The 51,607-nt window shown below is 49.0% G+C and carries 46 protein-coding genes and 1 pseudogene; 20 read left to right on the top strand and 27 right to left on the bottom strand.

The window, feature by feature from the left end:
• Positions 1-1,009: ABC transporter ATP-binding protein (locus IQ256_RS12100; RefSeq protein WP_228024813.1), on the top strand; the 1,009-nt coding region annotated here is incomplete at its 5' end.
• Positions 1,009-2,055, top strand: coding sequence for an ABC transporter ATP-binding protein (locus IQ256_RS12095; protein WP_228024812.1), 1,047 nt, complete (start codon positions 1,009-1,011; stop codon positions 2,053-2,055). The genes IQ256_RS12100 and IQ256_RS12095, both read left to right, overlap by 1 nt.
• 26 nt (positions 2,056-2,081) lie before the next feature.
• Here the strand turns inward: IQ256_RS12095 and IQ256_RS12090 are convergent, their stop codons facing one another.
• Positions 2,082-3,056, bottom strand: coding sequence for a glycosyltransferase family 2 protein (locus IQ256_RS12090; protein ID WP_193855798.1), 975 nt, complete (start codon positions 3,054-3,056; stop codon positions 2,082-2,084).
• Between the two features lie 254 nt (positions 3,057-3,310).
• Between IQ256_RS12090 and IQ256_RS12085 the strand changes: the two genes are divergently transcribed.
• Entirely contained in the window at positions 3,311-4,795 is a 1,485-nt protein-coding gene (locus IQ256_RS12085; protein WP_193855797.1) for a lipopolysaccharide biosynthesis protein, read from the top strand.
• Positions 4,796-5,010: 215 nt separating this feature from the next.
• Here the strand turns inward: IQ256_RS12085 and IQ256_RS12080 are convergent, their stop codons facing one another.
• The 5 genes from IQ256_RS12080 to IQ256_RS12060 all read right to left on the bottom strand — a co-directional run bounded on the left by IQ256_RS12080 (position 5,011) and on the right by IQ256_RS12060 (position 9,335).
• Entirely contained in the window at positions 5,011-5,961 is a 951-nt protein-coding gene (locus tag IQ256_RS12080; RefSeq protein WP_193855796.1) for a polysaccharide pyruvyl transferase family protein, read from the bottom strand.
• A gap of 220 nt (positions 5,962-6,181) precedes the next feature.
• Positions 6,182-7,099, bottom strand: coding sequence for a mechanosensitive ion channel family protein (locus IQ256_RS12075; RefSeq protein ID WP_193855795.1), 918 nt, complete (start codon positions 7,097-7,099; stop codon positions 6,182-6,184).
• Positions 7,100-7,408: 309 nt separating this feature from the next.
• Positions 7,409-7,711, bottom strand: a complete 303-nt coding sequence (locus IQ256_RS12070) for a hypothetical protein (protein ID WP_193855794.1) — start codon at positions 7,709-7,711, stop codon at positions 7,409-7,411.
• Between the two features lie 3 nt (positions 7,712-7,714).
• Positions 7,715-8,503 (bottom strand): DUF2267 domain-containing protein, encoded by a 789-nt coding sequence (locus tag IQ256_RS12065; RefSeq protein ID WP_193855793.1) that lies wholly within the window; start codon positions 8,501-8,503, stop codon positions 7,715-7,717.
• Positions 8,504-8,936: 433 nt separating this feature from the next.
• Positions 8,937-9,335: a DUF2294 domain-containing protein gene (locus IQ256_RS12060; RefSeq protein ID WP_193855792.1), complete on the bottom strand. Its 399-nt coding sequence runs from the start codon at positions 9,333-9,335 to the stop codon at positions 8,937-8,939.
• Positions 9,336-9,857: 522 nt separating this feature from the next.
• Between IQ256_RS12060 and IQ256_RS12055 the strand changes: the two genes are divergently transcribed.
• The 5 genes from IQ256_RS12055 to IQ256_RS12035 all read left to right on the top strand — a co-directional run bounded on the left by IQ256_RS12055 (position 9,858) and on the right by IQ256_RS12035 (position 14,597).
• Entirely contained in the window at positions 9,858-10,226 is a 369-nt protein-coding gene (locus IQ256_RS12055) for a hypothetical protein (protein WP_193855791.1), read from the top strand.
• 200 nt (positions 10,227-10,426) lie between these two features.
• Complete coding sequence (locus IQ256_RS12050; protein WP_193855790.1) at positions 10,427-10,789, top strand: hypothetical protein; 363 nt, start codon at positions 10,427-10,429, stop codon at positions 10,787-10,789.
• Positions 10,790-11,115: 326 nt separating this feature from the next.
• A complete protein-coding gene (locus tag IQ256_RS12045; protein ID WP_370623425.1) occupies positions 11,116-12,105 on the top strand; it encodes a mechanosensitive ion channel family protein in 990 nt (329 codons plus the stop codon).
• Between the two features lie 134 nt (positions 12,106-12,239).
• On the top strand, positions 12,240-13,646 hold the full coding sequence (locus IQ256_RS12040; RefSeq protein ID WP_193855789.1) for a hypothetical protein: 1,407 nt from the start codon (positions 12,240-12,242) through the stop codon (positions 13,644-13,646).
• A 45-nt stretch (positions 13,647-13,691) separates the two neighbouring features.
• Positions 13,692-14,597 carry a mechanosensitive ion channel family protein gene (locus IQ256_RS12035; protein WP_193855788.1) on the top strand — a complete coding sequence of 302 codons (906 nt, stop codon included), beginning with the start codon at positions 13,692-13,694 and terminating at the stop codon, positions 14,595-14,597.
• 187 nt (positions 14,598-14,784) lie between these two features.
• On the opposite strand, the gene IQ256_RS12030 is transcribed toward IQ256_RS12035, so the two are convergent.
• Positions 14,785-15,654: a DUF2382 domain-containing protein gene (locus tag IQ256_RS12030; RefSeq protein ID WP_193855787.1), complete on the bottom strand. Its 870-nt coding sequence runs from the start codon at positions 15,652-15,654 to the stop codon at positions 14,785-14,787.
• 317 nt (positions 15,655-15,971) lie between these two features.
• On the bottom strand, positions 15,972-16,601 hold the full coding sequence (locus IQ256_RS12025) for a hypothetical protein (RefSeq protein WP_193855786.1): 630 nt from the start codon (positions 16,599-16,601) through the stop codon (positions 15,972-15,974).
• A 364-nt stretch (positions 16,602-16,965) separates the two neighbouring features.
• Between IQ256_RS12025 and IQ256_RS12020 the strand changes: the two genes are divergently transcribed.
• Positions 16,966-17,538, top strand: coding sequence for a YsnF/AvaK domain-containing protein (locus IQ256_RS12020; protein ID WP_193855785.1), 573 nt, complete (start codon positions 16,966-16,968; stop codon positions 17,536-17,538).
• A 247-nt stretch (positions 17,539-17,785) separates the two neighbouring features.
• Here the strand turns inward: IQ256_RS12020 and IQ256_RS12015 are convergent, their stop codons facing one another.
• The 6 genes and pseudogenes from IQ256_RS12015 to pip all read right to left on the bottom strand — a co-directional run bounded on the left by IQ256_RS12015 (position 17,786) and on the right by pip (position 22,150).
• Positions 17,786-18,961 carry a chromate transporter gene (locus IQ256_RS12015; protein WP_193855784.1) on the bottom strand — a complete coding sequence of 392 codons (1,176 nt, stop codon included), beginning with the start codon at positions 18,959-18,961 and terminating at the stop codon, positions 17,786-17,788.
• A gap of 115 nt (positions 18,962-19,076) precedes the next feature.
• Entirely contained in the window at positions 19,077-19,880 is an 804-nt protein-coding gene (locus tag IQ256_RS12010) for a sensor histidine kinase (protein ID WP_304952601.1), read from the bottom strand.
• Positions 19,881-20,042: 162 nt separating this feature from the next.
• A pseudogene (locus IQ256_RS30220) lies at positions 20,043-20,237 on the bottom strand (response regulator); the annotation flags it as partial.
• 18 nt (positions 20,238-20,255) lie between these two features.
• Complete coding sequence (locus IQ256_RS30045; protein ID WP_255516201.1) at positions 20,256-20,384, bottom strand: hypothetical protein; 129 nt, start codon at positions 20,382-20,384, stop codon at positions 20,256-20,258.
• Positions 20,374-20,787, bottom strand: coding sequence for a hypothetical protein (locus tag IQ256_RS12005; protein WP_193855783.1), 414 nt, complete (start codon positions 20,785-20,787; stop codon positions 20,374-20,376). The genes IQ256_RS30045 and IQ256_RS12005 overlap by 11 nt, the downstream gene beginning before the upstream one ends.
• 418 nt (positions 20,788-21,205) lie before the next feature.
• A complete protein-coding gene (gene pip, locus IQ256_RS12000; RefSeq protein ID WP_193855782.1) occupies positions 21,206-22,150 on the bottom strand; it encodes a prolyl aminopeptidase in 945 nt (314 codons plus the stop codon).
• Positions 22,151-22,845: 695 nt separating this feature from the next.
• Between pip and glgX the strand changes: the two genes are divergently transcribed.
• Positions 22,846-25,038 carry a glycogen debranching protein GlgX gene (gene glgX, locus IQ256_RS11995; protein ID WP_193855781.1) on the top strand — a complete coding sequence of 731 codons (2,193 nt, stop codon included), beginning with the start codon at positions 22,846-22,848 and terminating at the stop codon, positions 25,036-25,038.
• Between the two features lie 66 nt (positions 25,039-25,104).
• Positions 25,105-25,485, top strand: a complete 381-nt coding sequence (locus tag IQ256_RS11990) for an MGMT family protein (protein ID WP_193855780.1) — start codon at positions 25,105-25,107, stop codon at positions 25,483-25,485.
• A 96-nt stretch (positions 25,486-25,581) separates the two neighbouring features.
• Here the strand turns inward: IQ256_RS11990 and IQ256_RS11985 are convergent, their stop codons facing one another.
• The 5 genes from IQ256_RS11985 to carA all read right to left on the bottom strand — a co-directional run bounded on the left by IQ256_RS11985 (position 25,582) and on the right by carA (position 29,774).
• A complete protein-coding gene (locus IQ256_RS11985; protein ID WP_193855779.1) occupies positions 25,582-25,854 on the bottom strand; it encodes a DUF1816 domain-containing protein in 273 nt (90 codons plus the stop codon).
• 355 nt (positions 25,855-26,209) lie between these two features.
• A complete protein-coding gene (rlmB, locus tag IQ256_RS11980; RefSeq protein WP_370623424.1) occupies positions 26,210-27,460 on the bottom strand; it encodes a 23S rRNA (guanosine(2251)-2'-O)-methyltransferase RlmB in 1,251 nt (416 codons plus the stop codon).
• A 101-nt stretch (positions 27,461-27,561) separates the two neighbouring features.
• Positions 27,562-28,008 carry a Mini-ribonuclease 3 gene (locus tag IQ256_RS11975; protein WP_193855778.1) on the bottom strand — a complete coding sequence of 149 codons (447 nt, stop codon included), beginning with the start codon at positions 28,006-28,008 and terminating at the stop codon, positions 27,562-27,564.
• Positions 28,009-28,118: 110 nt separating this feature from the next.
• Complete coding sequence (locus IQ256_RS11970) at positions 28,119-28,460, bottom strand: STAS domain-containing protein (RefSeq protein WP_370623422.1); 342 nt, start codon at positions 28,458-28,460, stop codon at positions 28,119-28,121.
• A 111-nt stretch (positions 28,461-28,571) separates the two neighbouring features.
• Entirely contained in the window at positions 28,572-29,774 is a 1,203-nt protein-coding gene (gene carA, locus IQ256_RS11965) for a glutamine-hydrolyzing carbamoyl-phosphate synthase small subunit (protein WP_193855800.1), read from the bottom strand.
• Between the two features lie 202 nt (positions 29,775-29,976).
• Between carA and IQ256_RS11960 the strand changes: the two genes are divergently transcribed.
• The gene (locus IQ256_RS11960; RefSeq protein WP_193855777.1) at positions 29,977-30,789 is read left to right on the top strand and encodes a retropepsin-like aspartic protease; all 813 of its coding nucleotides are present in this window, start codon (positions 29,977-29,979) and stop codon (positions 30,787-30,789) included.
• A gap of 69 nt (positions 30,790-30,858) precedes the next feature.
• Here the strand turns inward: IQ256_RS11960 and argJ are convergent, their stop codons facing one another.
• Positions 30,859-32,202, bottom strand: a complete 1,344-nt coding sequence (gene argJ / locus IQ256_RS11955) for a bifunctional ornithine acetyltransferase/N-acetylglutamate synthase (RefSeq protein ID WP_193855776.1) — start codon at positions 32,200-32,202, stop codon at positions 30,859-30,861.
• Positions 32,203-32,355: 153 nt separating this feature from the next.
• On the opposite strand from argJ, the gene lnt reads away from it, so the two are divergent.
• A complete protein-coding gene (gene lnt / locus IQ256_RS11950; RefSeq protein ID WP_228024809.1) occupies positions 32,356-34,038 on the top strand; it encodes an apolipoprotein N-acyltransferase in 1,683 nt (560 codons plus the stop codon).
• Between the two features lie 29 nt (positions 34,039-34,067).
• Here lnt and IQ256_RS11945 read toward each other — a convergent pair whose 3' ends face one another.
• Positions 34,068-36,152, bottom strand: coding sequence for an EAL domain-containing protein (locus tag IQ256_RS11945; RefSeq protein ID WP_193855775.1), 2,085 nt, complete (start codon positions 36,150-36,152; stop codon positions 34,068-34,070).
• Positions 36,153-36,442: 290 nt separating this feature from the next.
• A complete protein-coding gene (locus tag IQ256_RS11940; RefSeq protein WP_193855774.1) occupies positions 36,443-37,507 on the bottom strand; it encodes a YheT family hydrolase in 1,065 nt (354 codons plus the stop codon).
• 88 nt (positions 37,508-37,595) lie between these two features.
• On the opposite strand from IQ256_RS11940, the gene galE reads away from it, so the two are divergent.
• On the top strand, positions 37,596-38,621 hold the full coding sequence (galE, locus tag IQ256_RS11935) for a UDP-glucose 4-epimerase GalE (RefSeq protein WP_193855773.1): 1,026 nt from the start codon (positions 37,596-37,598) through the stop codon (positions 38,619-38,621).
• Positions 38,622-38,805: 184 nt separating this feature from the next.
• Here galE and IQ256_RS11930 read toward each other — a convergent pair whose 3' ends face one another.
• A complete protein-coding gene (locus IQ256_RS11930; RefSeq protein ID WP_193855772.1) occupies positions 38,806-39,831 on the bottom strand; it encodes an NAD(P)/FAD-dependent oxidoreductase in 1,026 nt (341 codons plus the stop codon).
• A 150-nt stretch (positions 39,832-39,981) separates the two neighbouring features.
• Positions 39,982-40,554, bottom strand: coding sequence for a peroxiredoxin (locus IQ256_RS11925; RefSeq protein WP_193855771.1), 573 nt, complete (start codon positions 40,552-40,554; stop codon positions 39,982-39,984).
• Between the two features lie 291 nt (positions 40,555-40,845).
• Here IQ256_RS11925 and IQ256_RS11920 point away from each other — a divergent pair, with 291 nt between their 5' ends.
• From IQ256_RS11920 to IQ256_RS11910, 3 genes are all read left to right on the top strand, one after another.
• Positions 40,846-41,262 (top strand): Fur family transcriptional regulator, encoded by a 417-nt coding sequence (locus IQ256_RS11920; protein WP_193855770.1) that lies wholly within the window; start codon positions 40,846-40,848, stop codon positions 41,260-41,262.
• A gap of 66 nt (positions 41,263-41,328) precedes the next feature.
• The gene (locus IQ256_RS11915; protein WP_193855769.1) at positions 41,329-42,180 is read left to right on the top strand and encodes an AraC family transcriptional regulator; all 852 of its coding nucleotides are present in this window, start codon (positions 41,329-41,331) and stop codon (positions 42,178-42,180) included.
• Positions 42,181-42,282: 102 nt separating this feature from the next.
• Complete coding sequence (locus IQ256_RS11910) at positions 42,283-43,467, top strand: benzoate/H(+) symporter BenE family transporter (protein WP_193855768.1); 1,185 nt, start codon at positions 42,283-42,285, stop codon at positions 43,465-43,467.
• Here IQ256_RS11910 and IQ256_RS11905 read toward each other — a convergent pair.
• On the bottom strand, positions 43,457-44,926 hold the full coding sequence (locus IQ256_RS11905) for a YdiU family protein (protein ID WP_193855767.1): 1,470 nt from the start codon (positions 44,924-44,926) through the stop codon (positions 43,457-43,459). The two genes, IQ256_RS11910 and IQ256_RS11905, sit on opposite strands and share 11 nt — an antisense overlap.
• Positions 44,927-45,017: 91 nt before the next feature.
• The gene (locus IQ256_RS11900) at positions 45,018-47,342 is read right to left on the bottom strand and encodes a bifunctional (p)ppGpp synthetase/guanosine-3',5'-bis(diphosphate) 3'-pyrophosphohydrolase (RefSeq protein ID WP_193855766.1); all 2,325 of its coding nucleotides are present in this window, start codon (positions 47,340-47,342) and stop codon (positions 45,018-45,020) included.
• 483 nt (positions 47,343-47,825) lie between these two features.
• Here IQ256_RS11900 and patD point away from each other — a divergent pair, with 483 nt between their 5' ends.
• Complete coding sequence (patD, locus tag IQ256_RS11895; RefSeq protein WP_193855765.1) at positions 47,826-48,185, top strand: heterocyst frequency control protein PatD; 360 nt, start codon at positions 47,826-47,828, stop codon at positions 48,183-48,185.
• 57 nt (positions 48,186-48,242) lie between these two features.
• The gene (locus IQ256_RS11890) at positions 48,243-49,910 is read left to right on the top strand and encodes an ABC transporter ATP-binding protein (protein WP_193855764.1); all 1,668 of its coding nucleotides are present in this window, start codon (positions 48,243-48,245) and stop codon (positions 49,908-49,910) included.
• A 30-nt stretch (positions 49,911-49,940) separates the two neighbouring features.
• Here IQ256_RS11890 and IQ256_RS11885 read toward each other — a convergent pair whose 3' ends face one another.
• Positions 49,941-50,687, bottom strand: a complete 747-nt coding sequence (locus tag IQ256_RS11885; RefSeq protein WP_193855763.1) for an NYN domain-containing protein — start codon at positions 50,685-50,687, stop codon at positions 49,941-49,943.
• A 232-nt stretch (positions 50,688-50,919) separates the two neighbouring features.
• On the opposite strand from IQ256_RS11885, the gene IQ256_RS11880 reads away from it, so the two are divergent.
• Positions 50,920-51,607: alpha-amylase family glycosyl hydrolase (locus IQ256_RS11880; RefSeq protein ID WP_255516200.1), on the top strand; the 688-nt coding region annotated here is incomplete at its 3' end.

The raw sequence follows: 51,607 nt of genomic DNA, 5'->3' as shown, positions 1-51,607 counted from the left end.
GAATAATCCAGTTGCTAACAAAAACTCTCTTATCTCAGTTCGCAACCTATCGCTCGAATTTCGCACCCGTACTGGCACCGTCAGCGCTTTAGAAAATATTAGCCTGCAAGTCCAACCTAGCGAAACCGTCGGTATCGTCGGAGAATCCGGCTCTGGCAAGTCCGTCCTCGCCCTCGCCATTATGGGCATTCTCGACCCGGCGGCCCACATCACCAGCGGCGAAATCTTGTGGCAACAACAATCTACCGCCTACGATCTGCTGAAAACGTCTGAGAGCAAGCTGAGGCAGCTACGGGGTAAATCGCTGTCGATGATTTTCCAAAGTCCGCGCACTGCTCTAAACCCAATTCGCCAAGTTGGTAAGCAAATTGTGGATGTATTGCGCTGCCACACCGCGCTGCCCAAAGCACAACTTAAACCTAGAGCATTAGAACTGCTGGCCAGCGTCAGAATTCCTGACCCGCAACAACGTTACAGCGCCTACCCTTATGAACTCTCTGGCGGCCTGTGTCAGCGAGTCATGATTGCCCTGGCGATCGCATGTTCCCCTCAGCTACTGATTGCCGATGAACCCACCACAGGTCTAGATGTCACTACCCAAGCCACGATGATGACACTGCTCAAAGAACTGACCACCGCCAAACAAATGGCCACGGTGGTGATTACTCACGATCTAGCACTGGCCTCAGAGTATTGCGATCGCATTCTGGTGATGCACGCTGGTCATCTGATTGAGAGCGCTCCAACTTCTACACTTTTCCGCTCGCCCGCGCATCCCTACACCGCAAAGCTAATTACCGCTACGCCTGAACCGCACAAAGGGTTTGACGATTTGGTGCCTATTTTGGGAAACTTGCCAGACCTGCGTCAGGAAGCTCTGCCACCTTGTCGATTTGTCAGTCGATGCGATCACGTTACCGAGCAGTGTTACAGCGCGCCTTTGGTAAAGCAACAGATTGATGAAGAACACCAAGTCGCCTGCTGGCACCCGTTAGCAAGAGATGCGTGATGAATCTAATGCCGAACAAAATGCCGAATAAAACTCTGAATAAACCGTCTAATGAAACGCCGCTGCTGCAAGTCTCGGATTTGACTAAACATTTTCCAGTAGGGTCTGGCCCTGCTAGCTGGCTGTCACGTCAGCACAGTTCTCGTCAGCTCCATGCGGTAGATGGGATCACACTCAGCATTCAGCCAGGGGAAAGCGTTGGCCTAGTCGGTGAATCCGGCTGTGGCAAATCTACCCTGATTCGTTTAATCGCTCGCCTGATCGAACCTACATCCGGCAAAGTTATATTCAACAATGCTTCGATTGGCCAAATTCCAGTTGGTATGTTCTCTCGCAGTCCATACCGAGCAGATCTGCAAATGGTCTTTCAAGACCACAGCGACAGTCTAAATCCACGGTTTACGGCCTTCGATACGATCACAGAACCGATAAAGCGATTGAGCCCTAGTCATACAAAGCCCCAGCTCAAGCAGCGTGCCGCTGAACTTGCTCAGCTAGTGGGTCTTCCTTCAGAACTGCTCAGCCGCTTTCCGCATCAGCTATCCGGTGGGCAAAAGGCCCGTGTAGGAATTGCTCGGGCAATAGCACTCAATCCCAAGCTCCTCATCCTAGACGAACCCACTTCCGCTCTTGATGTTTCTGTTCAAGCGATCATTCTGCATCTGCTCAAAGATCTCAAACAGCAGCTGAATATGAGCTATCTGTTTATCTCTCATGATTTGAACGTTGTCAGATTGTTGTGCGATCGCATCCTGGTCATGTATCTCGGTAAACTGGTCGAAACCGGACCGACCGATACTATCTTCAACCATCCTCAGCATCCCTACACCCAGGCGCTGGTTTCAGCGATTCCTAGCTTTGCGGCGATGCCACAGCGGATTTCTTTGACTGGAGAGCCCCGCAGCCCGATAAATCCTTCTCCTCACATCTGTCGTCTTTATGGCCGCTGTCCGAAAGGAGACGATCGCTGCCAACAAGTCCAGCCAGAACTTCGATCGATTAACGATAGCCATCAGGTTGCTTGCCACTACCCTGACACGCTATGACAGTATGTCAAACATCCCTATCAGTACTATGCCACCCACCGTCGGATGAATTTAGTACTTTGGTAGCGAACTCTTTCTCCCATCGTCAGATCATCAGAAACTGGATAGGGCTGCAGTCGCGGCCTGGTTCGCTCGCCTGACGCTATCTTCTGGTGAGTGTGAACAAACTCTCTGTAGTGTCTGAGCGCAGGTGCGTCTCTGTCTAGCTTATGTTTCTCATACATCCGCTGAACGCTAGATTCGCACCAGCGATCGCACCAGCGCAATCGAAAAAATGGCAAGTCTGACTCGTCTAGTACAGTAGGACGCAAGTAGGTAATCACAGAAGCGGGTTCGGTATAGATAGTACCGCCCGCCTCTAAAATGCCAAGGCTAAAATCTGTTTCTTCTGCCATACTTATCAGCGCTTCGTCCAGCAGTCCTACCTTGTCGAAGACATCTCGGCGAGATAGCACACAGTGAAACTCAACTAGTCCTGTCGGCTGTGCTTGCAAAGGTGCTTTGAGCTTGTTTAACGGCGAATGCATGTGCGGACGGCGCTCTACCATCCACTTTCGACCACCGGGCAATTCTTTGAAGATAATCGTGCCACCGATTTGATGAATTGCGTCAAATCCTTCACCTTCTAAGGTCAAGGGCGCTACCGACCAAGCGTTAGTTTCCTCGGCTCTACTAACGATCGCCTTTAGCCACCCTGGCCGCACTAGCACATCATTATCAACAAAGACAATGTACTCGGTATCAACCGCTGCGATCGCCAAGTTTCTAGCTTGATTAGGCGATAGGTACTGCGCCGTATGTATGAGCTTAAAGTTATGTGCTTGAGACTGATCTTTCAGATACTCTCGTAGTGGATCAGGCGAGTTTCCATCTATATAGACGAGCTTAAAGGGATAGTGAGTATTAGCATAGATGCTCTCTAGCGATCGCTGTGCCGCGCTAAACCGCTCGCGAGGAATAACCGCAATTGTGACATTAGGCCGAGCCGAGAGATGCACCATGAGCTTCTATGTTTGATGAGTCGTTGTTAACTGCCGTCTATTAAGCTGATTGATTGTGCCTAGCCGGTCAACCGTACAGTGAAGAAACATTTCACGAGTAAAGCTACTATAGGTCTCAGTAAAAATAGGCAGAACTGTCTTGGTCAAACCAGTAAGAGGTTTTACTGTTAGAGAATATTTCGAGTAAAGTGGCGAACGCGATAGAACGGAGCCTCCTAAAAAATGAGTATCGAACAAAAAGAGTATCGAACAAAATGAGCATCGAACAAAAAGCTATTAAAGGTGTTTTCTGGTCTAGCATTCAAAATTGGGGCAGTCAGACCGGGTCGCTAATTACTTTTTTAGTATTGGCCCGATTGCTGTCACCGGAGGACTTTGGCCTAGTGGCTTTGGCCAACACGTTTGTTGTCTTTTTTAATCTTTTTGTCGATCAGGGATTTTCTACGGCGCTAGTTCAGCGACACGAATTAGATGAGGCGCACGTGAATACGGCCTTTTGGGTTCAGCTACTTTTGGGAATATTCCTAACCTTATTAGGCATCAGCAGTGCCGGGTGGGTAGCAGATCGCTTTCAACAGCCGCTATTAGCACCAATACTGAGATGGTTTTCTAGCATATTTTTGCTGCGCGCTCTCAGTATGGTGCAGCGGGCACTGCTAAAGCGAAAGCTGGCATTTAAAGAAATTGCAATTCGGGCGTTGTCAGGAATTATATTAGGCGGGCTAGTCGGCATTTCGATGGCGGTAGGAGGGCATGGCGTCTGGAGTTTGGTAGGGCAACAGCTAACGTATGAAGGAGTTGGCGTGGTTGCCTTTTGGGGCTTTAGCGAATGGCGACCAAAGGGTCAGGTTTCTCTAAGACATTTAAAAGAACTCTCTGACTTTGGCATTTCAATATTTGGCTCCAACATTCTGACTTTCTTTAACAACAACTCTGATACTCTGCTGATTGGTTATTTTTTAGGAGAGGTCGTTTTGGGCTATTACGCGATCGCCTACCGCGTATTGCAGGTACTGACCCAGCTCCTAATTGGAACCGGAACCCAAGTCACGCTACCTATTCTTGCTCGCTTTCAAACCGAGCCCAGGCGGTTAGCCAGCGCCTTTTACAAAATCATTGGCTATGTCAGCTTAGTTGCCATTCCTACATTTATGGCGGTGGTGTTTCTAGCGAGCGAGCTAGTCATCGTCATCTTTGGCAGGCATTGGGCTCCCGCAATTCCAATGATGCAGGTGCTGGCCTTTGGCGGCGTCTTTTATCTCATTCTTTTTTTCAATATTTCTGTATTCGTGGCGATGGGCAAACCTCACCTTCGATTTCGCCTAGAAATTCTCAACGCTGTTCTCAACATCCTCTGCTGCGTCATCGCCGTGCGGTGGGGCGGCTTGGCGGTAGCCTATGCGTTTGCCATCAGCGACTTCTTAGTAATTCCAGCTAGCTTGTGGACGCTAAAGCGGGTGATGAAAGTATCTCTAAAAGACTACTTAAAGCAGTTCGCAGCACCTTCTATCTGTACGGCATTTATGATTTTGCTAATCGGACTGCTTCGCCTCTGGCTACAAGACACGCTACCGCTTCAGCTTGTCCTAATAATTTGTACTCTTTCAGGAGCAGCTTTCTACATTTTTTGTCTGCGACGGTTCGCTCCGGTACTCTTTCAAGAGATCTGTGACTTAGCCAAAACAGGATTTTCGCAACGTTCAGAGCCATCGAAAGTAGAAGAATGTGCAAAAAATTAGGCCCTACTATAGCGTTCGCTACGTTTCTCCACAAATCTCTAATGTAGCCTGTACCAGATGCATTCGGTACAGGTGCGTCACTTGACCCGTTGTAATGTAAGGCTTTCAGCCTGAAAATTGTACCTCAGTCAAGTGACCAAAGCTATAGTGAAGCCCTTGTCATAAAAGAGTAAAGTGGTCGGCTAGCGGTGCGGAAGCATCTGAAGCTATCTATGCTACATAACAGCTAGCCGTGAATGCTGATGGCAGAGCTTAGAAAAGCGGATCTGGAGCTGATCGAGCTTGCGTTCAAAGACGATTGGGTGGCTGAGGGTAGGGGCTTGTTTGGCGATATTGGCTAGGCGCTCGGCGATCGCACACTCATCAGCAAATAGTCCGTATTGATGCGTCGAAAAAGGCCCCTCTAACGCGGCACCTATCCAGTGTTTAATGGCTAGGCCGCCGGTGCGTAGGTTGCCGTTCCACGGTTTGTAGCTTTTTAGCGATGGCAGTCGGTAGGGATGATAAAACAAATTCATCGAGTCGCACCAGTCTTGCCATTTGAAACGGTAGATCCGAGAGCTAGTGGCAATCGGAATCCAGGGAACGCGCAGGGCATCGGCGGCGATCGCACCGTGAATGGCTTCAGCCATCAATCGCTCACTAGAATTAATCGCAGTCAATACCTTTTCAACGGGCCAGCGAGGATCGATATAGCGAATGTTCGCTAGTTGACAAATCCGCTTCCAGCTATCATCAGCCTCGTCTGCATGATAGATATGCGGCATAAAGCTGCAGCCCTGCCTTTTATTGGAAAAGCTATCAGCAGCTTCGAAGAGCTGAGCAATCAAAAGACCACCATCTGCGATCGCCATACTCTCCGGTAGATCGAGCTGTCTGGCCGAAAGCGGCCCCCGAACGCAGTAGATATCCCAATTTTCAGGGATGCGCCTGAGTGGCTGAGCAGAGCTTGCACCTGTGCTAAAGATGATTACTTTCTTAGCGTTAGCCACAGTAGCCGCAAGCTGGTCATCTAACAGCGTGCCAGTACCCACGAACACAGTAGATCCGTCCTGGTCAAAGAGTTCAGGAGCGAGCCTAGGCCACATCCAGCGATTGAGACTGTGACCAAAGCTAGGTTCTAGATTGCCTGTTTGATCAGTTTGTTGATCATGAAAGAGTTTCATAAAATTGCCCGTTTCCCAACGCTTCGTGCATAAGATGATCAATCAAAGCAAAAATGAGATCAGGAGCAACAAAGACGTTTTAGCTATTTTTGATCATTTTCTAAACCCTATAAGAACTCGGTTAAGAACAAATACTATAGAAGGTTAAGGAAACATAAAAGTAGTTTGCCAGTATAGGCAGCGCTAGATATCTCTGTATGAGGTCTGATATGCTGCCTCTCTATGTACGAGTAGATGATTGAGTAGGTGCCTGCGATCGCCCGTTCATATCTTCTATACGAGCATTGTCGCTGTATTTCTCTTGGTCAAAGTGATAGACCGTGCGGATTGGGTATGGGATATTGATATCTGCTTCGTCACAGGCTTGCTTGAGCGCTAGCATTACCTGTGTTTGCAATCGACGCACAGATGCCTGATCTGACCGGGTCCAGTATCGCACCACCATATCAATAGCACTGTCGCCAAAGCCGACAATATCTACCTCAATTGCTGGATTAGAAGCCACTTCTTCGACACTTCTTGCAGCCTCTGTCAACGTTCTAACGGCGTGAGGTAAAGGCGTATTGTAATCTACGCCAATTGCTAGATCGGTTCGTCTGTGCGATCTACCTGTCATTACCTGTACCGGACTAGTAAAGACAATAGAATTAGGGACAACGACTAGTTCACCCTGATAGGTTCTAATTTGAGTAGAGCGCAGTGCAATTTCTATGACGGTGCCTTCATAGCTATCGACAATAATCTGATCTCCTATTGAGAAAGGCTCTTGAATTAGCAGCAAAACACCAGATAGAAAGTTTTTGAAAATATCTTGAAAGGCAAAACCAATGGCAACAGAACCTAGTCCCAACAGGGCGACAAGATCGGCAAATCCTAAATCTGGAAAAGCGATGATGCAGGCAAACAGAATGCCGCCTGCTAGCGTTGCCGCATAGCTGGTTTGAACAAGCAAAGACTGCAAAGATAGACTTTTGAGTGTCCTAGACGCAACTTTGTGCATACCTCGGCGAACTAGATTCGCCGCTGTCCGAGTAAATAGCAATATAATGACTGCCAGGACAACTTGAGGAAAGATGAGAACAGCTTGAGCTGCTATGTCAACTAGATTACTTCGGACCTCTTCAACTAACGTATCCATCTTTATCCTTAATACCTACGTCTAGACGCTCGCTCTTGTAGACGGCTAGCAAAATGACTAGACCCATACAACACCAAAAAGCTCACCATAGCAAAAAGCTCACCATAGATAGGCCACTCTAGAGCGGACTTTCTATGATGAGCTGCTGCAGACTAGGCTACCCTCAATGCTAACGATTGTGCAAGCCTAAACTAGCTATAAATTTCAGTTCTCACCCGATGAAATTTGGGTGCGCGAATCAAGAGAACAGCTTTGGCTAATGACTTATTAGCTAATGACTTATTAGTTAATAACTTAGCGCGCTCGTCATCACCACTTGCGATCGCCTTCTTCATCCACGCGGGCCTGACGAATCACATCAGAGATTTCCTCTGCGTCCTTGACATGGTGTAGAGCCTCTTTTTCACCATCTTCACCTTCTACGGTGAAATAGGTAGGCACCTCGATCGGATTACCAGTCGCATCCTCATAAGCTACAGCAGTCTTATCCCCTTTCTCTTCTACGGACGTACCTGGAGGAGCTTCTTTATCGCCTGGGTTGATATTTTCTGTTCCAGGCTGATTCGGCTCTCTCGGGTCGTGGCCGCTTGGGTTATTATCGGTAGTTGCCATGATTTATGCTTCCTCCCATAGTGTACGAACTTCACCAGGCATGAACTTTGAAATTTCAGCGACCCGCTCATCAGAGAGCTCTTCCTTAGTGGCGCTAAAGACTGCTTTAACAACAGTGTGCGGACCCGTAGTTTTTGGCAGTCCACCCTCTTTTTCAATTCTAAAGAAAAAGGTGTCGTCGCTAAACTTTAGTTTTGGTCGAATCTGACTGAGAAATCGAACTAGCGGATTCGAGTCTTTCCAAAGATCGGCGACTTCTTCCTGGGCCGCTTTCTTATCAGTATCGACTGCGGATGTGTGTAGCTCACTAGCGACGTTACTAGCGGCCTCTGTAGTCATCAGATCTCGCATTGTCCGAAAGACGATTTCAGTCAGGTCTCTAGCGTCATATATATCAGCAATGTGACCTTTGAGCATGACTTTCTTCAAAAAGTCCATGTCTTTAGTTGCAATCGGCGTACTTGGGCCGGTCTTCAACTCCTCAGGCGGGTTCTCGCTCATCTTTTTGAACAAGTCTTGACCGCTAGGCGTTAGCTCAACCGCCTGGAGCTCGACGTTATCTGGCAGCGGATTAGGCCCAGAGTCAGCGTAGGCATCCCCAGAAAAGTCTGCTTTGATATACCCCTTTTGATTAAGGTAGTCGAGGTGCGCTAGGATCTCAGTTTTATCAGTGTTGCGACCGACAAAGTCTGCTGCCGTCAAATTTAAAGGAAGCGGCTCAGACGAGTCTGGGCGATCGCTCATTTTTTTAAGCAGGATATACGCAAGATCCTCTTTTAACTCTATTGCCATAAAAATGCTCCAGTAGCTCTATTAAACAAAAATTACCTTTAGCTAACCTACTCAGGCGCTCGCCAACACTACCACTCGCAGAATAGAGCACTCGCAGAATAGAGTTGAGAGAGGTGACCCTCAGAGATTTGAAGCTACCTTGCGAAAGCAAACTAACCCATCCGAGTCAGGTATTGAGCGAACCCATCGACACCACTCTCCTGGCTAGACCTGTGTAGCTATACAAATAGTAGGATGGAGGGCACCAGAGACTAGTCAATCAATAGATGGATAAAGTCTTAGCCAAAACCTGCCTTCTGACGTATCTTCTATTTACGTCTGTACCCACTGCTGCTATCAACACTGTCCGATGTGAGTTCTGAAATAAGTTCTGTAGATCAAATACTTTTACGAAGAAGTCGCCTAAGCGGTAGTCTTCTATTTTTTAGCGTGTCTATTTCTTTAGCTTAGGGATAGCCTCCGGATTGCGAACTGTAGGCGCACTAGATAGTACCGCGATCATGCCGACTCTACCAGTCTCAATGGCTGCATCGCAAAGCAAATCTAAAACATCAACCCCTAATACCTCCTCGACTAGTACCTTGATTTGAGGTTGGATTGCTTCATTCAGGTCAGTGCGAACTTTCTCTGCTAGCTCTAGCTGTCCTTCTTCCATGAGTAGCTTCTCTGGCTGCGTGACTGAATCTTCTAAAACAACGACAAGTTTTCGACTAAACAGTTGACATGACACCTTGCTAGGCTGGTGGCCTAGGTGCTTTCTATAGAGCGCTTGTATCTTTTGCGAAAGTTCTCGTTCAATTTGTCCAACAGTCCGCTGCTCAGTTGTTCCCATTTTGCTTCTATTCTAGTTGGATGAACTATCACTCACGAGCTGAGCTAGGTCGCGATAGGTCATAGGAAATTATCTGCTCGATTCTTCATTAAAATATACAGTGCCTTTCAAGAAAAGACGGTGTATCTCCCTGATATGTCTTACCGATACACGCCACTGCTTGACGCGCGCCATTTTACAACCTGTACCTTCACTGTATTTTACCTAGAATCGCAGTTATGTAGACACCACAGGCGATAGAAATAGGCTATCTCGTCTGTATCTACAAAAGGGAAACGCCTAGTCCACCTGTATAATAACGGCAGTCTCCGCTAGCTGTTTCTTTCTATAGATGCGTTTGAATCTTCCATAAGATGGATGGGGACAGAATCGATAAAGCGATTCTATTAAGGAGTAAGGAAATAACTAACAAACTGTTTTAGCAATAGTAAGGAGACGCTAGGGATGACCGTTCTTAACCAACGTTTTAACCAATATTTGAGTGTGATAAAACGGCAGCTTTTTTGTACAGCTTGTCTACTGATGGTAACTGTTGCAATCTTTGGCAGTTCCGTGTCGGCAGCGCATGCGGTTGGTTCTGAAGCCGCAGCGGATATCGTCAACCAGCGGGCTGCTTCTGAGCTCGATCGCGTCGCTGGAGCGGGAACCGCCAATCAGGTTGAAGGTGCTGTCGACGGTGCGGTTGGTACAGTAAAGCGCGGCATCGGGACGACTAAAGACTCCCTAGATATGGATAGTTCTGCTGATAAATTGGACGGTGCAACCGATCAGCTCAAAGGCAAGGTCAAGCGCGATGTTGGCCGAGCTAAAGGAGCTACTGCTGACGCGGCTGATGATGCTGAAGATGCAGCTAGTGGCGTAGTAGAGTCTATCAAAGATTTCTTTAACTAGGATTTGTTAACTGCGGTTTTTGCACTACAGTTTTTGCTCGGAGTGGCTATGCCGTAGACTAGTCCATAGCCCAGACTTGAGTTGAGTTAGAGATGGATTGTCTGATGGGTTATCTGTACAGCTAGCCATCCGTCAAACTGCCTGCTGAGCAAATGCGTCGCTCAACTCGTTTACTTATTATGTTCCCAGGAGGAATTTCCATGAAAAAGATGCTTAACAGTCTTTCAGCTTTGGCTGCTAGCTTTCGTCCGTTGGCGATCGCATCTATCTGCGCGCTCTTTCTATTGACTAGTGTGGCTCCTGCACTTGCTATCGGTGGCAGCAGTTCTAGTCCTTCCAAAGGTCTAGAGCAGCTAGACACCGTTCAAAAAGAGTCTGAGAAGGCGATTTCTGGCGATTTGTCTAGCAATAACGATGGCAAAAGCGTTATGAAAAAGTCTGCTCAGGGGCTCAATGGCGTACAGGGCAGAGCTAATAAGAAGGATATGTACAGCCCCGACGATGCAAATGCGACTTCTGTTGAAGAGAAAGTAGAAAATGCTTTAGAAGAGGTCACTCCTTAGCTCTTTGCTTTGAGCTCTTTGAGGTCGGCAGTTTATAGCCGCACAGCGCTGTCATTCTATAGTCGTATAGCCAAGAGCTTTAGAGCATAGCTGACGTCTATTATCTAAGCGCCGCTAAAAGCAAGAAACTAAAAAGCTAGCTGGGACGTTCCATATGTCCCAGCTAGCTTTTCTAATGCTTTATCGCTTTACCTCGTACCAGTGAAATAAAACTAACCCTCTCTAAAGATAGAGTGGGCCTTTCTAAAGATAGAGAGACCGGTAATACCAGACCCTGTACACTCTTCTCCTACAGTTTTAGTTAGCAGGATTTTTCTGAGAAAAACGTGGGGAATAATATTTCACTTTCAGCAGCGACAGAAAAGCTATCAAGCATGATTCAAGGCGTGATCGCGCTGCTGCCTAACATTGCCATTGGTGTGGTCATCTTCATCCTCTTTTGGATTATAGGCAGAGTCGTTCGCTCCTTTGTCCGCCGCCAAACTAGACACCGAGACACTCGCAATGTTGGTCTGGTATTTGGGCGCTTGATCCAAGGCGGTCTGGTCATTCTAGGCTTTTTGATTGCAGCGACCGTTATCTTTCCCAACTTCAATCCTGCCGATGCTCTAGCGGCACTAGGGATCGGGGGTGTTGCCATCGGTTTTGCCTTCAAAGATATATTGCAAAATTTCTTAGCTGGCATTTTGATCTTGCTGACAGAACCTTTTGAACTAAACGATCAGATTATTTTTAATGACTACGAAGGCACCGTAGAGCATATTCAGACCAGAGCGACTACCATTCGCACCTATGATGGCCGCCGAGTGGTCATTCCCAACGCAGAACTTTTTACCAACGCGGTCATTGTCAATACCGCCTATGACCGCAGGCGTTTAGAATACGACATCGGGATCGGCTATGGCGACGATATCGCCCAGGCCAAAAAAATTATCCTTGGCACCCTCAAGAGCCGCGATGAAGTACTCAAAGATCCGGCCCCAGAAGCGCTAGTTGTGGCGCTAGCAGACAGCACAATTAACATTAGAGCTCGCTGGTGGATTGAACCGCCTCGGCAGGCTGATATGGTAGCCTCTAAAGACTGGGTACTAGAAAACGTCTGCAACGAATTGGTTGCTGCTGGAATCGATTTGCCCTTTCCAACCCAACAAATTCTCTTCCACGACCAAACCGAAGAAACCGATGGTAACAGAGCCAAACAAAGAGAGGGATGGCCCGTTCAGCCAGAAGGCCCATCGCCTAGAGCACTCAGCCTTTCTCGCTCTGTACTAACGATGGTTAAAAGGCAGCGTGAGCAGACCGAAAACGGCCAATAGCTGATATTATGGCTACCCAGCACGATTGCATCAAAGCCCTAAGCGTCCGAGCTGTATTGTTTGAGTTTGCATAGGGATAATTATAGGGATTCGTCGCTAGAGAAAGAAAGAAGCAGCGACGCGACTAAATCACTATGGTTTCAAAAGCATCAGACTTTAGAGATTGGCTGCTCGATAAACGTTTCTTTCGAGTAGGCTGGTTTGCCAAAGATAGTCATATTGCACCAGACCCAGAAGAAGCGCTCGCTAAGCTACCCGATCAAGTTGCCAATGAGCTAAGGGACGCTGCGAATGCCCAGCCAGCTCACCCTGCTGAAATACAGGCGGTGCTAGATCCGTTGAATGATGCGATCGCTCAATGGATAAAAAAGCCGAACAGCGCCAACAACTCTAGGGTGGTTCTAGCTCAGCCTGTGCTACCAGTGTCTTTAATCTTAGGTGAAAGTCTTTCTCACCTAAGTGAGAATCAGCAAGTCACTATCAAACTGCTAGACTGGATAGAGCGTCCGCCTCACAGCGCCAGCATCAGGGAAAGAATAGAGAAAGAGATAGGTTCGGTTGAATCAGAGCAGGACGAGGAGGGCTTCTCAGCTAAGCAGATTACAGTAGTGCCTAACCTGTGCTGGTGCTTCTTACGAAGTGCTCAGGGTCTAGATGGTATTGACTATCTACAAGATACCATCATGAACGATCCTAGCCAGTTCGTAGTATTAGGCTGTGGGCAGATTGGGTGGGAGTATTTAAAGTCGACACTTAAGTTTCATGCCTATTGCGATCAGGTCGTGCACCTACCCGGTCTGACCGGAGAGCAGCTCCAGGAATGGCTAACCCCTATTATCGACCAGTTTGACATTCACTTTAGCGATGCTGCCCTACATAAGCGCTTAGGTGATCCAAACCAACTAGAAGATATCAACCTTTCCATTGATAAGCCGATTGAAACGCTTTCCGAGATTGCACAAGAGGCAACTGCAACTGCCAAATCTTCTGTACGCTTTGTCAAAGAGGCAATTGACGGCGATGACGATACGGAAGATACGAGCCCTAAGCGTGAGTATTTTAATCGGCTAGCTGATATTTCTGACGGCATTAGCATTGTCGCGCTACAGCTATTTATTAGATCCCTACGCTACACCAAGGTCTCTGACTACCAGACAAATGACAATAGGAATAGCAACTCAGATGAAAAACAATCGGCTAAAAATCGTACAAAAGAACAAGTCGCATCAGATGAATCCACTCAAACCAATTCTGAGCCTGACAGAATAGTCGCTCAGTTGCCAAAGCTTCCGCCTCTACCAGAGCTGAGTCAAAGCGATCTGTATCTGCTGTATTCACTTATGCTTCACGGCGATCTTACAATTGATGCATTGGCAGAGAGCTTAGGTGACTCTCCGCAGGTAGTTAATAATCAGGTGCAATTTCTTCGTAATCAAGCCGTCATTGAACAAAAAAATGGCGTGCTCAAAACTAACCCCATTCACTATCCAAGGTTAAAAAAAGAGTTAGCTAAGAACAATTTCATCATCCAAACGTCATAAGGCAAGAGAAATGCTAGTGGGTAAGTTAGAGGCAATAAGTTACGCATGATTGAACTGTTCGACAGCGGCTCTGCCGGGAGGCTAATAGCGCAAGATTCTAGCCAAAACTCTGTCCAAGACTCAGCTAAAGAAGCAGCCAGTGAGACCGCCGATCAAACGAGAGAACTGATCGGCAATATCACCGGGACTAAAATTCTCCAAGCGCTAGTTATCATCGTTATCTGCTATTTAACGATTAAAGGCGTAGATGCGTTAGTTATCTGGCTATCGGAGAAAGTTGCTAGACACAACCGCCTACGGATAAAACAGTTCCAGCCATTCGTACGAACGGCTGTGATGACGATAACTGTTGTCCTCCTGATGAATCTGTTTCTAAACCTTTCTAGAGAAAACGTACTAGCGGTGACTGGAACGGTTGCAGTTGCCCTTGGCTTCGCCTTTAAAGACTATGCCAGCTCCATTATTGCAGGGATCGTTGGCCTGTTTGAAGCGCCGTATCGGGTAGGCGATAGGGTTGCGATCGCAGATGAATACGGCGAGGTTATCAGCTATGGGCTGCGAGGCATCCGTCTGCAAACGCCCTCTGACAATATTGTGACGATTCCGCACGGCTATATTTGGACTAATGCAGTCTCTAATGCCAACATGGGTGAGCTAGAGGCGCAGGTCGTCACAGAGTTCTACTTAGCCCATGAAGTCAATCCTGAGAAAGTGGAAAACATCTTATATCGGATTGCCTATACCAGCAAGTACACACATCTGAAGCTGCCAATCATAGTAGTAATGTCTGAGCATAGCTGGGGCAGTTTGTACAAGCTGCGCTCTTATCCCTTAGATGCTAGAGATGAATTTGCCTACAAAACCGATCTAACCGTAAGAGCTAAGAAAGAATTCGCTAGGCACAATCTACCTTATCCGAAACGGTTCGATCTCTTAGAAGAAAGTCAGTAGCGAGCAAACCCTTAGAGGTTACAACAGCCTAACTCTATATGATAGAAAATAGGACTCTAAGCCTTTAAAGCTGTAAAAGCGAAAGGGTCAGCTGCTTTGAAACAGCTAACCCCTTCGATTTAAATGTGTAGCCACTTACCTAACACATAAGGTAGATTATCTCCACCAAGGTCAGGCCGAAGCGAACCTATCGATTGATCACTGTCGAGTCACCAGTATCTACATCTAGCTCTTCTCGGCGAATAGTAGCTTCTTCACTGACCACTTCCTGTTCGCGCTCTTTCCTAATCGTGACTTCTTCACTGACAACAGCTTCTTTTCGGATATCCGCTTGCTCTTCAAACACTTCTACGCGGGCGACTTCACCTTCGGTAAAATCATGTGCAGTAGTGGCAGCAACAGACGTAGTTGGCGTGGTCCGTTCAACGACAATCCTTTCTTTCTCGACCGGAACAGAAACTCTTGCCGTTTCCGACTCGACCCGCTTGCCTACAACAACATCGCCAGTCTTCACGACGTTCTTGTCAGCAACTAGGCGCTCTTCATAAAGGCGAATAGGATGGTTCGTATCTGCCTGGTCTACTGCGTACAGATCGGGATCTCTATCATAGGTGTAGCTATCGCGGGTGTAAGTACCAGCAGTGCTTGCTACTCCAGCAGCAGAGCCAACAGGAGCGCTCTGGCCAGCCGCATTCGATCGGTAGACACCACGCACATTCTCTTCGTAGTCGTAGTCTACCGTTGTATTTTCGTTGTATTCAGGCATGTTTTCCACCTGCTCTTTGCTGAGTCCCGCTACGTACACTCGCTTTTGATTATTATCAAACTGAGCCCGACCGATTGGTAGCAACACTTTCTTTCCAAAGATCCAAAAGCCTATATCCACGACCAAATAGCGGAACTGACCAGTAGTATTGTCAAATAGTCCGTCTTCTACAGAACCCACTTTGTCATCGCCATCTGCATAGACACTATAGTCATCCAAGTGACTGAGGTTGTTGTCGCTGAAAGTGTTTTTATAGTCTGGATAAGTTTTCTTCAGGCTCACTAGTGCCATGCGTTTCTTCCTCTTAAATCAATTCTGTACGCATATATGGTAAAGAGATGATAGTTCTTTTTCATTACATCTAAGAGAGAGTTTTATATCTTCTTTCTATTCATATAGTCATACTTCACCATCCGCTGAAGAGATAGCCTTCATTGCGAACGTAGCCAGGCTACCGCAGGTAGACAGCACTACAATATCTGCAAGTCGCACTAATAGGGGATTTTAGAAGCTTTCTACGCCAACAATTATGAAAAAGAGGTGACGTACTACATACGTCACCCCAAAGAAACAGATGCTGATTACTTTAGAGAGCTACCTGGCTAGCACTATCGAACAATAGTTCTAGGTCGCTTTGCACCGACAGTAGAACCAATGAGCGCAGCAACTAAGCCTAGTAAAGAGCCGATTATGAAAGAAACGCTAGCAGTAGCTGCTGAGGCTGCATATTGAGCGGCTTCTTGGGGCGTAGGTGCTGCTTGGGTTAGCTGATCAGGGTTAGGAAGAGAAACACCACCAGGCTCAGCAACCTGAGTAAGGGCACCACCAGCACTAGAAGCTATCACACCAAAGGCCCCAGAAACGCCGCTAGCAAGCAGCCAGCCACTAACGACTAAAGTCGTTGCCCACATAATAGTGGCATTGAGCATTGCTGTCTTCTTATTCATAGGACCACAAGAAGCTGCCATTGCCCACGCGCCTAAGAAAAGAGAAATTAATAAGCTGATAACCGCCCAGATACCGATGCCGGTACCAATCGCGCGCGGCGCAGCTTCCCCAGCGGCATATCCTCCTACTGCCGCGCCCAAAGCGCTTAACATTAGCTGTGAAACAATCGCTACCACAATGCCCGCGATGATTGGCCCCCAGCGAACAGTGTCATGATATTCCACTACCGGACCGGCTGGAGCAGGCGCAACTTGGATGTTCGGATCGGGTCTGTCTGTCGTATATGTCATAAATAGAAAACTCCTAAACGCTATGTCACCTACGTCTCAAGCGTGTTAAACGATAGGTAACTGGAGCCCAATCTTACAAGGACGTTGACGGCAGCAACCCTCTCAAAAGAGTGAATATGCACAGACGGAAGGTATATATTGTTCTGTAACTGTGGATACTATTTCGAGCGCAACATAGCAAAAGAAGGCAAGAATATAAAGTTTGTTATAGAGATCGCTTAAAAGTTCTTATCAAACCAAACTTCTCTCTCCCTTGAGGGACGAAGATCTGACTATTCATAGCTCACTATATAGAATTAGAACAGACTAGAACCAGAACAAGAATTACCTGTTAAGTACACCCCTTTATCACCTAGTAGCCACTATGACTGACCCCTTAGACAATGGCGATCGCACTCCCGTCATGAGATCAGTAGAAGAGTCAATTCCGGTTGAAGCGACTATTGAGTCAGCAAAAGAATTCTCTTCCACCAACAAGCCAGTTACAGAAGTAGAAGTTCAAGAGAGCGCTGCCTCAAGCAGTACTGATCTTATCTATGGCCGCGCTGCTGATCCCTCTATTGAGCTGTACGAAGAGCGTTTAGTCACTCAAACTCGCAGAGTAAAAACTGGCGAAGTCAAAATATCTAAGCGCGTTGTTACAGATAGTACAAGTGCAGATATCCCCGTCACAAAAGAGAAAATTATTATAGAGATTGAATCGATATACGGTGGCGAAACTAGAATAGATATAGGAGAAGCAGAGTCTGCTGAAGACGGCTCCATTCGCATGGGTATCTATGAAGAGCAAGCACTATCTTGTCGTAGAATAGTGCCCTATCAGAATGTATCTGTTAGAAAAGAAGTCGTATCAGATACAGTAACAGCGCAAGAGATACTACGAAGAGAAGAGATAGATATCACAACAGCAGGGAATCCGATAGTAGAAGAAAGATAGTCACCACATATGACACCTCAATATTGAGGTCGCTACTTCTGCGTACAGCTTTCATGCAGATATAGGAGTCTCGTACTGAATTCTGATCGCTTACCCGTCGAATCTGAGGAAGAGTGTAGCGATGCTGGTGTCCCTGTAGTTCATTGCGTTGAGGCGAGGGGTATCGATTTCAGAGTTGGCGTTGGTGAAATCTAGATCGAGAAGTTCTTTGAGATGATTAAGGCTGAAAGAACCTAGTAAGTTATCGCTAAACTAGTCCGCTTAAGTACAGACAAAATCCAATTCCACCACCTGCTAACACCAGCCAAGCCGAGTTTATTTTGAAGCGGAATACTAGAATTGCGCTCAAAATGGCTAGCACAGCCGTCATCCAATCGACGATTGCGGCTTGGGCTAAAGTATAGGTGACGCCAGCCATCAGCCCCAGAGAACCCGCGTTAACACCGTCTAGAAAACCGCTAGCCCAGGGCGACTGGCGGATCTTAGGAACCCAGGGATTAACCAGACCTACCAGTAGAAAAGCCGGTAGAAATATGCCGATCGTACCCGCGATCGCACCCGCGTTACCTGCCAGCAAATAGCCCACGAACGTAGCGGTCGTAAAGACTGGACCGGGCGTAATCTGGCCAATTGCGATCGCATCTAAAAGCTGTTGCGAAGTCAGCCACTGCTGCTGCTCTACCAAGTCTCGTTGCAAGAAAGCCAGCAGTACATAGCCGCTGCCGTACAGCACACAGCCAATTTTGAGAAAGAACAAAAAGACGCCTGCCCAACCCACTGAAACAGCCGTTGCGGCAGTCCCACCAACCTGTGCTAATGAACCAGAAAATGGGAGAAGAATCGCGCCAATGCCCACGTTTCTGTTCTGCCAGTTTTTCACTAGCATGACAACTAGCCCAGAAAGCAAGAGTAAAAGAATTTCATTGATACCAGTAAAGTAGAGCGCGATCGCACCCAGACCTACCACAGTGGTTGGTAGATCCTTCGCTGCTTTTTTTCCCAGCTTCCAGAGCGCCTGCAGCACAACCGCAATAATTACTGGCTTGATGCCATATAGTAGCCAGCCTACTTGTGGCACTGCTTGATAGCGCGCATACAGCGCCGCCAGTATCCACACTAGTGCGAACGCTGGCAGGATGAAGCTGCCCCCCGCGACAAATAGCCCCCGCCAGCTCGCTCGCTCATAGCCAATATGAATCGCCAGCTCAGTCGAATTAGGGCCGGGCAGTAAGTTGGTAACGCCAATTAGATCGAGTAGCTGTTCGCGGCTCATCCACTGCCGCCTTTTCACCACCTCATCATCCATCATGGCGACGTGGGCAGCCGGACCGCCAAAGGCCACCACCCCCAGTCGAAAAAATACGGTCGCTAGCTCACGCAGGCGGTTTTGCTGCTGACCCGGCGGCAGCGACGAATAGGTCATAGTCTCTGATCGCTGTTCCACTTTTGAAACTCATATCTTCACAGCTTGTTAGTATATTGCAGCTAGCTTAAGATCACGTTAACAACGTCTTCGCCGCTTAGATGACGAGTCGAATTTATTTGATTGGCAACTGAATACAAAACTCAGTTCCCTGTCCCACTTTCGACTGCACTTCTAGCGCTCCACCGTGAGTATCGACTACGATTTGGTGGGCGATCGCCAGCCCTAATCCAGTGCCTTTTCCCACATTCTTGGTCGTAAATTGCCGATCAAAAATCTTGGTGTATACGTCCTCGGGCATCCCTTTCCCATTATCGCTAATGCGGATTTCTGCTTGCCCAGACTCAGCTAAGCGAGTGACAATCCTAATTTGCTGTGGATTTTCCTTGAGTTTGGCAAAAGAGCTATCTTCGGCAAGTTCGTCGAACATGTCAATTGCGTTTGCCAGGAGATTCATAAATACCTGGTTCAACTGGCCTGGAAAACAATCAATTTCTGGCAGGTTGCCATAGTCTTGAATCACTTCAATCTCGGGCCGGGTATCGGTGCCTTTTAAACGATATTTCAAAAGTAGTAGCGTGCTGTCAATTCCTTCATGCAGATTGGCTTTGAACTTGACTTCCTGATCGGCACGAGAAAATGTACGTAGGCTAATGCTGATGTTACGAATGCGATCGCAGCCAACCTTGGTTGAAGCTAGCATTTTTGATAGGTCTTCTATCACGAAGTCAATGTCTACATCTTCGAGCAGTTCTACAATCTCTTCACCCGGTTCTGGAAAAGTCTTTCGATAACAAGTCAAGCACTCAACAATTTCATCGAGTGAACGACCGATCTCTCTGATATTGCCACTGACAAAACCAAGAGGATTGTTGATTTCGTGGGCCACGCCAGCGACCAAGTTGCCTAATGCCGACATTTTCTCCTGTTGAACTAGCTGAAGCTGCGACGATTCAAGCTGGCTTAACGCTTTCTGTAGCTGAGACATCGCTGTCTCTAGCTCACTAGTTCGTGATTCGACCTGTTGTTCTAACGACTGGGTCATCTGCTGTAGTTTTAGGTGGGTACTCACCCGTGCTAGCAGTTCAGCTTCTTGAAAAGGCTTACTGATGTCATCGACAGCCCCTAAGGAAAATCCTTTGGCAATACTTTCAATGCTGGACAAAGCTGTGATAAAAATGACCGGAATATCAGCCGTTCTAGCGTTGTTCTTGATCCGCTGACAGGTCTCAAACCCGTCAACTCCGGGCATCTGAACATCTAGCAAAATCAAGTTGGCATCATAGGTATCTAGCTATTTGAGTGCCCGTTCACCACTGGTTACAGCCGAAATGCCATGACCTAGAGAAGACAAGGTCTCTGTCAAAACTTCTAAGTTGGCTGGAACATCATCTACGACCAGGATCTTTGTGCTATCTCGCATGAGTAAGGTCTCGGTTTAGGTAGTGCTGTAAACGGACTTCAATGTCTTCTGAGCGAAACTGCTTTGCCAGCTCACTCAGTGGGGCAGCAAACGCAACATATCGCTCATCTTCCTGAGAAATTTGGTCTAGTTTTTCTCGTAACAGTTTGATATCCGCGCTCTGGGCCAGTTCCAACAGATTTTCTAAAAATGGGCGAGGTGGAAGCAGCTCTTCGGCGAGGACGGCTGTCTCTGTTTGAGGAATAGTCTCTTCAGCGGCCTCATAGATCCACGTTAGCTCTAGCAACTTTGATAAGGTATTGAACAATTCTTGGCTATCCACAGGCTTAGCTAGGAAATAGTCTCCACCGCTGTCCAAAGCAAACTGTTGATCGGCTTGAGAAACTGAAGCTGATGAGATCACTACCTGATGATGTTTTAGCGCCTCGTGGTTGCGAATAGGTTACTTTGCCATTTTTTAGAAGGTGCAGTGCCTGATGGAGCAGTAGCGATTGACATGCTGCTAACGGTGCCCAAATAGAATTGTACGAAAGACACCACAATTTTTCCCTCTAAACCGTTGTCTCCAACAACTGTTGGGATCACTTAAAAGGTAGGAAACTATACGAAAGATCTAGAAGTGGTGCGATCAAGGGTTCTATTGAGCGCTAGATAGAAAGTGAACCTATTTAGCGTACGTAGCTCGAAAGCAACACATTACGCTGCCTGAGCGGAGTCGAAGGCACAACCCAACCGGACTTCGACTCCGCTCAGCCCTCGGTTTCCGGCTTCGCTAAACAGGTACTAGAAAGTCTTTCTATCTAGCATCTTTCTATTTGACGTTAGACAGCAAAGCGATCGCAAGCTTCTACTAAGGCACTGGTAATACCAGCTTCAGTTGCAGAATGTCCGGCATCATTCACAATAATTAGCTTGGATTCTGGCCAAGCCTGGTGAAGTTCCCAGGCAGAAATCATCGGACAAACTACATCGTAGCGACCTTGAACAATCACGGTCGGAATGTGTCGAATAGTGCCAACGTTATCGAGTAGCTGATTGGGATTGTCAAAAAAGCCGCCGTTAATAAAGTAGTGGCATTCAATTCTGGCAAAGGCGTCGGCAAAGCTACCTTCGCCAAAACGTTCGACTAGGTTAGTATCAGGAATGAGTTTGCTAGTGCTCGCTTCCCAAATGGACCAGGCTTTCGCGGCTGTTTGTCGGATGGTGGCATCATCACTCGTTAGCCGTTTATAGTAAGCAGCTACCAGATCGTCGCGCTCTGCTTCGGGAATAGGCGCTAGGTATCCCGCCCAAGCATCTGGAAAAATATTGCTAGCACCAGACTGATAGAACCATTGAATCTCTTTGGGCCGAAGCATAAAGATGCCGCGCAAAATTAGGCCGTTGCATCTGTTTGGATGGGTCTGAGCGTAGGCGAGTGCCAGGGTGCTGCCCCAGCTACCGCCAAAGACAGTCCAGTCGGAAATAGAAAGATGCGATCGCAACCTTTCAATATCTGCAACCAGATCCCAGGTTGTATTCTCGGCGAGCTCTGCATGCGGCGTACTCTGTCCACAGCCGCGCTGATCGAACAAAACAATTCGCCATTTGGTCGGATCAAAAAACTGTCGATATATTGAAACGATACCGCCGCCGGGTCCGCCATGCAAAAAAACAACAGGCTTCCCGTTAGGGTTGCCTGCTTCTTCGTAGTACAGCGTATGAAGAGACGAAACCGACAGCGTGCCTCGAAAATAGGGCTCGACTGGTGGATATAGCTGACGCATAACAGGTCCAAAAGAAGATCGCTTTTAGTCTATCTTGACAGTAGATGAGACTAATCTATGAACAAGTCTGTTGCTGCGCGCAGCTCAATCCGACTCAATTCTCAGGTCTTCGTCAAACTTTTTCCTAAGCTTTTTGAGGCAGTTGCTCTTGAGCAAAATTGAAGATGACTCTCCATTTTCCGGTTTCAGGATCACGTAGAGAAATGAATGGATTGGGCTTAAGCTCCCGACGTTCTTGCTGGCGCATACCTTATATTGTGGACCGACTCTACAAAGATATCTGGTATAAAAACAAACCAGTGTGATGGCTTTAGGGCTTCTGATATGACGCTCATCACAGTTTTGTAAAAATTACTAATAATTAACTTTAGTAGGAGCAGCTTCTTGCCGCAGATCTACGGTTGACAGCCCGTCTATAGCATTCGCCACTTTGCTTTTAACCCCTTTTTGACGGTACGCCTATCGGCAAACCTATCACTAGTAAACCTACTTACTAACAGCCCTATTATCAAAAGAGAGGGCGGGGCGCTCAGCTAGCACGGATACATTCGACGCTCTCTACTCAAGCGCCTCTCCCGCTAAACAGCGATCTTTGGTACGGTCTTTGGTACGGTTCAAAGACAGACAGGCGCTTCTAGTAAATACCTTAATATCGCCCCTGTCGATAGGCATACAACCTTTGAGGATTAGCAGCTATGACAGTAGAAATTTGGCCAGGAAAACCCCATCCCCTGGGTGCAACTTGGATAGAGGAAGGTACAAATTTTGCGCTGTTTTCCGAGAATGCTACTGGCGTCATTCTATGTTTGTTTGATGAAGCTGGGCAAGAGATACAAGTTCCGCTACCAAAGGTAACAAATTATGTTTGGCACGGTTTTATTCCAGGTATCGGCCCTGGTCAGCAGTACGGCTTTAGAGTCGAGGGCCCCTATCAGCCGCAGCTTGGCCATCGATTTAATGTCAACAAGCTGCTGATCGATCCCTATACCAAAGCGTTGACAGGTGACATTTGCTTTGGCCCAGAGCTATTTAGCTTTCCAATGGACGATTTTACCAATCGCGATCGCGATCTAGACTTTTCCTTCTCTGACAGCGCCTCTATGATGCCTAAGTCAGTAGTGATAGATGAAAACTTTGACTGGCAAGGCGATCGCCATCCTGATATTCCTTGGGATCAAACCATCATCTACGAAGTCCACGTTCGCGGCTTTACCCAACAGCACCCTAAAATCCCAGCAGAGCTCAGGGGCACCTATGCAGGAATGGCTCATCCAGAGGCGATCGCCCATCTGAAAAGTCTCGGCATCACCGCCGTTGAACTACTGCCTGTTCACCATTACAACGTCTACCCTGGTCATCTAGTCACCACCGGACTTCATAACTACTGGGGCTACGACTCGTTAGGATATTTTGCCCCTCATGCAGGCTATAGCGCCCAGCCGGGTCAGCAGGTGCAAGAGTTTAAGGCGATGGTGAAAGCGCTGCACGAGGCCAACATTGAAGTCATTTTAGACGTGGTGTACAACCATACCGGAGAGGGCAACCATCTGGGCCCTACGTTCACTTTGCGCGGCATTGACAATGCTGCCTACTACCGTCTGGTAGAAACAGATCCCCGGCACTACATGGACTTCACGGGCTGCGGTAATTCTTTGAATGTGCGCCATCCTCAGGTGCTGAAGCTGATTATGGACAGCCTGCGCTACTGGGTTCAAGAGATGCACGTAGATGGCTTTCGTTTCGATCTGGCCTCTGCCTTAGCACGTGAGCTGTACGAAGTCGATCGACTCTCTTCTTTCTTTGACATTATTCATCAAGATCCCGTGCTCTCTACGACTAAACTGATTGCTGAACCTTGGGATCTAGGTGAAGGTGGCTATCAGGTGGGGAATTTTCCATTGCTGTGGTCAGAGTGGAATGGAAAGTACCGCGACACGATTCGCGATCTCTGGCGAGGTGAGCGCTGTAGTTTGGCTGATTTTGCCTTTAGATTTACCGGCAGCTCGGATCTCTATCAAGACGATGGCCGAATGCCTCATGCCAGTATCAATTTCATCACGGCCCATGATGGCTTTACGCTCAACGATCTAGTCAGCTACAACGAAAAGCATAATGAAGCCAACGGAGAGGGCAACCGGGATGGCGAAAGCTACAATCGCTCTTGGAACTGCGGAGCAGAAGGGAAAACTGACGATCCCGAGATACTGGCGCTGCGGGCTCAGCAGCGGCGCAACTACCTAGCGACAATGATGCTTTCGCAGGGGGTGCCAATGATGCTAGGTGGCGATGAAATAGCACGAACAACGCAGGGAAACAACAACACGTACTGTCAAGATAGTGAGCTCTCTTGGTTCAACTGGCAGCTAGATCAGGGGGCGCGATCGCTCCTAAGATTTACCCGCAAGCTGATAGCCTTTCGGCAGGCGCATCCCGTCTTTTCTCGCCACCACTGGTTCTTTGGCAGAGAGATCCACGGCTCGGGCGTAGTCGATATTGGCTGGTTTAACCCCGACGGAACCACTATTGACGATCGTGACTGGCACGACAGTTCGACTAGAGCGATCAATATCTTTTTAAACGGCGCTGAGATTCCTAATCTAGACAGCAGAGGGCAGCGTATTCTAGACGATAGCTTTCTGCTCTTTTTCAATCCGTCTGAACAGCGTCTCGACTTCACAGTGCCAGCTTCTGTCAATGCCCAAAAATGGCAAGTTTTGTTGGATACGAGCGATCCAGAAGGGTTTGTTGAGGAAGGCAAGATCTACAAGCGGGATCAAGTGGCAGTGGTAAAGGCGCGATCGCTCGTTGTCTTAGCTTGTCCTCACTGTTTCACAAAGGGTCTCTGCGACTCTGCTGACAGTGAAATAGGCCATTGCGACATAGGCTGATAGACATATCGACAGTATCCGGTCAATCTGCGAATCAACAGGACCCGAATCAATACGCCTAAGCCCATGACAAAGCAGTCAAAGAAAACGTCGTGCTATCCCAAGATCTACGAAATCGTCAAGCTCATTCCCTACGGCAAAGTCGCTACCTATGGCCAGATCGCTGATCTTGCTGGACTAATCGGTCAGCCCAGAGTCGTCGGTTACGCCCTCTATCGAGTAGTTGATAGCATGGAAATACCTTGGCATCGGGTAATTAATACCAAGGGAGAAGTGTCTAGATCTGCGCTAAGAGATGGCAACGACGATCTTCAGCAAAGCTTGCTCGAAGGTGAGGGAATTGTCTTCAACAAGCGCAAGTTAGATCTGAGCGTATACCGGTGGCAGCCAAGCTTCACGACAATCAATTGGCTAATGGAACCGCCGAATGAGCCACCGGCTGTATAGGCGTTCGGCCTGCTGGCTCAACAGAAGGTAACTGCCATGTGCTAATGGCTTGCACGCTAACGCCTGAGTGCTAACTGCCTCGGCACTAGCTATTGACTAGCTGCCGACCGGAACCATCGTCGACCGGCTGGCCGTATTCTCTAACTCGACGGTGAGCTCCGTAGGCTCTGGAATGTTGTGCAAACTTGTTTGAATCTGCAAGGCACCTTCCTTTTGAAGATCTTCTACATAGCCTGGTTTAGCCCGCGTAGCCTCGGTCTCATCGTCAAACGGACCGAAGTAATAAACACAACTAGGTTCTGCTGTTGTGATCTTTACCCACCACGGATTAGAGAAGAAACTAAACAGACCGCTAAAGAAGTTTTTCATTACAGTTTTGGCGAATGCTTTGTATTGTGTACAGTTTTTCTTAGAAGGTTGAAGCGATAGCTTTGGCTGGTTAGCTGTATACATTTTCAACAGGTGAAACCATTGATAAATATAGAGCTAGGTGACTAGCTAGCAAACGTAGGCTAAGCCTTCGCTTTAGAGTATGTATCCAATGCTAGCTATATGTCTTGTTCAAAAGCTAAAGTGGCTGAACCAGCAGCTCAGTTATCTTCTCTATAGACAGATTGTGACCAATTATATTATTCGAGGAGAGTTTATTAATATGATCCCCTCTAGAATAATATTAAAAAATTCAATTTGAATCAGTGTATTCGTTTACTATTCCAGGGTTCTTTTAGCTGTCTAGTCGCTCTAATTTTGAGGCTTCTACTGATCCTTCTGGCTGCTTTTCTCTGGTGAGCATAGGTAGCTTTTTCAGCCAAGTTTGGCGATAAATTTCATAGAGGGCCATACCGGTAGCGACAGAGGCATTGAGACTAGGGGTCTTACCACGAAGCTCAATAGCGACTAGCTGGTCGCAGAGATTTTGAACAGAGAGACTAAGGCCGCTGCCTTCTGCACCAACAACTAAGACTACTGGAGCCGAAAAGTCTGTTGTGTGAATTGGCTGAGCTGCTTCTGCAGCGAGTCCGTAGATCCAAAAGCTGTTGCTTTTTAGATACTCTAGAGAACGACCCAGATTCACAACTCTAGCTATCGGCAGATTTTCTAAAGCGCCAGCTGCTACCTTGGCGACGGTAGAAGTGATGCCAACAGCTCGGCGCTGGGGGATGACGATGCCCTGAGCGCCAATCGCTTCGGCTGATCGAATAATCGCCCCTAGATTATGGGGATCGGTGATGCCATCGGCGGCAATAAGCACCGGACGACGCGCTTTGCTTTTAGCCTGCTCGACGAGCGCTTCTAATTCTACATATTCATAGGCAGAGACTTGAGCCACGATCCCTTGATGGCTAGCACCTTGCGTCATTTGGCTGAGCCGCATATTTTCGACTTCATCAACAACGCTGCCGTTGGCTTTGGCCGTAGCTATCAGCGGCCTAAAGCGCGAGTCATAGTGAAGCTTAGCGTTGACCCAGAGCCGGTTGAGCGATCGCCCCGTTTCGATAGCCGCCTCCACCGCATGACGTCCGTAGATCAGATCGGGGCTAATATCTTCTTCGCTCTGGCTCTCAAAGCGGCTATCTGAGCGCCTATCTGAGCGCCTATCGAATCGATCCTTGCCAAAGGACTTGCGGGCAAAAGACTTTTGGGGGCGATCGTCTTCTGAGTAGTTTCTAAACGACTTTTTAGGGCGATCGCCTGCTGGTACGTCTGATTTAGAACCTGCTCTATCTGAGCTATATGATTTCTTAGGTCCAAACTTTGTTCGTTTAGGGCCACTAGACGATCCCGCGTATTTACCACTACGCAGCTTAGGTTTGGCGCTAGCCCCCGTACGAGGCTTGCCGCTAGACTTCGAACTAGGACGTCCACTGGGTTTAGCACCGGGCCGAGTACCTGGTTTCGAGTGAGAATTCAATCCTTTTTTGCGAGGAGACTTGAAGCGCTCCGATGAATTAGGTGACTGTTCTGGGCTGCTCACAAGGAAGTCCTCATAAATAGTGCCTTAATAGAGAGTGATTCAATAAAGGAAGTGTCAAACTGCCTATCTAGACTAGCTGCTCTTAGGACTTATTCACTTCTTTAGAAGCCAGCTTCGTCAGAGAGCTGATTCAATAAGCTAATTAGCCTGGGCTGGTCGGTCAGATAGAGAAATCCGATCAAACTTTCTAAGCCCGTCGCTTTTTGGTAGTCTTGGCCCTTAGCGCGTCGGCGCTTGCCAGTGGTGGCATTTCGGCCTCTTCTGACGATATCTTTCTCAGCATCAGTCAGTTGAGAACTTAGCAGATCTATAAAGTGCGATTGCTGTTCAGCTTTGACTTGGGTGACCACTTGGTGATGATAGTCACGGATGCGTTTGGCAGGAATAAGGAGACGCGATCGCACGTACAGCTCAAAAACAGCATCCCCGATATACGCTAGTGAAATTGGCGAAATAGTATTGAGCTCGCTGTCACTGAGTCGCTTTGGCGCAGGCTGCGTCTGAGCCTCTATAAACTGCCCAAAGCTTTGATCGGGAGAATTTCCCATATTCTGTGAATTCTAGCGGCGAACTTAATAGATCAGCCTAAACATTAGCCTGCAAACATCAGCGCGTAGGACATAAAGCCTTTAAAGCTTAAATTTTTAGCAATTGGCGCTTAGCTTTCAAGGTTTTCGAGCGCCACCTCTACGTTGGGCTGCAAAGATAGAAACTGTTCTAGTCGAACCAGTTTAACCGTTTGAGTCACGCGAGGATTGCTGACAACTTGAACGCTGCCGCTCTCGCCCTTTGCCTTTTTGACCAAGCGGACAAGTGCGCCCAAACCAGAGCTGTCAACAAAGTCAATCGTAGAAAGATCCAAGATGATATGAGCCGGACCATCCTCGATATATTTGTTGAGAACTTTGAGAAAAGTGGGCTCTGAAAAAGCGTCTAAAAGTCCAGTAAGGCGGAAGATCTGACATTTCCCTCTAACTTCGCGGGTGCCTCTTAGACTCACTGTTAGGGTAAGCGACTCAGCGATGGGGTCCTCCTACTATGCCTAGCGTTCAACAACAATATGACGATTAAGTATAGGGCAAGATACTATCGACTGCAATACAGTTTTTGCCTACTTCTTTGAAGATGATTTTGTCTGTTCGCGCATCGCCCGAACAAAGTTAGCAAATAAATAGTCAGCATCATGGGGTCCGGGGCTAGCCTCAGGGTGATATTGCACAGAGAACACCGGCAGCTCCTTATGGCGAATGCCAGCAACGGTCTGGTCGTTGAGGTTAAGGTGAGTAATTTCTACCCGGTCTTTGTCGATAGAGCCAGCGTCAAGCGCAAAGCCGTGGTTCTGGCTAGTGATTTCGATCTGTTCTGTCAGGCCACAGGGTTGATTGAGTCCGCGATGACCAAACTTAAGCTTGAAGGTGTCTGCGCCCAAAGATAGCCCTAATATTTGATGGCCCATGCAGATTCCAAAGGTCGGCAGTTGGCTAGCGAGCAGTGCCTGAGTAACTTCAGGGGCCCCGGTGACAGCAGCGGGATCGCCTGGGCCATTAGACAGGAAAATACCGTCGGGCTGATAGCTCAAGATCTCTTCAGCCGATGTATCAGCAGGCACCACAATGACTCTACAGCCGTAGCTAGCCAGCCGTTTGAGGATGTTGCGCTTAATGCCAAAATCGAGAGCGACGACGGTTAAAGGCTCTTGGTCGGCGCTGTTAGCACTTGAGTCAGATCCGGTATCAGTCTCTGTTGAGTCAGTATCTAGAGCGTTAAAAGCCCAGCTTTCTTCGGTAATCTCTTCCCACTCATAGACTTTATCGGTGGTGACTTCTTTAACCAAGTTGAGTCCTTCCATAGACGGCAGCGTCTGTAGCTGTCTAAGTAAGTCGTCTGGGTCTAGTACTTCGCTAGAGATAATGCCGTTCATCGCACCGACACTGCGGAGTTTGCGAGTGAGTGCTCTGGTGTCGATGCCGTGAATGCCAGGAATCTCGTAAGTTTTGAGATAGTCGCCTAGCGATTGGGTAGAGCGCCAGCTGCTAGGGCGATCGCACACACTTTTAGCAATGGCTCCTCTTATATAAGGTCGCACTGACTCTTCATCTTCAGGGTTGACGCCTGTATTACCTAGCTCAGGATAGGTGAATGTCACCATTTGACCGCAGTAGCTAGGGTCGGTCATCACCTCCTGATAGCCAGTCATACCCGTGTTGAATACGACCTCTCCCATCGTGGTGCCAGTCGCTCCAAAGGACCAGCCTCTATAAACAGAGCCATCTTCTAACACGAGTAAAGCAGGCTGGGCAGCAGGATCAAACATAGTAGCCATCAAGAAAATCCGTACAAGACGTAAAAAAGGTCAGACTCAGTTAGGGCAATGTAGACAAAAGGCATCCTACAAATTTTCAATGGCCCGCTTTCACTTTTTTCGTCGCTTCATATTATCATTGCCTAGTTTTGTCGGATTAGCGTGCTGCGCTTGTCAGCCTATATCGACAATCCCAGACACTGCCTCATCCCAAGTGGCTGAAGAGGCTAAACAGGCGAACGCTCAGCTCGATTTACCCGATGGCCAACCCTCTGATTCAGGCCAGTCGGCGGCTGAGGAGGTGGTAGCCGCTGAAGCTACAGCAGGGGCTGATTCCATTCAGTCATCTCTAGTCGCTTACCAAGCTGGTTTGGATCTAGCCTCTAGTGCAAATGCGCTTAGCCAGTCTGCAATCTCTCCAGACGACTGGAGCTTGGTGCTTAGCCGCTGGCAGAGAGCCGCCGACCAGCTCCAGCAGGTGGCTACCGAAAGTGAGAAATATTCATCTGCCCAGCAAAAAATAGCAGACTATACCCGCAATGCGACGCAAGCCCAAGGCAAGATCGAGCAGCTCAAGACTGAAGTGTATGTTCCTCTGCCCACTAGACCCGCAGCTCCTGCGGAAAGGATAGCGCCTCAAAGCGATCACATCGCAGGCCATACTACAGTGCCGATCGTGCGACGACTGCACGGTACGCCTGTTGTACAGGTGACTTTTAACCATGGCCGCACTTACGACATGATCCTGGATACGGGCGCTAGCCGTACATTGATTACGCGGCAGATGGCAAACGATCTAGGAATAGAGCCCACAGAACAAATGGTCGCAGCGACGGCTAGCGCAGCGGCAGTAACTTTTGATATTGGTCAGGTGCGTACTATTACAATGGGCGCTTTGACCTTGAATAACGCGCGGGTCAGCATTGGCGACGCCATTGACATTGGGCTGCTCGGTAATGACTTTTTCCTAGGGTATGACGTCATCATCCGCTCTAGAGAGAACGTAGTCGAATTCGTGAAGTCTTAATCGATCCTAAATAGTCGATCCTAAATAATCGATTCTAAACAATTGAGCCTAAAAGAACAGAGACTGAACTCACGTAGTGTATTCCGCGTTGATTTTGACGTAGTCGTAGCTCAGATCGCAGCCCCAGGCTTTGGCAGCGCCAGGCCCATCGCCCACATCGACAGTGATAACGACTGGATGGGACAGCGCTTCTATCGCGTTGCTTTGGCGCTCGAAAGGCACTTGGGTTTCAGTGACGACCAGCTCGTTGCTGCTTTGAGTGCTGCTGAGCAAAATCTTAGACATGGCTAGGGTACTGCGCTCGGCGCACTGCTTTAGATAGGCGCTAGCGGCAGCCCGATCAAAAGGCTGAGGCGTACCATCAGTCATCAGCGTGAAGTCGCCTAGGGCGATGCTGAGTTCGGCTTGATCGAAAGGCGTGCCTGCGCGTCCGGCAGCACCAGCAATGCGACCCCAGTTTGGATCGCGGCCAAAGATAGCAGATTTGACCAGAGAGGAGCCTGCAATCGTACGAGCAATCTGACTGGCGGCGCGATCGCTCATAGCACCAGTGACCACAACTTCAATCAGACAGGTAGCCCCTTCGCCATCACGAGCAATCGACTTGGCTAGATGAATGCAAACTTCTGTGAGCATAGCCTCTAGCCTGTCGGCTTCTGGTCCAGGCGCAGTAATAGCAGGCGTACGCGATTCCCCGTTAGCTAAAGCGAGCAAACAATCATTTGTACTAGTGTCGCCATCGACGGTAATTTGATTAAAGCTTTTAGCCGTAGCGCGGCGAACCATCTCTTGCCATAGCGGCGACGAGACGGCGGCGTCGCAGGTGACAAACGCGAGCATGGTGGCCATATTCGGGTGGATCATGCCAGAGCCTTTGGCCGTACCACCCATGCGGACGGGGCGATCGCCTATTTGGGTCTCAAGGGCAATAGATTTTGTGATTAGGTCAGTCGTAACAATGGCCCGATCAGCGTGCTCTCCCCCTTCGCTAGAAAGACTGCTGACTAGTTTAGGAATACCTGCTTGAAGCTGATCCATTTTGATGCGCTGGCCGATGACGCCAGTCGAGGCAATCAGGGCGCTGTTTTCTGGCAGGTTGAGGGCTCTGGCAATGGCATTGGCGCTAGCGATCGCATCTTGTTTACCTTGTTCGCCAGTGCAGGCATTAGCCTGACCCGCATTGCATAAGATCGCTCTAGCCGACGGTTTGGCTTCGAGCAGTTCTTGGCAGTAGTCAACGCAGGCAGCGCGAACTTGACTGGTGGTAAATACACCCGCTGCGATCGCCTCACAATCAGAAACAATCAGCGCCAGATCAGGCGAGCCTGAAGGCTTCAGTCCCGCTGCAATTCCTGCGGCTCGAAACCCTTTAGGGGCAGTGACGCCGCCCGTGATTACTTGCCAGTCTGCCATAGTCTTCCTCTCTAGAATGGGGCCTACTATAAGTGATGATGCACACAAATAGGCATACAAACTGAGGATTATAACAAGCGAGTCGTCATCGACCTACAGGGCTTATCCTTTTAAAGCTGGACTTATCAGACTGGACTTATTAGAAAGCTAGACTTGGTAAAAAGATTGAAAAAAGCAGCGCAGCTAGGCGTAGGGCTCTCCACAGCGGACGGTACGAAGTCAGCTAGATTCAGTCGGCAGCGCTGGCTGTGGCTATTGGGCGGCGGCCTGCTCATGGGGATTGCACCCGTCAATGCTTGGCCACTAGCTTGGATAGCGATGGTGCCACTGTGGCTGCTGGCCTACAATCAGCCTGATAGGCAAACGATCGCTAGCTGCCTATCGGGCGGTGCGATTTGGGGTATGGCTTATCACGGAACAGCGCTGTCGTGGATCACGGGCCTGCATCCGCTGACCTGGATGGGAGTGCCGTGGATAGGAAGTATTGCGATCGCGCTCTTTGCCTGGGCATTTATCACCCTCTGGGGAGCAGCGATTGGACTCAGCTGGCTAGGGCTGATGTGGATAGTCACTCGCAGGTTTTCAGCGGTTGGCATCAGCCGAGTGGTATTAGGCACGGCGCTGTGGTGCGCTGTTGAGTGGATTTGGAGCAGTGGACCGCTGTACTGGACATCGCTTAGCTACACGCAAAGCCCAGGGAACCTGTGGATATTACAGCTCGGCCAGCTATCAGGGCCGATTACGGTGACCGCCGCGATTGTGGCAGTCAATGGGCTGATAGCAGAAGGCTGTGCAGAAGGCAGCTGGGTGCGATCGCACTTTGAGCCTAGCAGGATTAAAAAGGTAGAGGCGGCGGGCAAAACACCCTTAAACCGATGGTGGATACGCGCGATCGGTTTCTTTTTACTGCTGCATTTGGCTGGGTGGGGGCTGTACGCACGTCCCCTTGCCGATAGCGCCGACGGTCGGCTTTCAGTCGGTTTGATTCAGGGCAATATTCCTACTCGCGAGAAGCTAACTAGTCAGGGCGTTCGAGCCTCACAACGCGCTTACCTAACCGGCTATAACCAGCTAGCTAGCGAGGGCGCTGATCTAGTAGTCACGCCAGAAGGGGCGATTCCGCAAGTATGGAATGCCTTTACATTACATCGCAACCTATTGCTCAGGGCCGTGGTAGACAAAGGCGTTCCCCTAGTGCTAGGAACTTTTGTTCACGAGGATATCGAGGATAGTCAGACGCCGCTGACTCAAAGCCTGCTGACGCTAGTGCCAGAAGGTAGCATTGGTGGTCGCTACAAAAAGGTGAAGCTAGTTCCGCTAGGCGAATACATCCCATTTGAGTCAGTGTTAGGCGCTGTGATCTCTCGGCTATCGCCCTATGGAGAAAGTATGGTGCCCGGTGGGTTTGATCAGGTGCTAGAAACGCCTTTCGGCCCGATGGCGGCGGGCATTTGCTATGAGTCTGCGTTTGCCGCGCTGTTCCAAGGACAGGTGCATCGAGGCGGACAGGCAATTTTGACAGCCTCGAATAACGATCCCTACCCACCTAGGCAAATGCTGCAGCAGCACGCCCAAGACGTGATGAGAGCTATCGAGAACGATCGCTGGATGGTACGGGTAACGAACACGGGCATTTCTGGCGTGGTTGATCCTAAGGGGCGATCGCGCTGGATGTCTAAGCCGAATACATCAGCGACCTATCTATCTACTATATACAAGAGACAAAGTCGCACTGCCTATGTCCGGTGGGGTGACTGGTTAACGCCAGTGCTACTAGTCACAGCAGTCGTTTTGCTCTGGATCTCTAGCCAGGAATTTAACCAGACGGACATCTAAACAGCCATGCAAACGATAGAGAAAAGGACTCACCTTAAGATCGCTGGCTCAATATCCTCAGAAGCCAAAACATTGGCTAGCCAGTTCCCCTGGCCCAGTCGATAGCCTAGCGAAATCAGCAGTTTGAACTGTTGGATGGTTTCTACCCCGCTGGCAATCACGCTAAGGTTAGCGCTTCGACCAAAGTTGCTAATCGTTTTAAGCATAGCAGCGCTATTCTTTTGAGCAAAAGCCTGAGCAACAAAGGTCGAATCAACTTTTAAGGCATCTACTTCTAGCTGATGCAGTCGGCTAAAAGAAAAGTGTCCCTTGCCAAAGCCGTCTACGCAAAGACTTAAGCCCAATGCCTTGAGCGACTTTAGATTAGCGGCAATGGTAGGTTCCTCGGTAAGCAGCAGCGACTCGTCAATCTCTAGCTGAAAGCGTGAGCCACAGATCCGGTGCTTTTTGAGCGCGGTCTGCCACTGAGCCACTAGCTGAGACGACCGCAGCTGGGTCGCAGAGAGATTAAGGTGCAGTTTGAAGTCTGTGGCAATATGAGGCGATCGCATCGTGTTCTTAGATTTTTCCCAGGACTTTTGCAAGAAGTCAGGACGAACAATGCCAGGGGGATCGTCTTTTGAAAAACCCCACCTTGCTAGCTGCTGGCATGCTTGATTGATCAAACTAGGTGAAAGCCGGTGAACCACATCGATTTGTTCTGCGACGTGAATAAATTCTTTTGCACAGATCCATCCCCGCCTGGGACGATTCCAGCGCAGCAATCCTTCTAGGCCAGCTATCTTTTGGGTGCTCAGTTCGAAGACAGGCTGATAGTGCAGTCTAAATTGATCGGAGATCAGCGCTTGGCGTAATTCATTTTCCAGGCTTAGGCGCGTTTGAACTCGATTTTTAATATGGTTGTCAAATACCACAAACTGCTGAGCACTGTGGCTATCTGTTTGAATGACAATCGGCGCGCTGACTTGGTTCTCCTGCTGTTTGAGCTGAAGGTCCATCTGCATCTGACTTCTTTCTTTCGCTTGGCGTTTAGCCTGGTACATAGCAGTATCAGCATCTCTTAGAACCGACTCTGCTCTCTGATAGCCTATCTGACTTAAGGTAATACCAATACTCGCAGAAATCGAGAGCTGTCGATCTGCAACTGCAAATGGCTGCTCTAGATGCCATTGGATGCGTCTAACTGCTGTAATCGCCTCCTCCCTCCCAGCAATATTATCTAGTAAAACGGCAAACTCATCGCCACCTAGCCGTGCGACCAAATCGCTTTTGCGAAGCAGCCGCTTGATTCGATGGGCAACGTGGGTCAGTAGCTGGTCACCCACTTCATGCCCAAGCGTGTCATTGACTGGTTTGAAGCTGTCAAGGTCAATAAACAAAACAGCATACTGATGATTGAGGTCACGCTGAGCTAGCTGAACAGACTGCTCTAAACGCTGTAAAAAGTAGCTGCGGTTGGGCAAGCTAGTTAGCGGATCGTGCAAAGCGTTGTGACGTGAGGCAGCTTCACGTTTGAGCAAGGCAGTCTGGACTTTGAGTAGGCTGTGCAAAGAAGCTCTTAAGCTGTTAGTTTGCTCTTTTATGCGCTGTTCTAAACTGTCGTTGACTCGCTGAAGCTGCTGGCTTTGGCGGGTCAGCTCCATTTGTGCCATAACCTGACGGCTGAGTACCTTCAGCGCCTCTACCTGCTGCGCGGCTATCTGTCTCGGCTGATAGTCAAGCACACAGAGCGTACCTAGCGCGTAGCCATCCGGTGTAATCAGCGGATGGCCAGCGTAAAATCGGATGTAGGGTGGGCCTACCACCAGGGGGTTATTGCAGAACTGTGGGTGCTGCATAGCATCCTCGACAATTAGCGTGTTCACTTGTCGAATAGCCTGATCGCAGAACGCCACACAGCGCGGTGTTTCGCTGATATCAGCACCTATTTTAGCTTTTACCCACTGGCGATCGGCATCGACCAGGGTAACTAAGGCTGCTGGTGTCCGGCAGGTATCAGCTGCTAGCTTGGCGATCTCGTCGTAGTTGGTATCAGGAAGCGTATCTAGGATGCAGTAATCTCGGAGTTTGGCAAGACGTAGCGTTTCTTTCGCTGACCAGGAGACTGCTGACATGCTTTGGGGGTCTTTAATGTGTATCGTCCTTGCTGAGCTATGGTGAATGCTTCTCATAGACGTCCTTTGTAAGGAATGAGGTAACAAAGGCTGGTAAAGAAGGCTGTTTAGGTAGAGTACGACCCAATACAGCATAGGCCACGCCTATTAAGTTTTCGTACCTTCCATAGCAAGTTCTGCAACAAATGAACAATATTTACATGAAGTAAAAGATCTGAAACCTCACTCAGTCTTCAAACGCTGGTCTTCGATCTTTATTACCTTTACAGGTCCTCACCGCTTTTGAGTCTTTAATCACCTTGGATCATGCCATGGTCGTACCAGCTTAGAATTCTGTTCCATGCCCACCACTGATCGGTGTCCCGGTATTCTCGCTGGCACATAGGCGAGCTAATAAAGCCCACATGGCCCCCTTGCTTGCTCATAATTAACCTGATGGCTGGGTTCTTTGCACAGACAGCCTCAATATCTGGAACTAATGTTGGATCGAAGAGCGGATCGTCTGCGGCATACAGAATCAGCGTCGGTTTGGTGAGCGCTGGCAAGATATAAAGGCCGCTGGTCGCTATATAGTAGTCAGCAACAGACTTGAAACCGAGCCGAGGAATAACTATTTCCTGGTCAAAAGACCAAATGCTATCGACGCGATCTACCGTAGCGGGGTCAAAGGCATCAGGGTGGTCTGCTTGTAGCTGAGCAAGTAGCTGTTTAAGCTTGCGGGTGATGGCTTTTTCTAGATATTTACCTAAGGGGGCCTGCATAAGATAGGTAAGTGATCGCAGCGATTCTAAAGCCGGACAAATCACCGCCCCCCCAGCAATTTCCTCACTTTCTATCTCTAGATCAGTGCCCCATTCAGACAGCTCTTGCGCTGCCTTTATACCCCATAGTGCCAGCAGCCCCCCCAAAGAAAATCCTGTGAACCAAAATGGTGCTGGAGCCCCCATTTTCTTAGCAGCAGCGGCAATCCGAACAAAATCTTCCCCTTCATAGAGTCCATCAGAGGTCAATGTCGGTGAGAGCTTTGCCGTTTTGCCGTGGGCACGCCAGTCAAAAATCACGACCGCATAGCCGCGAGCATAGGCTTTGCGGGCCATTAGTTTGAGGAACCATTGGTCTTCTAAATCGCCGGTAATACCATAAGTGCCGACCACCGTACCGACTGGATGGGGCGGAACAGCGACTAAGCCGAATATAGGGACAGCTTGAGCACCTGTGAAAATCTTCTCTTGATAAACAGGTTCGGGCTCTGTGAGTGTCTTCTCCCACTGATGGCCAGCGCGCAGGCCAGCGTAGAGCGTCATTAGCAGACCGTTATTAAGCGGCCACGGCGCTTGGTAAGAAACAGATTGCATCGTTTACTTCATATATTTCTCCATGTTTTTAGCAGCTTATTGATGACTAGTGCATCTATAATTTCAGTCTCTACGTATTCGTGGTTAGGTGAGATTGAAAGCAAAAACAGTGCTGGTGACAGGTGGGGGTGGATATATTGGCTCTCACACCGTTAAAGCTCTACAGGCAGCCGGATACGAGGCTGTGATACTTGACAACCTCGTCTATGGACATCGCGACCTAGTTGAGAACGTTTTAACAGCCGAGTTAGTTGAGGGTGATATCGGCGATCGCGCCCTACTTGATCGCCTCTTTTCGACCTATTCAATCGCAGCAGTGATCCATTTTGCCGCCTATGCCTACGTCGGTGAATCTACCGCCAATCCCATCAAGTACTACGCCAACAACGTTTGCGCTACGCTGACGCTTCTAGAGGCGATGATTCATGCAGGCATCAACAAGCTGGTGTTTTCTTCAACTTGCGCTATCTATGGCGTTCCTGAGACGCTGCCAATCCTGGAAACGCATCCTAAGCAGCCAGTCAATCCCTATGGTCAAACCAAGCTGATGGTTGAACAAATCTTAGATGATTTCGACCGAGCTTATGGTTTGAGATCGGTTTGCTTTCGCTACTTCAATGCGGCGGGCGCAGACCCAGTTGCCCAGTTAGGAGAAGACCACACGCCAGAGACGCACCTGATTCCGTTGGTGCTAGAAGCCGCAGCCCAGCAGCGCGATGCCGTCTCGATCTTTGGAACTAATTACCCTACCGCAGATGGTACCTGCATTCGAGACTATATTCACGTAAGCGATTTAGCGGATGCTCACGTGTTGGGTCTAGACTATCTCTTGCAGGGCAATGCTAGCCAAAAGGTCAACTTAAGCAACGGTAATGGCTTTTCAGTCCGTCAGGTAATTGAGACGGCTAAAGCAGTCACAGGCTGCCCTATTAAAGTACTCGAAGAAGCTAGACGAGCAGGCGATCCGCCCGCCTTGATTGGTAGTAGCGATAAGGCAGTTAGTCTGCTGGGCTGGCAGCCCCGCTACCCAGAACTAGTAGACATTATTACCCATGCATGGCGGTGGCATCAAAAGCGACACGGCTGGCAGCGTTCTGACTCGAAATTCCTCTAGGAGGGAGGCTTCGACCTCGAATGCATGAGTCTGTAGCATCTGAATCTTTGTCAGATGAACTGATCCACTGGTGCTACTGCGACCGGGACTATACTTTTTACCCTTTAGAGAGCGAATCAGGTAGAGGTTTAATCAGGTGGTTGGGGCGCAGTGCTCATGGTATGGGAGAGCATGCCTTCAACGGTTAGCGAGCAGCAACAGCAGCCCGTTTAATTGTCTCTTTCTCTATGTTGGCTTCCCACTTCCGGGGCTCGCTCGCTCGGCGGATATTACGCCAGATCTGAGTAGCTGCTTTAGTCCCATCGGCCACGGCAATAGTCACTTGATTAAGCCCTTGCTTAAGATCGCCCAGCGCAAAGATACGCTCGTGGGTTGTCTGGGTCATATCATTAGTGACCAGATTTTCACCATCCCAGGTCAGCCCATCGATTTCTTTAAGATAGTGGTTGTGATAGATAGAGCCCATGCTAATCAGGCCAGTGGTCGCCTCAACTAGCGTGCCATCAGCAAGCGTAACCCCACTCATCTTGTGGTTTTCACCTTCAAAGCGAGCGATCGGTGATTCGTATAGAGGATATCCGTGCTCAGCTAGCTTAGCTTTCATAGCAGCGCTCACAGAGAATTTCCCATCTGTGAGTACGGAAATATAAGGCGTGAACCAGTTGAGAACAAAAGCAGCATTGATCTGAGCTTCCTTGCCCGCGATCAGAACAGCTTTTTGATCCCACATATCGAACCCATCGCAGATCATACAGACATGAAGGGTATAGCCTGCATAGTTATAGACGTTTTGCATATCGTCTAGACGCGGCAAGACATCCATCACGCCCGTAGCGGCGATAACATACTTACTCCGCAGGGTGTAATACTTGCTGCTTTTTTTGCCTACCTTTATGTCGATGGCAAAAGTCTCACCTTCATCGGTTACTTTTTCAACAAAGGCTCTGAGGTGGTCTGCACCCCAGCCCACAGCCTGCTTAGTGCCGTGGCTAACAATATTGCAACCAGGCGTGTCAGGGTCGATGCCTAAATAGTTTCGCGTCTCTTGCATCCAGATAGAGCGACCTCTACCCTTTTCGATCACTAGGCACTTTAGACCATAGCGGGCGAGGTAAATAGCTGCGGAGAGTCCACCCATGCCACCGCCGATCACGACAGCATCGTAGAGAGTGTCTAGCCTGGTTTCGATATTAGCGCTGTTGAGTTTCATGGCGGCTTTAGGAGTAGTCGGCTTTAGGAGTAGTAGAGAGAGTAGAAAGTAAGAAAAGAGAAGCAGGAAGATAAAAGTAAGATTGCTTACTAAATCTTCCTGGCTCTCTCACTGAATTTGGAACTGAATTTGGCTTCAGCCAAACAGCACTTAACCCACAAACTCTTTGATTGCTTCAACCACACCAGGCGCGTCTTCGCCCTTCAAGTAGGCAAGCATGGTATCTGCATCGGAAACTTCAAAGGGATCAGTAGGACAGTTGTCGCCAAAGTCAGGCTCGGTAAATATTTTCTCGACCGTCATATCGTTGACGAGCATGGAGTAGCGCCAAGAGCGCATGCCAAAGCCGATATTGGACTTGTCGACGAGCATGCCCATTTTGCGAGTGAATTCACCGTTGCCATCGGGCAGTAGCTTTACCTTATTAGCGCCTTGCTGTTTGCCCCACTGGAACATGACGAAGGCATCATTAACAGAGATGCAGTAGATTTCGTCTACGCCCTGAGCTTTGAACTCGTCAAACAGTTCTTCGTAGCGAGGTAGGTGGTTGGAGGAGCAAGTAGGTGTGAATGCACCCGGAAGAGAGAAAACAACGACTTTCTTACCGGCAAAGATGTCTTTAGTAGTCGTGTCTTGCCAACGGTAAGGGTTTGGACCCTCTACAGACTCATCGCGGACGCGAGTCTTGAAAACGACGTTAGGGACCTTTTTGTCGAGACTCATAAAAGCAAGCTCCTGATAGGTGATGAACAAATGGAAATGAGCGGCGTGAGTTATTCAGTTAATAGGGGCCAAATAACGAGCGCACTCAACTTATCTAAGAATAGTTCTTATTTAGAAATTTATCAACTCAAGGAATTAGTAAGTTGTAGGAACATAAATGATATATGTGTAATTCTAAGAAGTAGGTGTTACATTTGTATTACTAGATGCAGAGTCTAAGTATGAAGTCTAGGTGTGCAGTCTAGATTTGCTTTCAGACTGTCTATGTAACTGAGATTGAGGACAGGGCCGATGTCACAACAAGCAGACCAAATTGTGCAGACGCTAAAGGCGAAGCGTTTACGAGTGACGCCACAACGGTTTGCTGTGTACGCCAATCTGCTAGGCAGGCAAGATCATCCAACCGCTGAGCAGCTCTTAAAGGACTTGAATCAGGATGGCCCTAAATCTTCGCAGGCGACTATCTACAGTTCGCTTCAGGCGCTGAGAGATGTAGGGCTGATCCGCGACGTGCTCTTAGAAGAAGGGGTATGTCGATACGATGCCAATGTAGGTCTGCATCACCACTTTCGCTGTAAGCACTGCGGCGCGATTGAGGATATTCCTTGGGAGCAGTTTCAGCAGATGGACGCTTCGCAGCTAAGAAGCGGATTGCAGATGGAGAGCTATGAGGTGACTGTGCATGGCGTGTGCGATCGCTGCCAGTAATCATCGCCTACCGGTAGTTGCTTTGAAGCAGCCTAAGCTACTATCGGTAGCCTGAGATTGTGATGGATGACTAGACGTTCAGACAAAGTAGATAGAGTTCAGCTTTGGCAAACGTCGTTTCACGGCATCGAATGCTACGAGGCGCAACTGCATCATCATCGGTTTGGTAAACATTTCCACGACGCCTACACAATAGGAATGAATCGCGGTGGTGCAGGGCAGTGCATTCATCGAAGCCGACAGCACCATCACCATCCAGGTAGCTTTAACTGTATAAATCCAATCGAGGTACACACTGGCGAAGTCGCAGCAAATAGCGATTGTTGGTTCTTTCAAAACATCTACATTACACCGTCTGCGCTAAGACAGTTTATGGATCAACTAGAGTGGCCACAGCAGGCCAGCCTACCTTGCTTTTCCAAGATAGTGGTAGATGATCCATCGCTCCAGAGTGCTTTTCAGCAAGCGTTTAGCTCTTTGACAGGATCCTATTTTCAGGCACTAGAACAACAATCCTATTTACTTCACTTTTTTGCAAAATTATTGTCTAGGCATCTTCAGCCGCTTTCAGCCTGTCGTACTTTGAAGCCTGAGCACAAGGCCGTTCAACAAGTCAAGGCTTACCTCGAAGCGCATTATGCAGAGCCTGCTTCAACTGATGAGCTTGGTTTGCTAGTGAACCTCAATCCCTACTACCTCATCCGGTGCTTTCACCAGCAGGTTGGACTCCCTCCGCACGGCTACAAAAAACAATGTCAGCTTCTACGAGCGAAACAGGCACTTTCAGGCAAAGAATCGATAGCAGCCATTGCCATCCGTTGCGGCTTTTACGATCAAAGTCATCTTAATCGTGTCTTCAAGCAATCGTATGGCATGACACCTGGTCAGTATCGAAAGGCGAGTAACAAAAGGGGCTAAAAGAGGTAGCGGTTAAAGGTGGGTGCTAGAAAGTCAATTTTGTCCAAGCGAGCATTGAGCTACAGGCTATAGACTAGCGCTGTCTTGTAAAGGCGTTGGCCTATGACATTTGCTAAAGACTTTTCACTATCGGCCCTCATCGCTGGGTTCGTGTCGGTGCTCGTCGGTTTTACCAGTGCTGGGGTCATTGTGTTTCAAGCAGCCCAGTCATTAGGCGCATCTCCTGAAGAGATCGGATCGTGGATATGGGCACTCGGGCTAGGGATGGGACTCACGAGTATTTTACTGTCGTGGCGATACAAGATGCCTGTCGTAACGGCCTGGTCTACGCCAGGTGCGGCGCTGTTAATTCCGGCGGCGTCCGGCGTCTCTATGGCTGAGGGGATCGGCGCGTTCTTAGTCTGCGCTGCGTTGATCACCCTTTGTGGTTTCACAGGCTGGTTTGAGCGGGCGATAAACCTGATTCCGCTACCGCTAGCCTCGGCGATGTTAGCAGGCGTTCTGTTGCGTTTCGGCCTGAACGTGTTCGTAGCGATGCAAACCCAGTTCGTGATGACGTTCACCATGTTTTGCGTTTATTTGCTTGTGCGTCAGGCTGTCCCTCGCTACACTATCCTAGCTGCGCTCATTGTCGGCGGGCTCATTGCGGGCGGGCAAGGTTTGTTGCAATTAGAAGTTGTGAAATGGCAGTTGGCACAGCCTGTATTTACGACACCTCAGTTCTCAGTCACAGCAATCATCGGTATTGCCCTACCGCTGTTTGTGGTGACGATGGCTTCCCAGAACGTACCAGGCGTAGCTACTATTCGAGCATTTGGCTACAACACGCCGATTTCGCCGTTGATTGGCTGGACGGGTGTAGCGACGTTGATACTTGCTCCTTTTGGTGCGTTTGCTATTAACCTCGCTGCGATCACAGCGGCCATTACCATGGGCAAAGAAGCCCACGAGGACGCTGACAAACGGTACATAGCGGCTATGGCTGCGGGCGTTTTCTACATAATTGTGGGAATTTTCGGAGCCACGGTCGTGGGCCTATTCTCAGCGCTTCCAGAAGAGCTTGTACTCACAATTGCTGGTCTTGCTTTGCTAAGCACAATTGGGAAGAGCTTAGCGATCGCACTGTCTGAAGAAAATGAGCGTGAAGCGGCGCTAGTCACGTTTCTGGTAACTGCCTCTGGTATGGCATTGCTGAATATAGGCTCGGCTTTCTGGGGAATTGTAGCAGGTGCTCTGGTCGTAGGCAGCCGTCGGCTTATGAGTAGAAGACGAACTCCTAGACCATAGAATTCTGTACGCCTTTCAATAGTTCGTAGAAAGGTTGCCAGTTATCTTCTTCAGTAATGGGTGCCCATACCGCTTCTATCTTTGGCCGATGCAAGACTGTTTTGGGATTAGTTTCGCGTAGGCATTCCTGCACACTGGTCATCGCCTCTGGGGGTAGCTGGCTGAGCGTGTGCTGATAGAGGCTGCGCCACTGTTTGAGCTGTTCAGCGGCTTGGGGGTCGGAGTTTTCTAGGGTAGATGAGAGAATGTGCTCTGGGTCAGTTTGCCAGTGCGAAGTGAACTGTTCGGTGAGGGTGAGGAAAAAGTCGTGGTAGCCGACGCGAGTCGTTTCAAGTAGGGTGAGCGTTTGACTAACCAGATCGCGGACTGCGGTCGGGCTGAGCTGTGAGGCGATGTCGGTGGCAAACCCTAGCTTTTGGAGGAGGCGATCGCAGTAAACTTCGGCATACTTTGGCTGATACTGGGCCAGCCCAGCCTCTAGATTCGCCGAGTCGACAACGCCGTCTAAGGCAACTGCTAGCTTTTCTAGGTTCCAGTAGCACGCACCTGGCTGATTACCGTAGCAGTAAAGGCCGGAATAGTCGAAGTAAGCAGCGGTAAACCGAGGATCGTATTCTTCCATAAAGGCAAAAGGCCCATAGTCGAAGCTTTCACCCGTAATCGACATATTGTCCGTGTTGAGCACGGCATGGCAGAATCCAGCCGCCATCCACTGTGCCACGAGCGTAGCCAACCTTTCGGCTAGTTCAGCGAACCACTGGCCGTAGCGGTCTTGTTCTGCTGCGACGGTGAGCAGATGCGGGTAGTAAATTTCGATGACGTGATCGAGCAGATTTTTGGCCAGATCGGGGCGCTTGATATAGTGCAGCCGCTCGAAGGTGCCAAAGCGAATATGTGAGTGGCTAAAGCGCACCATCACTGATGAGCGCGTCGGAGAAGGTTCGTCGCCCCGGTGAAGCGACTCGCCCGTTTCAATCAGGCTCAGGGTGCGAGAGGTGTTGACACCTAAGGCGTGCAGGGCTTCGGATGCCAGGATTTCACGGATGCCGCCTTTGAGCGTTAGCCGTCCGTCACCGCCGCGTGAGTAGGGCGTCGGCCCTGATCCTTTGGTACCAAAATCGTAGAGTCTGCCATCGATGCCGCGCACCTGTCCGTGCAAGAAGCCGCGTCCATCGCCTATAAAAGGGTTATAGCTGCGAAACTGATAGCCGTGATAGCGCAGCGCCAGAAAGGCGCTGTAGTGATCGGTTTGTTTGCTTTGAAACTGGCCGAACGCCTCGATGAAGTCGCGATCGCTTACTTCCTCGACTGATAGCCCTACCTTTGGCAAAAGCGCATCATTACGGAAGCGCAGAATATGTTTGGGAAAGGTGGCGGGCGTCACCTCATCGTAATAGTCTGGGCCGAGGCTAGCAAAAGCCGGCTCGTAGGAGAGAGTGAGTAAGGGATTGGAAGCCAAAAGATGAGAAGAGTAGGATAGCGAGAATTGGCAAAGGACTTTAACTCAACAGAAAGCTTTAACTTGGTAGGACGCTGCAGCTAAGTAAAAGCTAATCAACGGCGGTGATGCGTCTGAGATTAAGCACATCCGACAGCTTGCGGATATGGGCGAATGTCTGGTTGAGATGAGCGTGATCGCGAATGTCGATGCCCAGATCGATATCGGCAATCTGATCGGGGTGGGTTCTAACCCCTGCTTTGTGGACGTTGACTTTGAGATCAGACAGACGGGTAAGGATATCTTTGAGCACGCCCACCCGGTCGATTACTTCAATACGAATTTGCACGGGGTAGGTGTCTGGCTGGCCAGCAGTGCTCTCAGCATCGTTCCAACGCAGGGGGATCAAGCGATCGCCGGGAATGCTTTTGATATTACGACAGTCTTGTCTATGAACGCCGATACCTCTGCCACCGGTCGAGACGATGCCCAAGATAGACTCGCCAGGAATCGGATGGCAGCAGCCGGCGATGTAGTGTAGCAAGCCTTCTAACCCAGCAATGGGGGCGTGATCTAGCGCCGTTTGACGATTGGCCGGGGCTTTGACCGCCGGGATTTCATTTTCTAGAGAAGCCGGTTCTTCGACCTGGGCAGGCTGGGCCTCTTTGATGGCTTCTTGTAGCCGATTAACGACTGCATTCAAAGTGATTTCGCCGTGACCTAGGCCCGCGAGCAGATCGTTGACCGAAGAATAGTTGCAGCGTTCGGCCACAGCCTGAGCTGGCGTCGTTTTGAGCATGGCGTCGAGGCCGCTTTTGCCCATGACTTTTTCTAGCATGGCATGGCCGCGATCGCGATTCTCTTCCCAGTGAAATTTCTTGTACCACTGCCGAATTCGGTTTCTCGCGCCAGTGCTGACGACAAAGTTCAGCCAGTCCAGGCTAGGGTGGCTATTCTTTTGCGTGATGATTTCAACGATGTCGCCATTTTGCAGCTCGGTGTTGAGCGGCACAATCCGACCGCTGACTTTGGCCCCCGCACAGTGATTGCCGACCTCGGTATGAATGCGATAGGCGAAATCAACTGGCGTCGCGCCTCGGCTAAGCGGTACGACATCGCCGTTGGGCGTAAAGGCGTAAACCTCTTCGTCAAAGAGATTGTTTTTGACATCTGAAAGATATTCCTGGGCGTCTTTAAACTCGTTTTGCCAGTCGAGTAACTGCCGCAGCCAGGTGAATTTTTCTTCGTCTGGGTTAATCGCGGTATGGCTGTTACCAGATTCCTTATACTTCCAGTGAGCAGCGATGCCGTATTCGGCGATGTGGTGCATTTCTTCGGTGCGAATTTGCACTTCGATCGGGCGACCGTGAGGGCCCATGACCACCGTATGAAGCGACTGATAGCGGTTTGGCTTTGGCAGTCCGATATAGTCTTTGAATCGTCCAGGAATGGGGCGATAGAGATCGTGAGCAACGGCTAAGGCGCGATAGCATTCATCATTTTTGTTGACAATAAGGCGCACCGCAGCAATGTCGTAGATTTCTTGAAATTCTTTCCTCTGGTTCTGCATTTTTTTATAAATGCTGTAGAGATGTTTGGGCCGACTGCTGACGTCTTTACACTGAATGCCCAGTTTGCCAATGCCCTCTTTTAAAACATGACCCACCTGCTGCAAACGCTCTTCTCTATCGGTACGCTTATCAACAATTAGCCGAGTTAGCTCTTCATAAGCGTCAGGCTCTAGATATTTGAAACAAAGATCTTCGAGTTCCCACTTAAAGCGACCGATCCCCAAACGATTCGCCAGTGGTGCAAAGATTTCTAGCGTCTCACGGGCGATCCTAACCTGCTTGGCTGGGCGCAGGTGCTGCAATGTCCGCATATTGTGCAGGCGATCGGCCAGTTTTACCACAATGACACGAATATCTTTGGCCATGGCCAAGAACATACGGCGAAAATTTTCGGCCTGCTGTTCGGTTTTGCTATCAAACTCGAATTTGGAGAGCTTGGTAACACCTTCAACCAAGTGGCGAACTTCAGCGCCAAAGATAGATTCAATTTCATCGGCAGTGACCTCAGTATCTTCTACCACGTCGTGTAGAAAGCCGGCTGCGATCATGGCGCTGTCTCCGCCTAGGCTACGCAGCAGCCCAGCAACGGCAACTGGATGAGCAATGTATGGCTCGCCAGACGCTCGCATCTGCCCTTTGTGAAGCTGATAGGCAAATTCAAAGGCGCGGCAGACTAGCTGATTGCCGCTAGCTGGCGGCGGAGCGAGTTCTGAGGGCTCGCTTAAGGAATCAGTGGGCGCGATCGCACCAGGTGAAGCTGCTTCGCCTGTCGCTCCTTGTTCTAGCAGACAAGATGACAGCCAGTCTGGCAATGAACAGTCTTTAGGAAGATCGGCAGGAAGGGCGGCGGTTGAGGTTGCGATCATAGCGGCACACGCTCGTTTTCAAGTATGAGGTTTACAAAAAAGGAAGGAGTGGAAGAGTATTTTGCTATGGAGAATTAAGTTAATTGAAGCAGAATTCACTACAGAGAAATAAAAACCACAATGTGATCGCGAATAATTGACTTCGTGTGAAAAATAATTTGCTGGCTCAGGCGTTTCGGGTTCAGGTGTTTTAGGTTCAGGCGTTTTAGGTTCAGGCGTTTTATAGAGCTATGGAACATGCACCTACGAGAAAGACAAATGAAACTGGGCAGAAACGGAATACACAAACGATGACAAATAAATATAAGTTTAGTTAAGTCTTGATTTTATTCCTTGTAAAGGCTATTTGCATAGAACCTATACAGAACCTGTGTAGTCTTGAGCACAGCTAAGGCGATGATTAATCATAAACAAAACTGTCCCTTTAATCTCAAGAACTTGGGTAGAAATACAGTTTTGGCTGTTCGCTTTATATAGTTTTCTATGCAATATCTTGGGGATCAGCTAGCCGAATGGGTGCGATCGCTTAGTCAGCTTCAGCAGCTAGTCTTAGACGAGGATGAAAACACGGCGATAATTTTGCAGCAGACTGCTGTGATGCAGCCTCAGTTTCGAGCTATTATCGCAGCGATTGAGGCCGCTGCTCTCTCTCCGGCAGTTGAGCAATCACTTCGCCCCTATCAAACAGAAGCGCATCGGCGGCTACGATTGATGAGCGTCGAAGGCATGAAGCTGAGAACAGCTAGATCGCCAGAGACCCTAGCACAGGTGCGATCGCAGCTAAAGGCCCATCTCGATCAGCTACAGCAGTTTGCGATCGCCATGACGAATGAACTAGGCTAATGGGCTTATGTCTTTGTGCGCTTCTCTGTTGACTATGCCACTCGCTGTTTGAATCTTATGACTGATTCTCTACCCTCTCTAGATCGCCCTAGGCAAACCGCCCCTCTACTAGAAGTAAAAGACTTCAGGGTGTCTTACCCAGGGCCTTTGAATTGGGCGGTGGATAGGGTGTCGCTTTCACTGCAGCCAGGAGAGAAGCTAGGGCTAGTAGGTGAATCGGGCTGTGGAAAAAGTACGCTAGGGCGAGCGGTAATGCGGCTGCTGCCCAACCGATCAAGAGTAGAAGGGCAGGCCCTGTTTGAGGGGCGATCGGTGATCGATTTCTCGCCCTCAGAGTTGCGAAAGTTTCGCGGAGAGGCAGTGTCTCTAGTATTTCAAGATCCGATGACTCGGCTAGATCCGCTGATGACGATTGGAGAGCACTGCCTAGAAACGCTGCTAGCGCACCAGCCCCAACTAGGCAAAAAGCAGGCGAAGAAAATTGCGGTAGCGACGCTGGCGTCGGTGAATATTCCACCAGAGCGGTGGGCGCAGTATCCGCATGAATTTAGCGGCGGCATGCGGCAGCGGGTAGCGATCGCTCTGGCACTTGTTCTCAATCCGAAGCTGATCGTAGCCGACGAGCCGACAACGAGCCTAGACGTGACTGTCTCAGCCCAAATCTTAGAGATGCTAACGGCGCTCTGCGCGGAAAGGAACATGGGCCTGATCTTGATCTCTCACGATCTGGCGCTGGTCGGAGAGTATTGCGATCGCATAGCGGTGATGTACGAAGGCAAGCTAGTAGAAAGCGGCCCAAAAGAAGACGTATTTTATAACCCGCAAGCACCCTATACCCAAATGTTGCTAGCCGCAGCGCATCAGCTACAGTCGGCAGGCGCACAGAATTCAGCGGCGATCGCCTCACAGGATCAGCCAATTTTGAGCCTAGAAAAGCTGACAAAGCACTACGCTCTAGAGCAGGGGCTGCTGGGAAAGATTCTGCGCCAGGAGCCGCCCGAGCCAATTCGAGCCGTAGACTGTATCTCGTTGGATCTCTATCCAGGGGAGATTCTAGGATTAGTCGGAGAGTCGGGCTGTGGGAAAAGCACGCTGTCACGAACGCTGCTGAGGATTGTCGAGCCCACCTCTGGCCAGATCACGTTCCAAGGAGAAGACTTTACCGAGCTATCGCGCTCAGCTTTGCAGGAAAAACGGCGCGATATTCAGATGATTTTTCAAGACCCGCACGCCTGCTTAAACCCGATGATGACAATCGGTCGAGGCATTGCTGACCCGCTGCTGATTCATGGTTTAGCGAACGCAGCTGAAGCTAGAAAAAAAGTAAGCGAGATGATGGAGCGGGTCGGGCTAACCCCTGTAAAAGACTATTATGATCGCTATCCAGGCGATATTTCGGGCGGGCAGCAGCAGCGGGTGGCGATCGCCCGCGCTTTGATTACGCGGCCCAAGCTGGTGGTCTGCGACGAGCCGGTCAGTATGCTAGATGCCAGCGTGCAAGCTCAGGTGCTAGAGCTGATGCTAGATCTCAAAGACGAGCTGGCGCTGACATATTTGTTTATCACTCACGATCTTTGGGTGGCGAAATATTTGTGCGATCGCATTGCCGTGATGAACAGCGGTAAGATTGTAGAGATCGGCCCAACAGAACAGATATTCAGCGCGCCAGCCCATTCTTATACCAAGACTTTGTTAAAAGCAGCTCCTTTGTTAGCTAAAGCCTAGCGTGAAGAGACAGTCGTGACTTGGATATTATTACTTCTTGCAGCGTATGTATACGCCGGACGGTTTGCGGCATATCTCAAACGAGCCTGTCGCCTCAAACAAGCTGATAAATCTAGCGTATCCATAGCTTTGTGGCGCAAACGAAGACTTCTGTCTGAGGTAGCTACCTACTTGCGAAAGCCCGGACCACTTCTGACCGTTTTGAGTTTCAGCGACCGCTTTTCTCAGCGAATTCATTAACACCGTATCTTGCTTTAATTCTTTTCCTGTTTTCTTTTGGGCGGTCTTCTCGGCTGTCTTTCCTGCCTTTGAAGTAGCCGTGCTGGTGGTCTTCTTGCTTTTCTTACTATCTTCTAAATATAAGAAGGTAGAGCACGCATGCACGAATGGTAAAGGCGTTTTTCTTCCTCCAAAACCGTAAGCTTTTAGTCCGTTGGCCAAGATTCGCATGACTAGCGGCGTGAAGTCGCAGTCGCTAGAGACAATGGCAAAGGCATCTAATTTATGAGTGTATAGCAAATCCATCGCATCGATAATCAAGGCTGCATCTGTTGCATTTTTGCCTTTGGTGTAGTCGAATTGTTGTACCGGTAGGATAGCGTATTCATGCAGACAATCTTCCCAAGGCTTTAGAGCAGGCTTAGTCCAGTTGCCATAAGCTTTGCGGATATTGGCAACGCCATGCTTGGTAATTTCAGTGAGGATAGATTCAATCTCGTGGGCTGGCGCATTGTCTGCATCGATTAGCAGAGCAATATTTGGTTTTGACGGATGCATAGTCCTTTCCTAGTGCGCCTGCTTAGGATGCCCAAGAGCATGTCTATAGACTGAATTTGAGGTGAAGCTTGGGTTAAGACTGGGGTCAAGATTGAGACGAATCAATAGCTGTCTACGGATAGAGGTGTTGGTAGCTATAAACCTGGTATTTTCTTGGGCAAATCGCTTTGACAGCTTTTTTGTCTGTAGGCGGTTTTTGTAGGCGATCGCACATCCATGATTTAGCAATCTCATGAAGCATTCCATCGAATTCAAGCTCTGGGCTCCTTACAACCCAAAAGCATCTTTAGTTGGTGATTTCTTAGAAGACTCAATAGCCGAAATGGAAAAGGGGGACGACGGCTATTTTCGGACAACGGTTGAGTTAGAAGATGGTCGATACGCCTACAAGTTTCGAGTAAAGTCTCAGAGTCCTTTTTTAGATATAGACGAATGGACATATGTGATTGATCCATACGCAACCGAAGTAGACGAATCTGAGCAGCAAGGCATTATTCGCATCAAAGATGGCGAGATTATTATCGATGATTATGTATGGCAGCAGGATGATGTCGATTTGCCTAATCCAGACGAGTTAATTATCTACGAAATGCTGGTTCAAGACTTCACCAAAAAAGAGGGCGAGGGCTCGTTTCAAACCATCCTTGATCGGCTCGATTATCTTCAAGAATTGGGAGTGAATGCCCTAGAGTTCATGCCTGTGCAGTCTTGCCCAATGGAGATTGGCTGGGGCTACAACCTGCGGCACTACTTCGCTCTACGCTCTAGCTATGGCAAGCCTGCCGATCTAAAGCGGCTAGTTGATGAATGCCATGCTCGCGGTATGAGACTTATTCTTGACGTTGTGCTCAACCATTCAGAATCAGAAGCCCCGCTGACCCAAATCGATTACAACTACTGGTATCGAAAAGATCCCAAAG

Origin of the sequence: cf. Phormidesmis sp. LEGE 11477 (assembly GCF_015207105.1) — a bacterium.
Taxonomy (GTDB): Bacteria; Cyanobacteriota; Cyanobacteriia; order Phormidesmidales; family Phormidesmidaceae; genus Phormidesmis.
Note: the sequence above shows the minus strand (reverse complement) of the source record. Positions and strands in the feature narration are given on the sequence as shown.

Coding starts and splice junctions, on each gene's coding strand:
- IQ256_RS12095 (WP_228024812.1), top strand. CDS start 1,009: ATGAATCTAATGCCGAACAAAATGCCGAATAAAACTCTGAATAAACCG.
- IQ256_RS12090 (WP_193855798.1), bottom strand. CDS start 3,056: ATGGTGCATCTCTCGGCTCGGCCTAATGTCACAATTGCGGTTATTCCT.
- IQ256_RS12085 (WP_193855797.1), top strand. CDS start 3,311: ATGAGCATCGAACAAAAAGCTATTAAAGGTGTTTTCTGGTCTAGCATT.
- IQ256_RS12080 (WP_193855796.1), bottom strand. CDS start 5,961: ATGAAACTCTTTCATGATCAACAAACTGATCAAACAGGCAATCTAGAA.
- IQ256_RS12075 (WP_193855795.1), bottom strand. CDS start 7,099: ATGGATACGTTAGTTGAAGAGGTCCGAAGTAATCTAGTTGACATAGCA.
- IQ256_RS12070 (WP_193855794.1), bottom strand. CDS start 7,711: ATGGCAACTACCGATAATAACCCAAGCGGCCACGACCCGAGAGAGCCG.
- IQ256_RS12065 (WP_193855793.1), bottom strand. CDS start 8,503: ATGGCAATAGAGTTAAAAGAGGATCTTGCGTATATCCTGCTTAAAAAA.
- IQ256_RS12060 (WP_193855792.1), bottom strand. CDS start 9,335: ATGGGAACAACTGAGCAGCGGACTGTTGGACAAATTGAACGAGAACTT.
- IQ256_RS12055 (WP_193855791.1), top strand. CDS start 9,858: ATGGTAACTGTTGCAATCTTTGGCAGTTCCGTGTCGGCAGCGCATGCG.
- IQ256_RS12050 (WP_193855790.1), top strand. CDS start 10,427: ATGAAAAAGATGCTTAACAGTCTTTCAGCTTTGGCTGCTAGCTTTCGT.
- IQ256_RS12040 (WP_193855789.1), top strand. CDS start 12,240: ATGGTTTCAAAAGCATCAGACTTTAGAGATTGGCTGCTCGATAAACGT.
- IQ256_RS12035 (WP_193855788.1), top strand. CDS start 13,692: ATGATTGAACTGTTCGACAGCGGCTCTGCCGGGAGGCTAATAGCGCAA.
- IQ256_RS12030 (WP_193855787.1), bottom strand. CDS start 15,654: ATGGCACTAGTGAGCCTGAAGAAAACTTATCCAGACTATAAAAACACT.
- IQ256_RS12025 (WP_193855786.1), bottom strand. CDS start 16,601: ATGACATATACGACAGACAGACCCGATCCGAACATCCAAGTTGCGCCT.
- IQ256_RS12020 (WP_193855785.1), top strand. CDS start 16,966: ATGACTGACCCCTTAGACAATGGCGATCGCACTCCCGTCATGAGATCA.
- IQ256_RS12015 (WP_193855784.1), bottom strand. CDS start 18,961: ATGACCTATTCGTCGCTGCCGCCGGGTCAGCAGCAAAACCGCCTGCGT.
- IQ256_RS12010 (WP_304952601.1), bottom strand. CDS start 19,880: ATGTCGGCATTAGGCAACTTGGTCGCTGGCGTGGCCCACGAAATCAAC.
- IQ256_RS30045 (WP_255516201.1), bottom strand. CDS start 20,384: ATGCGAGATAGCACAAAGATCCTGGTCGTAGATGATGTTCCAGCCAAC.
- pip (WP_193855782.1), bottom strand. CDS start 22,150: ATGCGTCAGCTATATCCACCAGTCGAGCCCTATTTTCGAGGCACGCTG.
- glgX (WP_193855781.1), top strand. CDS start 22,846: ATGACAGTAGAAATTTGGCCAGGAAAACCCCATCCCCTGGGTGCAACT.
- IQ256_RS11990 (WP_193855780.1), top strand. CDS start 25,105: ATGACAAAGCAGTCAAAGAAAACGTCGTGCTATCCCAAGATCTACGAA.
- IQ256_RS11985 (WP_193855779.1), bottom strand. CDS start 25,854: ATGAAAAACTTCTTTAGCGGTCTGTTTAGTTTCTTCTCTAATCCGTGG.
- IQ256_RS11975 (WP_193855778.1), bottom strand. CDS start 28,008: ATGGGAAATTCTCCCGATCAAAGCTTTGGGCAGTTTATAGAGGCTCAG.
- carA (WP_193855800.1), bottom strand. CDS start 29,774: ATGTTTGATCCTGCTGCCCAGCCTGCTTTACTCGTGTTAGAAGATGGC.
- argJ (WP_193855776.1), bottom strand. CDS start 32,202: ATGGCAGACTGGCAAGTAATCACGGGCGGCGTCACTGCCCCTAAAGGG.
- IQ256_RS11945 (WP_193855775.1), bottom strand. CDS start 36,152: ATGTCAGCAGTCTCCTGGTCAGCGAAAGAAACGCTACGTCTTGCCAAA.
- IQ256_RS11940 (WP_193855774.1), bottom strand. CDS start 37,507: ATGCAATCTGTTTCTTACCAAGCGCCGTGGCCGCTTAATAACGGTCTG.
- IQ256_RS11930 (WP_193855772.1), bottom strand. CDS start 39,831: ATGAAACTCAACAGCGCTAATATCGAAACCAGGCTAGACACTCTCTAC.
- IQ256_RS11925 (WP_193855771.1), bottom strand. CDS start 40,554: ATGAGTCTCGACAAAAAGGTCCCTAACGTCGTTTTCAAGACTCGCGTC.
- IQ256_RS11920 (WP_193855770.1), top strand. CDS start 40,846: ATGTCACAACAAGCAGACCAAATTGTGCAGACGCTAAAGGCGAAGCGT.
- IQ256_RS11915 (WP_193855769.1), top strand. CDS start 41,329: ATGACTAGACGTTCAGACAAAGTAGATAGAGTTCAGCTTTGGCAAACG.
- IQ256_RS11910 (WP_193855768.1), top strand. CDS start 42,283: ATGACATTTGCTAAAGACTTTTCACTATCGGCCCTCATCGCTGGGTTC.
- IQ256_RS11900 (WP_193855766.1), bottom strand. CDS start 47,342: ATGATCGCAACCTCAACCGCCGCCCTTCCTGCCGATCTTCCTAAAGAC.
- patD (WP_193855765.1), top strand. CDS start 47,826: ATGCAATATCTTGGGGATCAGCTAGCCGAATGGGTGCGATCGCTTAGT.
- IQ256_RS11890 (WP_193855764.1), top strand. CDS start 48,243: ATGACTGATTCTCTACCCTCTCTAGATCGCCCTAGGCAAACCGCCCCT.
- IQ256_RS11885 (WP_193855763.1), bottom strand. CDS start 50,687: ATGCATCCGTCAAAACCAAATATTGCTCTGCTAATCGATGCAGACAAT.